Here is a 56,566-nt window from a genome sequence, read left to right on the forward strand (position 1 = left end):
GGGGCAACAACCAATGAGCACGATGCTTGATGTAGAAGACCTGCGAGTCCAGTTTCCGACGCGCACCGGTGTCGTTGACGCGGTACGCGGTGTATCGTTCACACTAGGCCGCGAGCGGCTCGGCATTGTCGGGGAATCAGGCTCCGGCAAATCGCAGACCGGTCGCGCGATCATGGGGCTGACCCCGCCCCATGCCAGGATCACGGCCAAGACACTGAACTTTGACGGGATCGATTTGCTCACGGCTTCGGTCAAGGAAAGGCGGGCCCTGCGCGGCAATCGCATCGCCATGATCCTGCAGGATCCCAAATACTCGCTCAACCCGGTCATGAGCATCGGCAGGCAAATCGTCGAAACACTGCGGACGCACGAAAAAGTCAGCAAGGCCGAGGCACGCAGACGAGCGCTCGACATGCTTACCGCCGTGCAGATCCGCGATCCAGAGCGGGTGTACGACCTGCATCCGCACGAGGTTTCCGGCGGAATGGGCCAGCGCGCCATGATCGCAATGATGCTGATCACCGGACCCGAACTGCTGATCGCCGATGAGCCGACCTCGGCACTTGATGTCACTGTCCAGCTCGATGTCCTGCGGATACTCGATAATCTGGTACGGGACCGGGGCATGGGCCTGATCTTCATTTCCCACGACCTGCGGCTGGTGTCGTCATTCTGCGACAGGGTCATCGTCATGTATGCGGGCCGCATCGTCGAAGAGATCGCTGCCCGGGATCTGCATATGGCAAAGCATCCCTATACAAGAGGACTGCTGAACTGCATGCCTCAGATCGACAATGACCGGCACCCGCTGCCGGTCCTTGACCGCAAGCCGGAGTGGGCGGCATGACGCATGCGTTGACAACTGAAAATCTTGAGGTGGTGTTCAACCGCTTTCGTGCGTTGCGGGCCGTCAGCATCGACGTTGCGCCTGGCGAGTCTTTCGGACTTGTTGGCGAGTCCGGTTCCGGGAAATCAACGCTTCTGCGCGCCGTGGCGGGGCTTGCGCCAGTGAGCGGCGGTACGATCACCGTCAATGGCAAGACGCTTGGTTCGAAAAGGACCAAAGCATTCTATCGGGAAGTGCAGATGGTCTTCCAGGATCCGTACGGCTCCCTGCATCCGCGCCAGACAGTAGACCGGTTGCTTCTGGAGCCGTTGGCCGTTCATGGTTTTGGCGATATCGAGAAGCGCATCCTGCGTGCGCTCGATGAGGTGGGGCTCGGATCAAGCTTCCGTTTCCGCTACTCGCATCAGCTCTCCGGCGGTCAGCGCCAACGCGTCGCCATCGCCCGCGCGCTGATACTCGAGCCATCGATCGTGCTCCTGGACGAGCCGACCTCGGCCCTTGATGCCTCGGTACAGGCGGAGGTGCTGAATTTGCTCGAGCAGATTCGCCGCGACCGCAAGCTGACGTTTCTCATGGTCAGTCACGATCTGGCTGTCATAACCCATATGTGCGACCGGTTGATGGTGATGCAGAACGGAGCGGAGGTAGAGCGCCTGACGGCTGCCGAGCTCACCAAGCGCAAAGTGAGCCAGGATTATACGCGTAACCTGCTCATCGCCAGCCAAGGGTTTGTACGGCCGGAGGTGCCGGCTGGGGGCTGAAAATCTGACGCTGGCCTGAAGTTCAATTCTTCACCTGATCTTTACCATTTCGGAAATGACATTGCGGAAAACCTACCTCAGACGTCCGATCGTGAAAATCTGAACGAATTTACTAAGCCGACATTTACGACATGGATTCAATGGTTTCGCTCAACGACTGGAGTGGGCCATGAAGCTTTTTCGAGATTTCCTAAAAGACCGCCGCGGCGCAACCGCGATTACATTCGGATTGATGCTGGTGCCGCTACTGGGCATGACGGGACTCGCCGTCGATTACGGGGTCGCCACCAACGAACGCGGCAGGCTGCAAGATGCAGCTGACGCGGCAGCACTGGCCGGTGCGTCGGTATTTACTGGCGCGAACCAGCAGGCCGCAGAAACGCGGGCGCGAGCCTATCTCAAGGCCAATCTCGGCACAAAATATGATGCCGTTACGGTCAATTTTAGCACGTCGAACCAGCGTGTGACTGTCACCCTTGGCGGCGAGACCAAGACAATGTTCATGCATATCCTTGATCAGGATACAATGAAGATTGGAGTGAACGCACAGGCGCTGGCTCCGCTGAAACCGTCCAGCGCGGAAATCAACATCGGCGACATGTATGGATACTGGGCGAAGAAAATCTCGATTATCGTCGTCCGGCCCGGACAGACTGCCGAACAGGTCGTTGGCACAGTGACCTACGAAGCCCAGAGTAAAACCGGCGGCAACGGCCGCGGGACGGGCGTGAAGACGATGGACCCGACGAGCGGCAAAATCGTGCTTGGGGAGTACTCGAAGCTCTACATTAAGATGGAAGTGAAGAAGGACGGGTGCAGCTACGGGCGGTACAACTCAACGCCAAGTTCGAACTCGGTGTTTACGTGCAAGGATTCAACTGACAGCAAGTACAAGAAGTATGATTCGACGCTGAAGACCAACGATCCGGCTACGGTCAATCATTTGTTCGTCGATGGCGTCCAGCTGAAACTCGGTTCGACACCGCCGCTGGAAGATCTGCTGAACTGCGATGAAAAATGGCACGATCATGCCTGGGAGGATGGCGGCGGCTTTGCGCAGCAGGACTTTTTCTACCAGATCAAATCCGCCTGCAAATCGGTCGATGGCGAGAACGTCCGTCTGACACATTGAGGGCTCTGACACCCCGGCGGCGCAATTGACTTTGCTGTTGCGCCGCTCCATCATGACTTCATTCCGAGGGGGGCACTGTACAGTGCTGAGATAGCGTCGAGCTGGACCCTTGAACCTGATCCGGGTCATGCCGGCGTAGGAACGGGAATTGAGCATCCTTCACGCACTCTACCTCTTCTTCGCACATATCCGGATCTCCAACCTTGACGTGATGGAGACCACACTGTGCAACCAAAAGTAGATTTCCGACTGAATGCCATCGTCGATGTCGATGCGATCGGCACCGACAAGGACCTGGGCGAACTCGCCCTTGCCGCTGCGCGCGGCGGTGCCACCATCATCCAGTATCGCGACAAGAAATCGCCGACGCGGACCATGGTCGAGCGCGCGCGACAGATCCACGCCGCCTTGCAGGGAACGGGAGTCCCGCTCGTCGTCAATGACCGCATCGACGTGGCGATGGCGGCCGAGGTAGAGGGCGCGCATATCGGTCGCGAGGACATGCGCGTCAACGATGCCCGTTCACTGCTCGGCCCCAATGCCATCATCGGCCTGACCGTCAAGAATGAGGCCGATGCCCGCGATGCCATCGAGGGCGAAATCGACTATGCCTGTATTGGCGGCCTGTTCGAGACGCTGTGCAAACCCAATCCCGATGGTCCCATTGGTTTTGACGGGTTTGGCCGGCTGGCGCCGATCATCCGGGTGGTCAAGCCTCACCTGCCAATCGGGGCGATAGCCGGAATCGACCTTGAGCGGACGCCCCATGCAATTGCCGCCGGAGCGGATGGCGTTGCGGTCATTTCGGCAATCTTCCGCCAGGCAGATCCCAGGGGCGCGGCCGCTGCCCTGCGCGCGGCGGTTGACCAGTCACTGAAGGAGCGGACATGACAGCGATCGCGTTGACAATTGCCGGCTCCGACAGCGGGGGCGGCGCGGGAATCCAGGCCGATCTGAAGACGTTCTCCGCGCTTGGCGTCTATGGAACGAGTGTGGTGACAGCCATCACAGCGCAAAATACACGCGGTGTGACAGCCATCGAAAACCTCACACCCAGAATTGTGCGAGCACAGATTGATGCGGTCCTGTCGGATATCGATGTGAAGGCGATCAAGATCGGCATGGTCTCGACTGTCGAGACCATCGATGCCATTGCAGCCGCAATGCGGCATTGGCGCCGCAGAGTGGTTCTTGATCCCGTCATGGTGGCGACCTCCGGCGACCGGCTGCTGGATCCCGAAGCGATCGATGCGCTGCGGCAAAGGCTGTTGCCGCGCGCAATCATACTGACGCCAAACCTTTCGGAGGCCGCCCTGCTGACCGGGCGGTCCGTAGCGACTGATGAAGCACAGATGGTCCGACAAGGGGAGGAGTTGCTTGACCTCGGGCCGTCCGCGGTACTGATCAAGGGCGGTCATGCGGGGGGCGACATGAGCACGGACATCCTGTTGGACGGAGAGACCATGCGCCGGTTCCCGACCAGGCGTATCGTGACACGCCACGATCATGGCACCGGTTGCACGCTTGCAGCAGCCATCTGCGCCGGGCTTGCCAAAGGGAAGGATCCGACCGAAGCGGTTGCGGATGCGAAGGATTACCTTACGGCAGCAATGGCTGCGGCCGGGAATCTCAGAGTGGGGCTTGGGCGCGGACCCGTCCACCATTTCCACCAGTGGTGGCCGGTGCCGCAAACGTCATGATGTCCTGCCGCTCGGAAGGCAGCGGAACGACGGAGGGAAGGATGACGCGCTCGTCAGCGAAGGCGAGCTGGGTTGGTGCTGCAACCGCTGTCGTCGCGGCAGCGGGTCCCGCCGCTGCCATGGAGGGCGCGGCAGCGAAAGCAACGGGAGCAGGATCGACAGGTGTTGCGTCCGGCTCGAGGACATCCAGCATTCCCTTACGCTTGGCCTGGTAATAGTAGCCGCGCGAGTAAAGCCGGACCGCCTGGTCCGGATTGTTGTCGGCCACCTTGTAGGCGCCAGCCAGATACTTGACGCCATATTTGAGATTGGTCTCGGCGTCGAGCAAATCCTTGGCGCTGCCATCATGTCCCAGTCCACGCGCCGTTGCAGGCAATAGCTGCATCAGGCCCCAGTACGGACCGTTGCGCGCTTCAGGATTGAACCTGCTCTCACGTTTCACCACGCGGCGAACCAGCGATTCCGGGACGGCATAGGCGACGGAATACTTGGAAATCAGTCCATCCACGGATTTGTCCGACGAATTTGCCGTTACCCGGCCTTGCGTGGCGGCGGCGATGCGCGGTGCGGGCTCGGGAACAGGAGCGGAGGCCGCCGTGGGCAATTTCGGGTCGGTTGTCGTGCAGGCGCCAAGGGAGAAAGCCAGGCTCACGCAGGCGAAAGCGCGGAACAATCGAAATTCAAACAGCATTGGTCACCGGATTGAAGAGGCGGATGTCGGCTTCTCATAGCTTGTTCGGAGCGGGCAGCGGCAATCACTTTCCAATACAGACCGTTACAATCAGTATGGCGATGGTCATGATGGGGAAAAATGGCCGGGTTGACTCTATCATATATATCAATGTATCAGTTACATATTGGTAAGGCCAGTTTACCAGTCTAGCGCGAGGAGGGAGACTCGTGCGGGGAGGATCAATGTTCGCAGCAATTCAGCCACGCCGGCTCTACCGGCAGGTGGCAGACCAGATCCGCACGTTGATCGAGGACGGCAAATTCGCCGTGGGCGAACGGCTGCCGGGTGAACGCGAGCTTGCAGAGGAGCTGGGTGTTTCCCGTCCAACCGTTCGTGAAGCTCTGATCGCCCTGGAAGTGGAAGGCCTTGTGCATATCCGTATGGGTTCAGGCATCTATGTCACGGGCCAACAGCGCGAGAAGCAATCGCTGACGCAGTCCGACGATCTGGAGGGGCCGTTCGAACTTCTGCGCGCCCGGTCGCTGATCGAATGCGCCATTGCAGAAGAGGCCGCGAAGGTTATAACGCCGGCCCATATCGATGCCATGGACGCGGTGCTGACAAAGATGGCCCAGACATTCAACAGTCCGCGAACGTCGATCGCGCTCGACAGGACGTTCCATACCACGATCGCCGGTATCATCGAGAATTCCGCGCTCAACCGTTTTGTCGGGGAACTTTTCGATCAGCGCATGTCGCCCTATTTCGAAAAGCTCGCGAGCTATTTCGAGAGCGCCGCCTCATGGCGTGAGGCATTCGAAGAGCACCGCGCCATTCGCGACGCGATCGCCTCGGGTGATGCGGCTCGCGCCAAGGAAGCCATGCGGTATCACCTGCAGCAATCGCAATCGAGATTTTCCAGGAGCTTCGATGAAGACCTGGAAAGCGAGAAGGGTCGTCCTTTGAGGGGCGGTCAGGACGGAAAAAAGGTCTGATTTCAATCTGGGAGGAGAAACACAGTGAAGATCAAACTGACAGCAATTCTGGGTGCGGTTGCCGCGCTTGCATTATCGGCCGCGGCGGCGCAGGCACAAACTGCGCTGAAATGGGCACATGTGTATGAAACATCGGAGCCGTTCCACACCGAATCCGTATGGGCAGCCGAAGAGATCAACAAGCGGACCAATGGCCGCTACAAGATCGACGTTTTCCCTGCCTCGCAGCTCGGCAAGGAAGCCGACATCAATCAGGGCCTGAAGCTCGGCACTGTGGACATCATCATCTCCGGGTCGAGCTTTGCGGCACGTGATTTCAAGCCGATCGGCGTTACATACTTCCCCTATATTTTTCGTGGGCCTGGTCACCTCATCGCCTATACGAAGAGCGACGTGTTCAAGCGGCTCGCAGCTGGATATGAGGAAAAGACCGGCAATCACATTGCTGCCGTCAGCTATTATGGCACACGCCAAACTACTTCGAACAAGCCGATCGCCAAATGTTCGGACATGGAAGGCCTGAAGATTCGAGTACCGGACGTTCCGGCCTATCTCGCCATGCCGCGAGCCTGCGGTGCCAACACCACACCGATTGCCTTCGCCGAAGTCTATCTGGCGCTGCAGAACGGTACCGTCGAGGCGCAGGAGAATCCGCTGACCACCATCGAAGCCAAAAAATTCTTCGAGGTGCAGAAGAACATCATCCTGACCGGCCACATCGTCGATCACCTCAATACGGTGGTTTCCAAGCAGCTTTGGTCGAGCCTTTCCGACGAAGACAAGAAAATCTTCGGGGATGTGATGCAGGAAGCCGCTGAACGGACCACGAAAATCATTGAGGGCAAGGAAACGGCACTTGTTACCGGCTTCAAGGAAAAGGGCCTGAACGTGACTGAAATCGACAAAGCCGATTTCGAGAAGAACGTCATGGAAAAGGTGAAGTTCGAGGATTTCGGCTACGAGAAGTCCGATTGGGAAGCCATTCGCGCCATCAAGGAATAACGAATGCTGGCCGGGCGGGCCTGTGCTCGCCCGGTCACCCGAGGCCGATGACCGGAGACACCCCATGTCAAATGAAGTGCACACACAGATTACCGCCGAGGAACTCGCACACTCGTTCGAGGATGCAGCGCCGGTTGCCAATATTGCCGATTATGCCATTGAGGATTGGCTGACGCTCATCATCTTCTGGCTGATGACCGGCTGTGTCTTCCTGCAGTTCTTCACGCGCTACGTCATGAACGACAGCTACGCCTGGACCGAGGAGATTGCCATCAATTGCTTGATCGGCGTCGTGTTTCTTGGGTCGGTGATGTGCGTGCGTGTTTCCCGCCATATTCAAGTGGACGTGCTCTACCACTATGTCCCGGCCCCCGTGGCACGCGTCCTGTCGGTCTTTGTCGATCTCGTGCGTATCGGTTTCTTTATCTACGCCGTCTGGTTGATGTGGCGGTACGTGGAAATTGTCGCCGATGAGCGGATGGTCACTGTGGACCTGCCGCGCAACATTGTTTTCTACGGCGTCCTTCTCGCCTTCGTCCTGATGCTGTTCCGCTCCATTCAGGTTTTCATCAGCAATATTCGCCGCGGCTATTCCGTTCTGGAACGTCCCGAAGAATTCCAGAAGATCGAGGATTGATCAATGTTATTGCTTGTCGGAACATTCCTGGTTCTCATGCTCATCGGCGTGCCGGTCGCCATCTCAATGGCCGTCGCTTCGGTCCTCTATCTCGTTTTCTTCGGCGTGGCTCCCGATATCATCGTCGCGCAGCGAATGATTGCCGGCGTTGAAAGCTTTCCGTTGCTCGCGGTACCCTTCTTCATTCTCGCAGGCAACCTGATGAACTCGGCGGGCGTCACAGGCCGCATCTATTCCTTCGCTGTTGCGCTTGTCGGCTGGATGAAGGGCGGACTGGCGCAGGTCAACATCATCGGTTCGGTCATCTTCTCCGGCATGTCCGGGACGGCGCTTGCCGACGCGGCGGGCATCGGCACGATCGAAATCAAGGCGATGAAGGATCATGGCTATCCGGTCGAAGCTGCTGTCGGCGTGACGGCGGCGTCCGCAACGCTTGGCCCGATCTTCCCGCCGTCGCTGCCCTTCGTTATTTACGGCATGATGGCCAATGTCTCCATCGGCGCCCTTTTCATGGCCGGAATTGTGCCAGGCGTCGTCATGACAGTCCTGATGATGGTTACTGTTGCAATTTTCGCCTTTATCAAAAGATGGGGCTCCGACGCACCGTTTGAGATAAAGCAGCTCCTGGAAGCCTCGCTTGAAATCGTCGTCGTCCTCGCGGTTCCGCTGCTGATCTATCTGTTGACGTTGACCGGCCTTTCCATCAACGCCTCTGTCGGGATCGCTCTCGTTATCCTGATTGGGCTCGACTGGTACTTCGACTTCTCGGCCGTCATGGCATTGATGACCCCCGTCATCCTGATCGGCGGCATGACGATGGGCTGGTTCACCCCAACGGAAGCTGCGGTTGCCGCCGTGCTCTGGTCACTGTTTCTTGGTCTCGTCCGATACCGCACGATGACGCTGTCCAGCCTTGCCAAGGCGAGTTTCGACACGATCGAAACCACCGCATCCGTCCTGTTCATCGTGACGGCCGCCTCGGTCTTTGCCTGGCTGCTGACGGTGAGCCAGGCGGCGCAGCTGTTGTCGACGGCCATTCTTTCGATCACCGAGAACAAGTGGGTATTCCTCATTCTCGTCAATCTACTGATGCTGTTCGTCGGCTGTTTCCTCGATACGATTGCCGCCATCACTATCCTGGTTCCGATTCTCTTGCCGCTTGTGTTGAAATTCGGCATCGATCCGGTCCATTTTGGCCTGATCATGACGCTGAACCTGATGATCGGCCTTCTTCATCCGCCGCTAGGCATGGTATTGTTCGTGCTGTCGCGGGTGGCCAAGCTTTCCGTCGAGCGCACAACCATGGCGATCCTGCCGTGGCTGGTCCCGCTCTTTATCGCCTTGATCGCAATCACATTCATCCCGGCGATCACCCTCTGGCTGCCAACACAACTGGGTCTGATCAAATGAGTAATACGGGCATTGCGGCAACTCTCTTCGGCGCGGAGGATCTTCGGGTCGTGGATGTGGAACTTGGCGAACTCGAACCGAACATGGTGCGGGTCAGGTTTGGCGCGGGCGGCATCTGCGGTTCGGACATGCACTACTTCCGCCATGCCAGGACCGGTGATTTCGTCGTGACTTCGCCGCTGATACTTGGTCACGAGGTTGCCGGCGAAATCATCGAAACCGGCAGCAACGTCAGCGGATTGGCGGTGGGCGAGCGGGTCGCTGTCAATCCTTCGCGCTGGTGCGAACGGTGCGTCTACTGCCATGAGGGACGCGCCAATCTCTGTGAGAACATCTACTTCATGGGCTCCGCCTCGAAGACGCCGCATATGCAAGGTGGCTTCGCCAGCGTTTTCGATGCAACGGCAGCACAGTGCGTCCGGGTGCCGGCGGACCTGCCATTCGAGGCCGCAGCACTGGCCGAGCCACTGGCTGTCTGCCTGCATGCCGTCCGCCGCGCCGGTCACGTCAAGGGCTTCTCGACCATTGTCTTCGGCGCAGGTCCCATCGGCCTTCTCACCATGCTTGCGCTCAAACATGCCGATGCGGGTTCGGTCACCATGGTCGACGTTGCAGCAGCTCCTCTGAAATTTGCTGAAGAGCTTGGCGCTGACCAGATCGTTGATCTGTCACAGGGCGAGGATCAACTGACCCAATTGGCGGCGGTAACGCCTTTCGACATTGCCTTTGAAATATCCGGAACTGCGGCAGGCCTTGCCTCGGCCATCCGAACGGTACGGCGGGGCGGCACGGTGGTGCAGGTCGGCAACCTTGCTGGCGGGACGATCCCTGTGCCCGCAAACGCGGTGATGGCGAAGGAACTCGACCTTGTTGGCACCTTCCGCTTTGGCGAAGAATTCTTCGAGGCTGTCGAATTGATCGTGGAGGGGAAGATCGATGTGCTGCGGCTGGTGACAGGCAAATACAAGCTTTCGGAAGCACCGGAGGCGTTCAGGACAGCACTCGACCGGTCGCGCAGCGTTAAGGTGGTGCTGACTGCGTAGGGTTCTTTCCCTACATCTTTTTGGCGAGAGGACAGGCAGCGACAATTTGTTGTAGAAACACTCGCTTGGCGTGGCGGTCCAAATCGGCTAACAAGCGCGGGTAAAACTGAATTTTTAACCATCCTGCGCTAGATATTCTATTCTTTCGCATGCTCAGATATCCGGAAAATAAACGTGCCGCGAGTATATATGTCGTTGTATTCACTTCCGAAAGTAATGGCATTGATGGGGTTGATCGTAGGCGTGGCGAGCGGTTGTACGACTGCTGCGACACTCGATCCGGTTACGGTATCTGCTCCGGTTTCGGAGAAGTCCGCGTCCATCGTCGTCGACGGCAGCACGGGCGTCGTGCTCTATCAGTCCAGCGCCGACCTGCCGCGCATTCCGGCATCGCTGACCAAGATGATGACGCTGTACCTGACGTTCGAGGCACTGGAGTCCGGGCGTATTACCAAATCGACGCGTATTCCGATGTCGGCCCACGCCGCATCGCAGGCACCGAGCAAGCTCGGCGTCAGGCCGGGCCAGACCATCGACGTCGATACGGCGATCAAGGCGATCGTGGTAAAATCCGCCAATGATGTCGCGGCGGCGCTAGGTGAATATCTAGGCGGAACCGAAGAACAGTTTGCTGCGCAAATGACTGCAAAGGCGCGTCGTCTCGGCATGAGGGGGACGACGTTCCACAATGCTTCGGGCTTGCCTGACCCGCAGCAGGTGACAACGGCGCGCGACATGGCACTCCTTGGTCTCGCCCTGAGGAGGCATTACCCGCAGCATTACTACTATTTCGCCACCCAGGATTTTGCCTTCAATGGAAGGTTGATCCGCGGCCACAACCGGGTGCTGAGCCAGGTTAATGGCGCCGACGGCATCAAGACGGGTTATGTGCGCGCTTCCGGCTTCAACATCGTAACATCTGTCAGTTACAATGGCCGCCAGCTGGTCGCCGTCGTCATGGGGGGCAACACTGCGAAAACGCGTGATGCCCAGGTCGTCAGCCTGGTGAACACCTATCTGCCGCGCGTTGCCTCGCGCTTTTGACCGGTTCATGCCGGGGCAGACGGGCGCCAGTATGCTCCACATTCTGAACCTGTACAGTAAATGCCAATTAGGTCAGCATGAAGAATCTCATGCTGACCTTGACGAATTCCGATACTGAAGGGGCCTAGTCCCAAGCTGGTGCGAGTTGACCCGGATTGACGATGCGGCCGCCAGGTCTTGCTAGCGCGTGAAGTGCCTTCATCTCATCTGATGACAGTTCGAAATCGAAGATCTCGAAGTTGCCTTTCGCACGTTCCTCACTGACCGTTTTCGAAAGGGCAACAACGCCGTCCTGTTGTACGAGCCAGCGGAGCACCACCTGTGCCTCGCTTTTGCCATGGGCCGCTGCGATCTCCTTGATGGCTGGGTCGCCAATTACCTTGCCGTCGGCCATGGCATAGTAGGCAGTGATGCTCATGCCAGCCTTGCGCGCCGCATCGAGCACAGGAGTCTGGTCCAGGTAGGGATGATATTCGACCTGATTGGTTACGATCGGTGCCTCGCTCAGTGCAGCCGATTCCGCCATGAGCACCGTGTTGAAATTGCTAACGCCGATATGGCGGACCTTGCCGGCATCACGAACCTCGTTCAGTGCGCCGATGCGTTCGGCCAGTGGCACGTCACTTTTCGGCCAGTGAAGCAGAAGGAGGTCGACATAGTCCGTGTTCAGCTTCTTCAGGCTCTCGTCGACGGATTGGATGAAGGCATCGTGCCGATATTTGTCGACCCAAATCTTGGTGGTGAGGAAAATATCGGCGCGAGCAACGTCCGAGCTCGCGATCGCCTCGCCAACTTCGGCCTCGTTGCCATAGATCTGCGCCGTATCGACGTGGCGATAGCCGAGTTTCAAGACTGCAGGGACCATGCGGAGCACATCTGCACCCGGCATCCGGAAAGTACCGAAGCCTATTGCGGGGATCTTTGCGCCATTGGCGTTAACATTGAACATTTGTGTTTCCTTTTGGTTCAGCAAGAGGCCAGAGCTTCGGCGGAGGAGCGCCGATCGAGCATCTGGCTCCATAGGGTCAGGCCGAGCGCGCCGGCAACAAGGAGGGCACCGACCCAAGGCGTTGCACCCAGGCCGAGCGGCGAGGCGACAATGATTCCGCCAAGAAAGGCACCGCCGGCAATCCCGAGATTGAAGGCAGCAATATTGAGCGCCGAAGCCACATCCACGGTATCAGGCGTGTGGATCTTGGCAAGTTGAACGACGTAGAGCTGCAATCCCGGCACGTTGGCGAACGACAGCGCGCCGAGAGCGGCGAGCGTTACCAATGCCCATACTGGCGATACGGCTGTAAAGGTAAACAACGCCAGAACCATTGCCTGCAGCAGGAACATCACGCTCAGCGCAGCAACGGGATTGCCATCGGCAACGCGCCCGCCAACCATATTGCCGATCGCGATGGACAAGCCATAAAGGACCAGAATCAGGCTGACCGTCGACCCGGCAAAGCCGGTGATTTCCTGAAGTACCGGTGCGAGGAACGTGAACATCACAAAGGTACCGCCATAGCCGAAGGCCGTCATGGCAAACGCGAGCAGCAGGCGGCCGCTGGCGAGCACACGGACCTGGTCTATCAGCCGCGCCGGTGCTGCCTTTGCGATCTGCGAAGGCAGCAGGAAGGCAATCGCAGCGAATGCAATAATGCCAAGTCCGGAAACAGCCCAGAAGGTCGCGCGCCATCCAAGCTGCTGGCCGATGAAGGTACCGAGCGGCACACCGGTGACGATGGCGACCGTCAGGCCCAAAAACATCATGGCAATGGCCGAAGCCCTGCGGTTGGGGGCGACGAGATCGGCTGCAATGGTGGCGCCGACGGAGAAGAATACGCCATGGGCGAAGGCGCTGAGCACGCGGGCAACAAGCAGCAGTTCATAGTTTGGCGCGAGCGCCGCCGCGGTATTGCCGACTATAAACAGTGCCATCAGGCCGAGCAGGAGCGGTTTGCGCTCTATGCGGCCGGTGAGCGCGGTAAGTATCGGTGCACCGAAGGTAACACCGAGCGCATAGACGCTGACGATGAGGCCGGCCAGGGGTAGGGAGATATTGAGATCTCCGGCAACGGTCGGAAGAAGGCCAACGATGACGAATTCCGTCGTACCGATGGCATAGGCGCTGATTGTCAACGCCAGAAGAGCGAGAGGCATTGTCCTGTCCTTGGAATGGGGGCTGCCTTGGAGGAAGCCTGATTGGGAAAATGATGGAACGAGTCCGATTGGGCTGAATATGAGCCATCCCCATTACCTTGATAATTGCCTCGTATTGCTCAATACTTGTGAACTGAATTCACAGATGAGTTGGGCGAACATGGACAACCGGGCAGGCGAGATGGACGTCTTTGTGCAGGCCGTCGAGCACAACAGCTTCTCGGCCGCAGGACGCAAGCTTGGACTGTCGCCGTCCGCGGTCAGCAAGATCATCACCCGGATCGAGGAACGGCTTGGCACGCGTCTGCTCGTGCGGTCTACGCGTACCCTGCAATTGACGCCGGAAGGGGAGATCTATCACCAGCGAGCCCTTCGTATCATTGCGGAGATCGAGGAGGCAGAGCGCGCCGTCGCCTTTGGCGCGTCCGCCGCCCCCCGGGGGTTGTTGCGGGTCAATTCGTCCGTGCCGGTCGGAGTTTGCTGCATCCTGCCGCTCGTGCCGAAGTTCCTCGAATGCTATCCCGAGGTGGAACTCGACGTTTCGCTGAGCGATGGAGTTGTCGACCTGATCGAGGAGCGGGCGGATATTGCCATTCGGGTCGGACCAATGCGCGATTCCAGCCTGAAGGCCCGCAAGCTTTTTGAGAGCCGGATGGTCGTGGTTGCCGCACCCGACTACCTGGTCAGACATGGCATGCCTGCATATCCCCGCGATCTTGGCGCACACAATTGCCTGAACTTCAATTTCCGCAGAATGCGCGAAGAGTGGCCATTCAAGGATCCGAGCTCTGGTGAAACGGAGATGTTGACCGTGTCGGGTAATTTCCTCGCCAACAACGGCGTAACCGTTCAACAGATGTGCGTTGCGGGGCTCGGCGTTGCCCGACTGGGTCTGTTCCATGTGCGTGAGGATCTTATCAAAGGCCGGCTTGTTGCCCTTCTCGAAGCCTATAACCCCGGCGACATGGAGATGACCCATGCCGTTTTTGTCGGACATGAATACCTCGCCGCACGGGTACGAAGTTTTGTTGATTTCCTGTCCGACAATATTGGTTCTTGCGCCGATGTGCCGATGCCCTTGACGAATGGCTATACCGGTTCATGATCATGACAGGTTGACACATGATTGATGCGGAAAAACTAGCAGCCGTACGTCGCGCTTATGCCAAGCAAATCCTGGCCAGCGTTGGAGTCGAGGATGCGCGCATCGAACAGGCCTTTGCACAAGTGCCACGTGAGGATTTCCTCGGTCCGGGACCGTGGCCGATCAGCCGGTTCGGCCTCGGCTACGTCTATAGCCCGAGTGCCGATCCCGCCTATATCTACACCGACGATCTGGTAGGAATTGCACCGGAAAGGCACATCAACAACGGAGAGCCGTCCCTGCACGCACACCTGTTATGGTACGCGCAGATTGCCGAGGGCGAGCATGTGGTGCATGTGGGTACCGGAACCGGCTACTACACGGCAATCATGGCGTATCTGGCTGGCACTTCCGGGCATGTGACAGGCATCGAACTGGAGCCCGATCTGGCAGCCCGGGCACGGAGTTACCTGGCCGCCCATGTAAATGTCGAAATCGTCGAAGGCGATGGCACGGCAGTCCCGTTCGCGCCAGCTGACGTGATCTACGTCAATGCCGGCGCAACACGGCTTGGGAACATTTGGCTGGACCGCCTCAAGGATGGCGGTCGACTTTTGCTGCCACTGACGACGGACGATGGGTATTCAATGCTTGGCCGCGGCAACCGTCCCCGTGGCGCCGTATTCTTGATAACGCGTGAGGGAGATGGTTTTTCCGCGCGCAGTGTATCCGGCGTGGCCATCTACCCCTGCGCCGGAATGCGGGATGCACAATCGGAGCAGGCGCTTGCATCGGCTTTTGCCGATGCTGATTTGCGACGCGTTTCGCGCCTCTACAGAACCGATGACATCCCCGACGAACGCTGCTGGCTCAAGGGAGATGGCTGGTGTCTTGCCTATGATTGAGGCAGCGAGGCGGGAATGTCGGCCTTGGCCTGCCCGGCCCGGTTCTTGAGATTGAGAAGGTTGCCGGAAAGGATCAGGGCGGCACCGACGGCCGTAAACATGTCGATGCGCTCCGCGTAAATCAGCCAGCCGAGCACGGCCATCAGCGGTACGCGCAGGAAGTCCATCGGGATGACGACCGTGGCATCGGCGTATTGCAGGGCTTTTGCCATGCAAAAATGCGAGAAAGTACCAGTAAAGGCGATCACGACGACCCAGGGCAGCGTGTGAATGGACGGCCACTGCCAGACGTGCAATGCGGGCAGGAGGCCGATCGCCGACTGGATCACCAGCATCCAGAAGATGATTTTTACCACGCTGTCGGTACGGGTCAGCGATTTGACCATGGTGAACGATATGCCGAAGGTGAAGGCCGCACCGAGGACGATCAATTGCCCGATTTCGACAGTGCCAACCCCTGGGCGGACGATGATGACGACGCCGATAATGCCGAGGGCGATCGTAAGCACCCGCCAGATGTTCAACCGTTCTCCAAGAAATGCAACCGCCATCAGGGCAGTCCAGGCAGGCGTCGTGAATTCGATGGCTATGACCTGTGCCAGAGGGATCATCGACAGGGCCTTGAGCCAGGCAAACTGCCCGGCATAATGTGCGCTGTTGCGCCCCAGATGTTGCCAGATGCGGCTGGTCTTCATCGCCCTGAAGCCGCCAGACGAACGGATCAATGGATAGAGCATGGCGAGGCCAATGACCGAGCGCATCTCCATGATCTGGAAGACGTCCAATTCCCTGGAAGCTTCACGGCCGGAAACCGCCATCATTAGGATGGCGGTGAGCGATCCCATCATCCAGATCGCCGCTCTCAGGTTGGATTGCTGCATTTCCATGGGCGAAGGCGGAACTACTTTGCGTAAACCGAGGCGAAATCGGCGAAGCCCTTGACTTCGATGGGATTGCCGGACGGATCCCTGAAAAACATCGTCCATTGCTCGCCCGGCTCGCCCTTGAAGCGGACCAATGGCGGCATGACGAAATCGACTTCGGCCTCTTTCAGGCGCTCGGCAAGCACATTCCAATCGTCAAGCGGCAGGATGACCCCGAGATGCGGCATCGGAACCATGTGGTCACCAACCTTGCCGGTATTCGTCGTCTCAAACGGCTTTCCAAGGTGCAATGAAATCTGATGGCTGAAGAAATCGAAATCCACCCAGGTTTCGGTGCTGCGACCTTCCTTGCAACCCAATACCCCACCGTAGAAGCGGCGTGCTTCGTCCAGATCGGTCACGTGATAGGCAAAGTGAAACAGCGAGCGCATGGGATATCCTGATTGGGCGGCGGGAGTGAGCCGGACCCTAGCAGCAAGGCCATGGCGAGACAATGAGCGGTTGAGGCTGCAGCCATGTTTCATTCCTGGCCGCAACCCACGCATTCACAAAACCCGATCGTATGCCCGTCTTAGCCGGTTGTCCTCTGCGGTTTGACATTCTGGTTGAGCCGAAAGAGGTTTCCAGGGTCGTACTTGGCTTTGATCGAAGCCAACCGGTCGTGATTGCCACCATACGCCTGTGCTACTCGGTCCGTCTCGTCTGCCGGCATGAAATTCACGTAGACACCTCCGGTCGCATGGGGCGCAGTGGCCGCAAAGAGGTTTCTTGCCCATTTGATTGACGCTTGCTCGTCGTTCCGGTCACGCCACCTGGTGTGAACGTTCATGACGAAGTTGGCCTCGCGATGAGGATAGGCCGTTGCGTTGGGAGCTACACGGTTGCTTGCACCGCCCAGCTGTCCGATAAAGATCTCGCACTCCCCGGTTGGCAATGTTCCAACGAATTCGATCAGAATGTCGATCAAGCCATCGCTCAGAGCCGTGAAATTGTGCGACTTCCAGTAATTGAAAGCCCCCGGCGTGAGCAGGGGATCGAACGCCGTCTGCCAGGCTGTATATGGCTGCACGCCGATTACATCAGCAACCGGTTCGCCAAGTGCTCGAAGCGGGGCAAGAGCGCCTTCAGCTTTGCTGGGCTCCCCGGCATAGCAGACGGCGAAGACCAGAATCTCCTTGCCGTGCATCTCCTCAGGCAGGAAGGGCAAAGGTGGTGCCTTACGCAACACTGCCCACACGGTAAGATCGTCGGGACAGGCTGCTGCCACGTCGCGATAGCCCATCAGCAGTTGGCGGGCTTGGGTAAATGGATGGACGATCAACCCGGATACAAGATCGGGACCAACTGGATGCAGCTTGAACTCGAACGATGTGATCACTCCGAAATTTCCGCCACCACCGCGGATTGCCCAAAACAGATCCGAATTCTCGGTGGCGCTTGCCTGAACCAACTCGCCATTGTAGGTAACCACATCTGCGGCCAACAGATTGTCGACCGTGAACCCGTATTTGCGGCTGAGCCACCCGAAGCCTCCGCCAAGCGCGAGGCCGGCTACCCCGGTTGTCGAATTGATGCCGAGCGGAGTGGCGAGGCCGAAGGCTTGTGCCTCCTTGTCGAAACCACCGAGCGTTACCCCAGGTTCTACCCGGGCGGTGCGCGCCCTTGGATCGACGCGCACGGACTGCATCGGCGAAAGGTCGATCATAATGCCACCTTCGCAAACGGCATTGCCGGAAATGTTGTGACCGCCACCGCGCACCGAGAGGAGCAATCTGTTGTCACGGGCGAAGTTCACCGCCTGGATGACGTCGCTCGCTCCATGGCAGCGCACCACAACGCCCGGTCTCCGATCGATCATGGCGTTCCAGATCGTTCTGGCCTCGTCGTACCCGGCATCTTCCGGCAGGCACACCTGCCCGCGACATTGTGCTTGAAGTGCCGTCAGCATATCGCTTGAAAGGTCGATCTTTTCGCCTTGAAGCCCGTTAAATTGAACGTTGGTCATTTTATCCCTCCCTTGCTGCGCAATGGATGCCGCGTCAGAAAGCGTTGCAATCTCGAAGAGGACGTAAGAGCGCTCTATGTCGTTCGCTTGTCTGACGCTTTGGCCGACCTGATCTTGAAGCAGCGAAGGGCGCTAAACTTGCCTGCTGGATCGCGGTCTCGGCTTCCGACAAGTATCGCGCTAGCGGATCGAGACGGCTAGTGTAGAAACTGTAGCGGTGGCAATCCTTTAAATCAGCATTGGGCAAAGGAACTGCGGCCCAGCCACTTTTCAATGGAAGTCGCGATCGACATATCACCGATCAATGAAATCGTTCCGCGTGATATTTCCGTTCTCAACGTAGACAGGCCTATCCAGGCCGAGGTCATGGCCTTGAGATCGGCCGAAACGTAGAGGTCGACGTCATGACCGGGATCGAGCGCACACAGGTCAACAGGCATGCCGGGTTTCGATACCAGCCAAAAATTCTGCTCAGCCTTTGGCAATTCCGGATAAGTGAATTCGATGACACTGCGTCTGGCCGGCAGTGCGCTGGAATCAATCTTGCGACGCATGTTCCACATGAGAAGTTTGGCATCAAGCTTTTCCAGCGTCACCTCGGCATCGACATTGCGGTGTGCCCATTTGCCCAGCTCGTAGACAATCGGCTCGAGCTCATCGGCGACCTTCGTGGTGGTGTAGCTGATTTCACCTGTCGAATGGTTTTCCGTGCGTTCCACGAGACCATTCGCTTCCATCTCCCGAAGCCGCTTTGACATAAGCGTTGGCGACATGCCGGGTACACCGCGGTGAATTTCGTTGAAGTGTATCGACCCTGACCACATTTCGCAGAGGAGCAGCAGCGTCCAACGCGGTTCCAGGACTTCGCACGCTTTCGACACTGGACAGTATTGGTTATAGCCGTCGCTTGCCATCGGACGATCTCCCAAAGCTGAAATATGCGGACTAACTCCAAGCTCGTCCAGTATAGAAACTGTAGTGGCCGAAACGCTGTGGCGTGCGGAAACACCTGAACCTCCGTTTGAAGGAACCAACTCGGCCAACTGGGAGTTGTAGGAGGCTACACTCTCGGAATCCCAAAACAGGAAGTTTGAAATGTCAATTTTGATCAGTCTCCTGATCACCGTTCTGGTGATCTTTCTCGTGCTCTACCTCATTCAGATGCTGCCGCTGGATGGCCGCGCCAAACAGATCGTGCAGGTTATCGTTATCGTGATTGGTATTATCTCACTGCTGCGTTATCTCGCAGTCTTCTAGCGCGAGTGAGAGTGAACGGCGGGGCTTCACTCTCGTCTACCTCTCCTCCAGTTGGCCAAGCAGCCAGTCCCGGAAGGCGCGGATCTTCGGCACATTGCGCCGTGCCTCCGGATAGACAAGCCAGTAGAAGTGGTCGGCCGTGCCGACAATATCGAATGGTTGGATAAGCTGGCCTTGTGCCAGCTCTGTCTCATAGAATGCGGGTGTCAGGATGCCGACACCCTGCCCGGCGATAACGGCCTTCCCCTCAAGATGCTGGTCGCCATACCGGCTGCGTGGATCTCCGCGCAAATCCGGCTCCGGAATTCCCGCTGCGGCGAACCAGAGCTGCCACCAGGGATCGCTCGGATCGACAATTGGCAGCTTGAGCAGATCAGCCGGAGTTTTCACACCGCCGATCGATGCCGCAAGCGCCGGATTGAGCATCGGCGTAAAATCGGCGTCGAATATCTTGTGCGCGATCATGCCCGGCCATCGTCCGCTGCCGGAGCGAATGCCGACGTCAGCATCTTGTCTTGAAAAATCAACAATTTCGCGGGTTGCTTGCAGCCGGACAGCGAGTGCGGGCTGGGCGAGCTGGAATGAGCCAAGGCGAGGAACCAGCCAGTTCGCAGCGAAGGTTGGAATTGTCGTAATGGTCAGAACACCGTCGGCATTCTCGCGAGTCGCGGCAATGGCCGCGCGCATCATGTCGAAAGCCTCGCTGATGACGGGCGATAGCCGCGCCCCGATCTCCGTCAGGGTGACCTGGCGGGGACGCCGCAGGAAAAGGGCCGTTCCGATCCGTTCCTCAAGGAGCTTGATCTGATAGCTGACCGCGGCCTGGGTCATGCTCAGCTCTTCGGCTGCCTTGGTGAAGCTGCCATGGCGGGCAGCCGCCTCAAAGGCACGGATTGCGGCAAGTGGCGGAAGGTTCATGGGAAATCTCACATAAGCTGTACTTATGCATGATACTTGGCGTTTTGTTGGAAAACAAGCTGAGCAAGGTGCATCTAGTACTCAACTTTAGAGACGCAGAGCGTCGCCAACATTCGGAGTTGAGGTCATGAACACTGTATCGTCACCAGTTTCGCAAGCCGCCAGCCACGTAATCTGGTGGAGCAGGATTGCCCATCAAGGCAAATCCGAAGTCAGGCGCGAAACTCCACCTCATATCGACACCGACGAATTTTCGGATCACATGTTGCGCGATGTCGGGTTGCGCGATGGCCGGCCCGTACGGGGCGACCGGTCGGATCCAGACGATCTGAATTCCGTGCTTAGGGACTACACCAAACGGTCGCTGTAACGGTGAAAGGTTTCAGGAGTCGAAATCGGTTTCGAGCCGCTTTTCGAGAGCAACAAGGTCATCGGGAAGCGGCATGCCCATGGCCTTGAGCTCATTCAGTTGTTCGCGCAGGTTCTCATGGATCTCATGGGCATCCGTTGGCCGCTGGACCATCGCTTCAAGCAGGAGGGCAATCCGTGCCTTGATGTCTTCGAATGCCATGACGCTTCCTTTCACACAGGCTGTAACCGGCCCATGGTAACAGATTATGCATCGCCGGAATATTGCGTATCAGAGACCTTTTCCATCCAATCCGCCGATTTGCCTTCCACCATTTCCTGCATGGCGATGTGGGCCATGGTCGTTGTGGGGCCAGCGCCGTGCCAGTGTTTTTCGCCGGGTGGAATCCACACTGTGTCGCCAGCCTTGATTTCGCGCAACGGCTCGCCCCAGACCTGAACACGCCCCGCGCCGGAGACGACATGGAGTGTCTGGCCCAGCGGATGCGAATGCCAGGCCGTGCGCGCTCCAGGCTCGAACCTGACGATCACCGCCTGAATCCGGGCCGGTGCGGGTGTCTCGATGATAGGGTCCTGCCACACCGTTCCAGTGAACCAGTCGGACGGTGCCCGGCGGGACGGAACTGTGCCAGCTGCCTTGATCTCCATCACGCTTCTCCCGTTGATTCCGGTACCGCCTCTTGATCCCCGGATGCCGATTTCGCCATCGCTGATGCTACCACCGAATCGAGAAATCCCGGAAAACGTTTTTCCAGATCCTCGCGCCGCAATGTGAGCAGGCGTTTGGTTCCGTCGGGCCGGACGCGAATGACGCCCGCCTCGCGCAGTTTTGCCACGTGATAGCTTAGCGCGGTCTTCGAGCCGAGCTGAAGGAACTGGCCGCATGTCATGGCCCTTTCACTGTTGCTGGCAAGAATGGCAATCATCGCAAGGCGCGTTTCATCGCCAAGCGCTGTCAGGACGGCGGGGAAAGTGATGTCCTCGGTCGCAGGGTGAGGCAGGTAATTTGTCATGGGCGTTTAATAGCAATTGGTAGCAGAGATTTCAATGTTCAACGTTTATTGAACTTTCCGCTTGACTTTCGCCGGAGAAGCTCGCTTAGTTCAAGGATCATTGAACATTAGAGTGGCTCCCATGGATATTCGTCTTATCGGATTGGCGCTTGGCGCATTTGCAATTGGCATTGAAGGGTTTGTGGTCGCCAGCCTCCTGCCACAAATTGCCGGCGACACCGGTGTCACGCTGATCGAGGCGGGCTATCTCGTTGTTACATATGCCTTTGCCTACGCGATCGGCTCTCCGGTTGTTGCCGCGCTTACCGGATCGCTGGACAGGCGATCCGTGCTGATCGGCGGCACACTCGTTTTCGTCGCCGGTGCATTGCTGGCCGCAGTTTCCCCAACCTATCTGATGCTGATGGCAGCGCGTCTGCTGATTGCCGTGATGGCCGGCCTATATGCTGCCACGGCGCAGGCGACCGCCGTTGCGATTTCCGAACCGCATCACCGCGCTCGCGCAATTGCCGCCATAGTAGGTGGAACTACCCTTGCGGTGGCATTCGGTGCGCCACTTGGGGCATTTATCAGCGGGCTTTTCGGATGGCGGGGTACCTACCTGTTCATTGCTCTGGTTGGAACGTTTGCAGCAGTTGTCGTCTGGTTCGTGCTGCCGCGTGGTCTTTACGCCGACCGGCTAACGATTGCGCAGCGGCTTGGCGTCCTTCGCCACCCGGGCCTGCTGCCGGCGCTCTTGACCATGCTGCTCTACATGACCGGTCCGTTTGCCGTATACACCTACATCGCGGCCGTTGCCGTCGACGGTACGGGATTGAGCCACTCGCTGTTACCCGTTGTGCTCCTTGCCTTCGGTATCGGCGCGGCCATCGGAAATGTGCTCGGCGGCCAGCTGTCCGACCGCTTTGGTGCAACGCGAACTGTCGTGATGGCGTCGGTCCTCAATGCTGGCGTGTTGATGTCGGTGAGCTGGATCATGACGCTGCCCGATGACGTCGCCGGACCGAGCCTGGTTGCGATCATGGTATTATGGGGTGTCATCGCCTGGATGTTCCCGCCAGCTCAGGCGAGCCGGGTTCTGGCCATAGCTCCGGAGGGTGCACCACTTGCCCTGTCGCTGAATTACTCGGCCCTTTACCTAGGCGTGGCTTTCGGTTCGATAATAGGCGGGCAGATTATTGCCCATATCGGCCTTGCATATCTTGGCTGGATCGGCGGCCTCTTTCCGCTGTTGGGTCTGGCGGTCATGCGGATCGCAAAGACCAACGTCCGCAAGGAGGAACTGTCGCTCGCATGACGCCGTTGCAGCGGGCTATTCGCCCTTTTCGGTCTTGTGCCCGCTGGTTTCGGTGATGGCGATGCGAAAGTAGACTGGCTCCAGCGAACGCTCGTGCTCTTTGACGATGGTTTTTACGTAGCCGGGCTGCCACCATTCTGCTTTCTTGCTGAGAAGTGCATGGGCAGTACTTCTCGCATCAATGTCGTCTGGCCCTTTTGTCAGCTCCTCGAAGCGGCCAATGACGACGACACTCTGCCACTGGTTGGTCGCGGAAATCTCATCGAACTCGACACAGACACGTGGGTTGGCACGCATGTAGTCAACCTTTTGACCGGACGTCGTGAAGGAATAGAGATATACGCCGTTATAGGCGAACGATAGCGGCACGACGTATGGCTGGTCATCCTTGGCGCAAGCAAGTCTGCCGATCGTGGCCCGTTCAAGCAACTCCCGTATTTCCTGCCGTGTCATTTCTGTGATGATCATGATGCGCGCTCCAACGACAGAATTTCAGTCCCGCGAACGACCGTCAAGGACTTTTCGACCTCCGCGCGCAATACCTATTTGACAGGCACAACTGCCAGGGTGCGAGCCTCCCGGAACGAGATGAGCCTGTGATGTCTTTCGTCCCAGAGGACAAGTTTGACGCATCGCAGACTTTCCAGGATCGTGATGCGTCCGACATCGGCAAGCTCCGGATAGTCCTTGAGCACCTCAGGCAGCCGGTAGCAGGGAACCCGGCTTGAGAGGTGATGAACGTGATGAATGCCAATATTGCCGGTCATCCAACGTAACAGACCGGGCATGACGTAATGCGATGAGCCGTGCAGCGCAGCCTCTTGAAATTGCCAATCATCGCCTTTGGACCAATGTGTTTCTTCGAACTGATGCTGCACGTAGAACAGCCAGATTCCCGCAGCACCGGCCAGTGTGACTATCGGCAGGTGGACGAGCAGAAACGGACCGATACCGATCAGCCACATCAGCACGATTGCCATAACGGCGATGCCGAGATTGGTCGCCATCGTGGAAACCCAGGGTTCCGCACCGGAGCGCATCATGCCGATGGGCAGCCGTTGCTTGATGATAAACAGCCATATCGGTCCGATACCGAACATCACGGCAGGGTGGCGATAGAGCCGGTACCCAAGGCGGCCCCAGCGCGAAAGCGCGCGATACTCGGCCACGGTCAGCGTGGTTATGTCGCCGTCGCCGCGCTGGTCAAGATTGCCCGTGGAGGCATGATGCTGTGCATGTGAGCGGCGCCAGTAGTCATAGGGCGTGAGTGTGAGAACGCCGATGACGCGTCCGGTCCAATCGTCTGAATGGCGATGTGCAAAGAAGGAGCCATGACCGCAATCGTGCTGAATCATGAACAGTCGCAGCAGGAACCCCGCTGCAGGAATGATCAGAACCAGCCCCCACCAGAAACCGTAGCTGACAGCAATCCCGCAAAGCGCCCAGAAGACGGCAAACGGAACGATGGTTACCGCGAGCTCGAACGCGCTGCGTCCCCGATGCGGCTTGCGGTAATTGGCCAGAATTTTGGGCCAGGAACGTTCGACGGGATTTGCGGAAGGCAGAATTTTTTCAGGGGAAGAAGATTTCATCGGCCATAATAGGCTGGGCGCGATGGAGCACGCAAGGCCGGGGATCGAGAAAACATCTGAAGGTGAGAAATTAGCCTTGGGTTATTTCGACGGCCGCTATTGTTGTGTCTGTTGCGTGGCCCGCCAGTTGTCTTTCTCGTTCTCGTCGGGCGTCATCGCGCGATAGAACCAAAGTCCCCTGTCATGATAGCGAAGCCGCATGATGCGGCCCCGGATCATGTCGCCGCTGAGCGATTGCACTGGCTTGTCAGCCGAATAGGGCCGCCACTCCGAGCCATATACAATTCGTGAAACCAATGGCCACATCCTGCGCCCCTTTTTGCCCGGCTCATTTTTAGGTGTATTCTAACGAACCGCCGTGACTGGACCGTGAACGACGTTCGAGACTCTTGTCCAGCCCATCGTGCCCTGTGCCGCAGCAATGTCACGAAGATGGAAACCGGGACTGCCAGCAGCGGTACCGGATCAGTGCCGAGACGCCTAGTCTGATGTGTTCCGAGCTTTTTGCAGCTCGGCGCAAGCTCAATCGAACTGATTAGGGGTTTCCCCGTGAAATAGTCCGACTTGCTTATCACGAGCTCGGCCCAAATCACGTTATCGATTATGCAGGGGGCAGTGGGGCAACACAGGAATGATGAGTAGTCAGCTTGGGTTATCAGGCGTACTAAAAGATCAATCGGAGGCAATCGAAACACTTAGTTTGGACTACGCAGTGGAACGCACATTGATCGCGGGCATTCTGGCCGGATTGGCTAGGCGCGGCCTCGTAGAACAGGTCGACTTCGATTCAATTGTGCAGGTCGGTTCCGCCTTGGGGAGTTCTGATTTCGCCAAGCGCCTGTCGATAAGGATCGAGATGCTGCGAAGCGGCATGGCGGGCGTGTCCTAGTCCGCACGAGGTTTTCTCGGTGTTTACGTCACAAGGACGAACGAGCCGATCAGAAATTTAGTGCAAATATTGAACTATTTTTCTGGTGTCGATTTTTCATCGTGATGGGCCCCGGTTTTGTCATATTGGCCGCAAGTCTCCCGGTCGCGCCGCTTTCTGGACGATGATGTCCGCGTCGCCGCATTGGTCGATCGGAACGTTGAGCGCCAAGCTCGCGTTAAAACACCTTTCGAAGGTCACCCTCGGCCGGCTCCAAGTCGCGGTCCGAACAGTTTTCATTGCGCGATTGGGCGTGATGTCGATTCTGCTTTGTGTTACCGCAGAAGTATGTGATTTCTCGAAATCATCCAGGAACCCACCAGTACAAGAATCACGATCGATGCCTGACCCTTTCGTTGCATTTGGTCGAAGGTAGAAGGAGTGAGACGTTGGCCAAGATGGAAGGAGGATGCCGCTGCGGCCGTGTAAGGTGGCGCATCGAGTGCGAGCAACCTCCTCGCACCTACGCATGCCACTGTTCGGACTGTCAAACCTGGAGCGGAAGCGCCTTCAGTCAGCAGGCGATCGTGGCGCGCGAGCGTTTCGAATGTGTCGGTGATGTCGGCCAGTTCGATTTGCCAAGCGCGGACGGCCAAAGAACATCCATCCAGTTCGCCTGTCCGACATGCTTCACGCGGCTTTACAATACCAACAGCGCCCGGCCCGGCCTTGTCGTCATCCGGGCTGGTACCTTTGACGCAAGTCATGAACTCACCATCGTTGCCCACATCTGGACCAAGCGCAAACAACCATGGCTGATCATCGATGATCGATGGCCCACCTGGCAGGAGAGTGCGCCGCAGGCGGAATTGTTTCGGCTGATTGACGCCCCGCCAGTTAAGGACCTGCCGCCAAACTAGTTCACAATAGTGGAACCAATCGCGGGGCTCGATGTTGCCTTGTAAAGGAGCAATGAAAATGGCCGACAGGCTCCGTCAGTCAGAACACGGTCGCTAACGAACGCTGTTTAAGGAGCAGGTTTCATGAACAAGTACCATCTGGAGAAACAGGTAACAGAGACTGCCAAGGAAGCCCGACAGGGCCTTCTTGGGCGACCTATGCTTTTCGTATTGTTGGGAGGGCTGTTACTCGCCTTGGCTGCATGGGGACTAGTGGAGCTTTATGGCGAAAACATCGATCGTGATCCGGTCACGAGCGGGCAGGCAACGCCAAATCAGACCGGAGCGCCTTCGGGCGCCGGGACAGATACGCCCAACTCGACTAGCGCCCCGACAAACCAGAATCCGGCACCGCAAACCGGCAATGGCGGAGAAACGCAAGGTCAATGAGTTTGATTTGATCGTCCCAATCGCCGCCGATCAAGCTTAGGCAAGGCGTGCACACGGTCTCGTAAGCTGATTTTGCGAAGTCACGGCTCTGGCCCGCAACCATTCACCCCAATTCGTGTTAGGATCATGCACGAAGTTTGGACAGAAAGGCAGGTCAGATGATGATCCACACCAGACGCTCTCCAACGCACCTTGTTTCACTCGAGTCGCAGGATATTGATTGGCTGACTAGGGAAATGACGCATCAACTGGGCAGGGATGAGATGCGCCTCGCTGTATCGAGCTCGAAAAACCAGGAGCGCGAGATCTCGAAGGACATCGATCACGAGAGTCGTATCCTGGCAGCGTTGAGGGCAAGCAATCAGGAATGAAGGGGAGGATGTCAGAAATGAAAAAAGGATTGATCGCAGTTTGTCTTGCGCTTCTGGCATTTCCCGCGCAAGCGTTGGACAGCACAGTCGTGGTGACTCCTATTTTCAAAACGATGCGCACAATAGCTGATCAACCCATTGAACTCCCGCAAAAGAACGTTGAAGTGGTTGTCTCGACATACGATATCGCGCCAGGAGCGATGCTACCTGTTCATCAGCATCACTATCAACGATATGCCTATGTTCTCGCAGGAACGCTTACCGTCACCAATCTCGAGTCCGGCAAGAGCGCTACGTTCACGGAAGGCGATTTCGTGGTGGAATCGCGGTCCGAGTGGCATCAGGGCGCAAACAACGGCACAGAGCCGGTGAAACTCCTAGTTATCGATCAGATCGAGCAAGGCGCCGAGACCGTTACCTTGAAAAATTGAACGGGGGTCGTTCCGGCGCCCCGCCAACGGTCCGGTCAAACAGCCTCAATCGATGATTTGTGCGCCTTGCGCCCTCAGGCGCTCAAGGTTCTCCTTCATTTCCTGTAGTTGTTCGGGGGAGTGACCTTGCCACTGCGTAACCTCGCCGGTGACCCGCAGCGGCTCCCGAGAGCGGTAGGATTGCGTCGGATTGCCTGGGAACTTCTTGTCGGTCAGATTGGGGTCGTCCATGATCGGACCGGTTGGCTCGACGATGTAGATCCGTCCCGGGCTGTCTCCCGCGGCAAGCTCAGCGCCCCAGATTGCGGCATCCAGAGTGCCAGTAAAATAAACCCAGGATGACGGCGTGCCTTCGCCAAAATTGGATCTGAAGCCAACCACGATGAGGTCTCCTGGCTTTAGATCTACCCGGGTGCCATGGTAGAAACGTTTGGGAGTATCGCTGTCGCTGGCTGTCATCCGTTCGTCACAGATCGCTTGTCGTGGAATTGTACTCCCGCTAACGCACATTGTTTAGGAAGGAGAGTAATGGCGCACCCGACAGGATTCGAACCTGTGACCTCTGCCTTCGGAGAGCAGTGATTGAACGATCGAAACGTTCAGACATGTCCACAAATGTATTTTACTATCAATATGATAAGAAATATTTGTCCACTCTTGTCCCGTGATGTACGCAGATATATATTTGACAGATATTTGACGATTTCAGGAGCTGCAATGGCGAAGACCCTAAGAGAAGCGAAGCTCACAACGCCTAGTGCGCGTAAAGAACTGTTATCTGGTGTCCATTGGCGGTCGATCGATCCTGAAACCCACCTCGGGTATCGGAAAGGCATACGCGGAGGCCGGTGGCTGGTACGGTGGTATTCAGGCGAGGGGAAATACCAGCAAGCCACGTTAGGGACGGCAGACGATGTGATAACTGCGGATACCCTATCGTATGCTGCCGCTGAAAAGGCAGCTCGCAAGCATGTGAACGCTGCACGGCTCGAGGCTAAGGCGAAGGCTGGCGGGCCATTGATGACAGTAGCTCTTGCTGTTCATCAATATATTGCAATGCGCGATGCAACTGAGAGCAAACGCTCGGGCAAGAAAACCCGGTCGAATGCATCGCAGCGGCTCGGCAAGCACGTAACGGGGACGCCGCTATCAGAAATTGCATTACATGCTTTGACAGAGCAGGACCTTAAGGCATGGCGCTCAGATCTGTCCGAAATGAAGACCTCTACCGCAAATCGTCTCATCAACGATCTGAAGGCTGCGCTTAATTCCGCGTGGCAAAACAATAGAAGCCGCCTCCCGCCTGACATTTCGACAACCATCAAGCACGGCCTTAAGGCGGCTCAAGCACACGATGAGGGTGAGGACGTTGCCCGTGAAAATCAAATCCTCACAGATGCAGACGTAGGCAGACTGATCAGAGCGTCACAAATTGTGGACGATGCGCAGAGTTGGGACGGCGATCTTTATCGGATGGTGCTCCTCCTCGCAGCTACGGGGGCCAGATTTTCTCAGCTTACCCGTCTCCGCGTTGCAGATGTCCAGAAAAGCCGCCTGATGGTTCCAACAAGCAACAAAGGCCGGGGCATCAAAGTCAACAGGATTGCAGTTCCTGTAGGTGACGACGTGCTTCAAGCGCTCATTCCAGCGACGCAAGGCAGGTCTGGCGACGAGCTGCTCCTGATCCGCTGGAGGCACAAACAGAAGCCTGGCAGTATGGAATGGACGCGAGATATCCGAGGCCCGTGGCAGGCCACTGAGTTGACGCCACCGTGGCAGGAAATTCGCAGGGTATCCGAGATGAAAGACGTCATCCCTTACGCTCTGAGACACTCGTCTGTTGTACGCGGGATACGCGCTAATCTTCCAATCCGACTTGTTGCTGCTCTTCACGATACGAGCGTCCAGATGATTGAAAAGCATTATGCCCGTTGGATTGTTGACGGGCTTGACGAATTGGCAGCGAGGGCAGTTGTACCCCTGATCCCCCACCTGGAGGGCGACAGCGTCGTGCAGTTGGGCGGGAAAGCAGCATGGACAGCGACGCCATAAACAGCATCGTGCCCTCTGACGAACTCCAGGGGCATTGCTTGGAGCCCTCGCCGTCCAGTGCGGAGATTGCGCGCCATGCCTAACGAAAACGATTCCATTTCACAGACGCCAACCTGGATACTTTCGCCGACATCATCCATTCCCTTGCGGGAAAGAGCTGCAGCAAGAAAGGCGTTGGCCGAGGCAATCTCGCAACGCGAAAGCAGCCCAGCGTTGCATAAAGCCTACTGGAACGCGGTCCTTGAGGTGAATGTAATTCCGGGCAATTCCAGTCGAGATATTGCCGCGAAATGTTTGCGGGACCTGCGGCGCTCGGGCGATCGTGAGGGTGCCAAAGCTCTCCTACGGCTTATAAGCGGGAAGGGCCCCGGTCGGCCCACGTCTGATCTCGAATACTATGGTTTGGCAGAGAGATTTGCTTTGGAGCGCTCGAAATTGAGGGAAGACCGTAAGGGAGGGCGCGTATCAATCAAGGAAGTCGAGAAAAAGATCTTTGATGATAGCGGAATTTCGGTATCGAAAATGCGACGGGCACGCCGAAAGTTCGGTGATTTGGCCGAAGCACGTGTCGAGGCAAGGTGCTCACTCGCGAAAATATTCGGAAAATAAGGGGCATTTTCGGTCAGGGATCGTAGAAGACAACGTGTCGTCCATGACTATAATGGGAGGCTACTTCAACAATGGTTGTGAGGTAGCAACATGGGATTCCCAAAGATTTCAAATACGGCCAACGGTTATGCAACCGTTTCGGTCGCACCTCTAAAACGGGTTGCGCTTGATATTCCGAGCACGGTTGACGCGTCAGGTCTATCTAGAGCGCAAATTTACAAAGACTTACGCGCTGGAAAGCTCGCGGCCTACAAGAACGGTAGCCGGACGCTGATTTTTCTCGATGACCTTGAGGGATATTTGCGTAGATTGCCACGCGCGGAATTTCGTCCACTGGACGATGAGGCTGAACTGAATGTTTCCAATGAAGATGGCCGCCTGGAAACGGATGCACCCGATGCAGCGACGCCGGCGTCGACATTGGGCGGTAAAGCGCGGCATCAGCAAACACAGAAATGACGAACCGCCGGCTGGTGACCGGCGGTGCCGAGCAACTGAGAGCATTTTGCAATGTGCGCATAATATGTTGCTCTGATTCCGTTCCGTCAAGCCCACGTGGTTCTTCAACTCGAATGAGGAACCGAAATGCGAATTCGCGCGCCACAGGCCGAACGCGGCTTAGACCTCTACGAAACTTCGCCCGTTGCCGTTCACGCCCTGCTTCGGACCGAGCGACTACCGCAAAACATTTGGGAGCCAGCGTGCGGGCCTGGCGCAATTGCGCGTGCTTTGCGCGCTGCGGGTCATCATGTCCTTGCTACCGACATAGTCGACTACAAGTCACCCGACCAAGATTATTCGGGTTGGGATTTTCTACTTGAGCATTCGCTTCCTGACGGCATCCAGGCAGTCGTTACCAATCCGCCATTCGCTATTGCCGACTCCTTCGTCACGCATGCGCTAGATTTGTGCCCGCTCGTCGCAATGCTGTTGAGGTTAGACTTTCTGGAAAGTGTCAAGCGGTCATCGATACTTGAGGGAGGATTTCTTTCTCGGGTTTACGTTTTTCGCGACCGCCTGCCAATGATGCACCGGGCGAATTGGCAAGGTCCCAGAGCTTCAAATCCGACCGCATATGCGTGGTTCGTCTGGGACCGCGCCCATCAGGGTGAGGCAACGCTTCACCGTATATCAGCGAGGGCGCCAACGTGAGCGGTTGCAGACAATCGAACGCAACATCGATGATGGAGCTCACCGCTTACGATCGCCATTGGTGTGAGGGCACTGACAGGAGACGCAGGCCGGCACTTTTTGAACTGCTCGGGGAGGCGCCCACTCCTTGTGGCGAGATTTCCACGGCACTGCTTGGCGATCCGAGCACTGCTGGCCGTCGGAAAGTCAGGTCGTCTTCGGCTTACAACCTCGTTTTACCTTTGGGCCACCACGAGAGGGGCCGCTGGTGCAATTTGGACCCAGCTACGGGCAGAAATATCTTCAACCTTGTCTCTTATGGGCCACGACATGCTCGCAAGGACCATTAAAATGGCATCACTCGAAAAAATAGTTCTTTTGCTCGGTAGTGATCATCCTTTCGAAGCTCTCGCGGCGCGCGACGCGCTAATAAAGCGCCTCGCGCGCGAGGGTCGCGATCTGCACTGGTTCGCCAAGCAGGCAGACCTGTGCATCGCCAGTTCCCACGCCGATAAAGGAGGGACTGCAGACGCCAATAGTACCGATGAAATTGATCACCAGGCAGCTGCCAAGTGGCTGCTAGATCAGTTCGGATCTTTCTTGAGCCCGAACCAGCGGGACTTCTGTAACACCATTATGCAATGGGTCGGGGAGCCGACAGAGAAACAGGCAGGATGGCTGAGCGCTCTCCTGCGCAAATACGGATATCGCCCATGACGCCGCTGGAACTTGCCCTGTTCTACGTGTCGCAAGGTTTCACGGTCCTGCCCGTCAATCCTGTAAATAAACACGCGCTGACGAGGAACTGGACCAATACGGCGGGAAAGGGGGCGCCCGGATCGTCGAAGGATCTGGATCAGGTGCGGACTTGGTGGGAACAATGGCCGAACGCTTGCGTCGGTCTCCGCGCGGGTAAGGTAAACGGCTTTGTGGTGATTGACGTCGACAAGCATGGCCTCTCCGACGGGTTCAAGACGATCAAGGCTTTCGAAGACATAGATTCGAACTTGACGGCTACAGTGCTTACTGCCGGTAACGGGCATCACATCTATTACGCCTATCCCGGCGAACTTAAGTCGGGCACGCTGGGCGAAGGAGTCGACTTCCTTGCCGAAGGCCGGATGGTAATCGCGCCGGGTTCGAAGCGCTCAGACGGCACGCCATACCAGTTCGTCAACGGGCACGACCTCACAGCCCTGGCGCCGCTGCCGGGATCAATCCTGGCGAAGTTGAAACGGTTCCCCGGACAGAAGAAGCTAGACAGCTGGTCGGAGAAGATCCGCGCCACGCCGGAAGGGCTGCGGCACAATGTGGTGCGGGACGCCTGCTGGGCGCTGGCGCATGAGGTTGCAGCAAAGAGGCTGGAAGAGCCAGAGTTTCGCCAGCGCATCGCCGACATGGCGGGAACCTGCATCCCGCCGCTCGACAGGCTCGACACCGAGAACCTGATTGAAAGTGCCTTGCGCAAAGCCCGCGAGGGAAAGGCTGGCGGCGCGAAAGAAGCCCGCTTCACGCTGCCAGATTTCGAGCCTCATGAGGATCCTGTCAATGCAGCAGAATTGCTGACCGGAATTGGCACCGCGTTGCAGGCCTATCTGTCGATCAATGGCGACCAACTCGTCGCGGTGGCATTGTGGATCGTCCATACCCACTGTCTCGAAGCGACTGATTATACGCCGCGCCTACTCATCCGCTCCCCAACCAAGAGATGCGGCAAGTCCACCCTGTTAAGGATCATTGGCAAGCTGGTGCGCCGCCCGCTTCCCCTGTCCGGAGTGACGGCGGCAATGTTGTTCCGCTCTATCGCCGCCTTCAGCCCGACGCTGCTGCTTGATGAGGCCGACAATGCCGGGCTGTCGCACAACGAGGAGCTTCGCGCTGTCCTCAACGAAGGTGTGTACGCCGAGGCGATCATAGGCCGCACGGTCGGCGATGACCACGAACCAAAGCTTTTCCCTATCTTCGCTCCCGCAGTTTTGGCGGGGATCGGTAACTTGCCGGTTACCCTAATGGATAGGTCCATCACCATCGAAATGCGGCGCAAGCTGAAGTCGGAGACGAAGGAACGGTTCGACCGCCGCCGGATCGATCACCTGACGGCGCTTGGCAGAAAGGCGGCAAGGTTCGCTGCTGACAACGTGCTCACGCTGTCCGTTGCCGATCCGGAAGTCCCGGAAAGCCTGAACGACCGTGAGCTCGATGGCTGGCGGCCACTGCTGGCGATCGCCGACCTGGCAGGTGTGGGGTGGGGCGAGAGGGCGAGGACGGCGGCAGTTAATCTATGTGGGCTGGCCGACGACAACGATGATGAAGAGCCGTCCCTGACCCTGTTGGCCGACTGCTTCAGAATTTTCGAAGACCTCAAAAACAGAGGCAAGGCCGACTATGAGCCGGACCTAACCAGTGGCGTCGAGGCCGAGATTCCAAGTGCTGAGCTGATGCAGCAGTTGCACATGCTTGAGGATCGATCGTGGAATGAATGGGGCCCCATGCGTAAACCGATTACCCAGCACGCAATTGCCCGGCTACTGAGGCCATACGACATCAGGCCGGGCAATGTCGGTACGAGGCAAAACCGTGCCAAGGGATATCTCTGGGCGACCTTCAATGATGCATGGAACCGCTACGGAGGTCGACCATGAGCGTACTCCCCCTTCAATCCGTACATCCGTTCACAGCATTGATTTCATTGGCGCTTTTGGCTTTCGTAAGCGTTCACCGACAGTGTTTTGTGCACGCTTTGAAATGGCGAAACTCCAATGAAATCAACGTTGTGAACGGATGTACGGATTGAAAGGCAATACGAGGCGATTGCGGCACCTGCCAAAACTGGAACCGCGAACACAGAGGATACGAAAATGAAAGTCTCTCAAGATTATGCTGGCTCATTTATGTCGGCAACCTGGCTGGGTGCCTTCCTCAAGGAACACGGCCTTAGAGAAGTTACCGCGACTATCAAAAGTGTGCGTCAACACGAGTTTAAGCAGGGTGAGAAGCCCAAGTACGTGCTGGCCCTGGTTGACAAAACGATGGAGGTGGCAGTCAGCAAAACCAATGCCCACGCCCTCGCCAACGACCTTGGCGACGACGCAGGCAACTGGCCCGGTAATAAGGTTGTGATATCTACCAGTTTTGGTCAAACGCCAAATGGCCAGGGCCACATCATGAACATGCGTGGCATCCTGACAGACCAGCAGTCCGGTGTGCACGTTATGCCGAAAACCCAGACACAGGGCAATGGCTACGCGGCGGCATCTCAACCCGCGGTTGACCAGCCATCGCGACCGAAGAGCAATGCGTCCGCCGAGCTTAACGATGAAATCCCGTTCTAATGCGTTGTTTGTACGCGTGGTTGTTGTCGCAGCCGCGCGTACTAGCCATTGCTCGCAGCCCTGGAACAAAGCTCTCAACGAACCGCGTGACCGTAGAGACAAATTCACGATGAGGTATTATAATACCGCAATGCTTACAGCCAGACAGGAAGCTTTTTGCCGTTCCCTTGCTGAGGGGCACTCACAATATGAGGCCTACCAGAAGGCAGGCTATCGATCGATGGGACGCAACGCGACCGACGCCCACGCCGCTCGGTTGGCAAGAAATGGCAAGGTGGCTGACAAGGTAGCGGAATTGAAGGGACAGGCAGCAATACGGACAGAAAAGACCGTTGCCAAGCTGGTTGCGGAACTTGACGAAGTTATTGTTTTTGCACGGCAATGCAACAATCCATCCGCGATGGTATCCGCCGTTGCGACGCAAGCGCGGTTGCTCGGTCTCGAGGCTCCAAGGCAGCTCGAGATCGCCCACAAGCCAGCGCCGCTGCCGACACGGACAATTGAACTGTCCCAGGAAGAGTGGATAGCACAGTTCTCCACGCCGCTCCGGCTGCCAAGGCCCGGCGCACCTTCAAAGCGCCTCAAGCAGATCCGGGCGAAAGAGCAACCGAAAGTGCTTGCTGTCCAGGAAATCGCCGCCGAACCGCCGGATCCGTCGGGGGCGCAAACTTGGGTACCTAGAGAGATTTGCCTCGATGATGATGAACAGTAAGACAGCGACAAGCGCCTATCCGGTCACTCGGGCTCGGCTTATCGCCGACCTGAAAGAAATCGCCACCGAAGCGAAGAAGCATGGCGATCTGGCTGCTGCCGATGAGGCACTTGAACTCGCATGGCGCATTGCGGAAGCCGAGTTCGAGAACCACACGCTCCAATAGCGAATGGCGGGATTGGCTATGACGGATTACCGGAGGGCTTCTGGAAGACGGTAGAGCAGGCGCCGAGCAGCTGGCCATCCGGCGTCGACAAACGCTTCCAGCACCTCGACCAAGGCGATCCGTCGATCCGGATCGTCGAAGAGTTCGCGGTGGTCCGCGATCGTTCGTCCGATCATTTTCACGAACTGATCTGCGCCCAACGACTCAAATTGATAGCCGTGCACTTTACCCCCTCGTAGCAGCGCGTGGGACGTGAGGTCGAAGACCATAGCTGGATCGCCGGGAGTAAGGAAATCCAGAAGCTGCAGCATGTAGTAGATGGTCTTGGGCGTTGCGATATCCCCGATCCGCAGAAAGGTCTTTTCGTTGTCTGCGAGGTAGCGCTTCCGGTAACTGGTTTCTGCCAACGCGCGCGGCTCCTCGCCTTTCCGGACCTCCGGAGCACCGACCGCAAAAAAGAACTGGTCGGACATTTGGTCCAGTAGCGCCGCGTCGTCGGAAGCTTCGACATTGCGGGCGTCCGTTTGGTCGGCACGATCGAGGGCAATGTATTCTTCAAGGCCGCGGGCCGAGCGATCGATGACTTCGAAAGCCACCTTCTGGCACCGGGTACGCGTTTGCTGATCCAGCGCTTTATCGTTGTCATAACCAATGACCAGGCCTTTCCTTATAGAAAAGGCGCCATGCCGTAGCTCAGCCTTGAACGTGACGCGGTCCGCCAGCCAGTGATCGATTGTCTCGCGTGCTGCCGTTTGACCGTGGCGTGTCCACAGGTGGAAGACTAACGTTCCGATGCCTTCATGAAGAAGGTCCCGCCCCTCGCTCTTCTCGATACTGTCTTTCATCATCACCTTTTTCGTGAGGGCGCCAATGCGCTCGGGTTCGTCGTTGGACGCTCGGATGAAAAAGTTTATTAGCAGGACCAGAACGTGTGGGTTTGTCTCATTATCGACGAACCCCTCCGCCAAGTCCCACAGAATCCCCCTATCGGCGTTCCAGAGATAGCCGATCCGCGTGGCGATCACATCGCGAACTTCAGGTGATCTATCAGCGGCGAACGCACGAATTTCGTCGACGAAGCGCGCCGCAGCTTCTGGTACGCCCCGAACTATATTCATGATCGCCCCCGCGGTGTTTTCCCGCGTACCGTTCAGCATGTTTTCATCTGTGGTCGAGAGGTCAGCCAGCGTCAAATTCATGAACTTGAGCAACTCTTCTACCTCGGCTCGCTGGGAGACGGTCAACCTGCTAACCACTGCCCAATCCACAGTCATCCGCTCAATCGTCCAGGCAACCTTCTCCCAGCCGTGGGCGACAACCAACGGATGCGCTGCGGCGCCCCCACCAATCAACTGGTCGCGCAACGTCCGGACGGCAGCCGACGTCGCGTCCGTATCGGAAGCCTCGTTCGTGACAACGTTCTCGCACGCGGTGATGGCGGCGAGGATTGATGCGTTGGGTTCCACCGCGACATCGACTCCTTTGGCGCTCAGCCAGCCGTGTTCTTCTCGTTCCCTGAAGCCGAGATCGTAGAAGCTGTGACTCTCGTCGTTAGTGACGACCTTGCCGGTGGCAATGGCGTCGTCGACGACGTCCTTCGCGGCCTGTGTCTTGAGCGAATCCCTACCAATGGCGCCGAAAACCCTTCGTCTGAAATATAGCGCGGCATCCGTCGCTTTGTGTGACATTGAGAACGTGGCTGCCAACACCTTCTCTTCGACTTCCTGCCTTTCGTCCGATGAGCGCTGACTGTATTGGGAGGCCAGGAGGTCGATGGCTGTTTTCATGGTATCGACCGAGCGCAGGAGTTCGATCTGAGCAGCCCAAGGCCAGAACTTTGCGGCCAGCGCGCCTCCACGCGCCTTCGCGACCATCAACAGTCTACTCCAGAGCCAGCCATGCTCATTCTCGGCGATCAGCCGATCCGCAATTGCGATGGCTTTGGTTTCAGAAGCCGTCTTCAGCATCTCGACGAAGGCGTCGACGACCTGCACAGCATTGTCAGAGTGCGGGGCTTGATGCTCGGCCGCCCAGATGTAGCTATAGTCTGGGGTGATGTGTCCGACCTGATCGCCGACTGTTATTGTCAATGTTTCGACAGGCTCGGTCGGTTCATGTTCGTTTCGGATGTGGCTGCGGCATATTTTAACGGCCACTTCGGCAGCTGCCAAAGGTTGCTTTTCGGCGAAGGCAGGAAACGCCTCCTTCAGCGCCCATTGCGACATCTTGAAGTCCTGGCGACGATTGCTCGTGAGAGCCAAGATCTTACTGTTGCCGAGATTTGTGGGAGCATCTTCCTCGATCGTGTGGGCAAGGACACGATCATAAATCTGAACAACGAGATCGATATCGTGGGCCGCAATGTCCCCCACATCGTTCGCCAGCCAATGCATGTCGTTCGCTGCGTGCTCTTTCATACGATCGGGTTCAAGAAGCCGCTCGACTAACCGACGCGACGCAACGGGGTCAGTACCGAATGTCTTTGCGACAAATCCGATGGCGGGAGGCATCAACATCTCGCCGCCTCGAGCATAAAAGGCGTAGTCCATCACCGCTCTTGCCGCGACACCTACCTGTCGGCGCAGATCGGGATCGGTGACGCGGTCGATGAGGTTGTGGATCAACGTCCGCAACGGCCACGCGATTTCGGTGACAAACGGCACCGCGGCCTCGGCAATCGAGCACCATGGCGCTGGTAGCACGCCCGCTTCGTCCTCCAATCGAACGGATAGCGCCCCGACTAGATGCCGGAATGCGCTGAACGCCCTTTCGCTCTTGCTTGGTTGTGCCATCAACCGGACGAAGCCGGCTGTATCATCCGCTTCCGAGGGCAGATCGCACCCGACGCGGGCGGCAACACTTCGGGCGATAGGATCGGCCGCTGCATCACCCGCAAGGTCGACAATCGCCTGCCAGAAGCGATCCCGTCCCGGTCCTGAAGTCTCCCACAAATGTTGAAGCGCGAAGGATAGGGCCGGAGAGAGAAGCAAGCTCGCGCCGCTTCGTTTCAGCAGCTCATCAGTCTTCGGGGTATCGCCGACATCGACAACTGTCCGGCTTGCGACATAATCGAATAGAATGTGATGGCGAAACGCTACTTCACGGTCGCTATTCACCGATATGAGCACGCCTCGCTGCAGCAGCTGATCGAGAGCATTTCCAGTGCCAGCGCCGGACGTGATCCTTGTCGCCTCCATCCGGCCTCGATCGATCATGGCATTGACAGTATTGCCTAAACACTGCTCTGCCGGGGGGCCGAGTGGTCTCACACGCTCGTTCCAGTACATTTCGAGCAGTTGAACCTGTGATCCGAGGTTTCGCAATTGCTCGGGCACGACTCCCGCCGTCAGAAGGTCGGCGAGGAGACGCGTGTTGAACGGCACTCTGGCAAGCTCCGCGAGCTTTGGTCCGCCACAGTCGATGGCAACTCGCAGAGCCGGTATTTTCGTCAGGAGCTCCTCAAATTCCGTATCAGACCATTCCGGCACTCTGATGTGTCGCACGGCCTGGAACCGCAAGTCCGTAAACTCGGTGCTGGGAGGCACTCCTCGGAATAGTCGCCCGAACTCCTGTCCCATCATGAGATCGAACGTCCGGATCGATGCGACAATGCGCCATCGCCCTTCGTCGAGCTCAAGCACCTCCTGGATTACGTTTCGAAAGAGCGCTTCGCTTCTCCCGAACCGGCAGGCATCCAAAGCATCCAAGATCAAATAAGCGGGGTCCGAACCGGGCCAGTTTGCGAGTACGTCAGCGAATGGATGGGAAATTCCTAGCGCGGCTGATAAACCCTCGACCGACTCCACTTGCAACCGGTCCACGGCGAGAAGCACCACGTCGCTTCCTTCGGCACCAAGCTGCCGCGCCGTCTCATTGACGACCGCGCTTTTGCCGGCTCCCGGATCGCCAACTACAACAAGCGACCCCTCCTTTGCTGCGGTGATACAGGCTGCCGCGCTTGCGCGAGTGACCCTGATGTCTGTGCCGGACACCTCCATGCGTTCGAAGTCCTGTAACGCCCCTGCAACCCGGGACGTTCGATTATTGAGGACTGCGATGTCCAATCGATAGTTAGGAGGGGCGTTTATCGGAACGCCGCCTCTGGCTAATTCGGTGCGCAATCCTGCTAGGCTAATCCCGTTGCGCGCGGCCATCCGCCGCTCACATTCCTTTTCAAGGACGGCGAGAGCGGCGGGCGCCGACGAGCGATTGGTCAATGCATTGGCGAGGAACGTCTCAGCGATTGTGCGATGAGCCCCGCCGAAATCGAAATCAAGTATGTGGACGAACTTCAGCATCTCGTTCAGATCGACGCCCGCCACTGCGCCGCCGCGTGCTGCGAACGTGTTGCGCAGGAGCTTTCGGAAGCTATCGAGTGCTTTCGCCTGATCTTGCGACAGCGTTGCTAACGATCCGTCTCTTACGATGTCGAGGGCCCGCGCCAAATGATGCTTGATGGTTCCCGATGTGGTGGGTCCAACGGCGATCACCATAACGTCGACGCCTGCGGCAAGCGGTCGGTCCCAGCCCTGCGTACCTGACCCGGCGGAGGCGGCCTCCCATAGGCGTGCGAATTCATCGCACGTCTTTCCGAGTTCGCTGGCGAGTGCTGCCGAGTTGGTCAGGCTGTTTTTTGCCTGGATGAACGCCCAGCCGCCCGTATTCAAGGAAATCAGGATGTCATCAACTGGCGCCTCTGTTTCGAAGCGAAACGCAGTCGGCTTTGCCGTGCCCAATCCTAGGCGAGCATCCAGTGGTGCCTCTGCCAATCCATGCGAAGCGAAGTAGGCCGCAACCGATGCCTGAAAACTCACGCCCGACGCGGTGGCGTTTCCGCCCCCTCCCGCGAGTAGCTCTCGCTTCTTTGGCTCTTTGGCCCCTGCTTTCTTTGCCATTAATTTCCTCGGATCCAATGCTACCGTTTCAGGACTTTCAGTCATGCAGCGTGAGCATTCCATAACTGCCGACCGCTTCGCACTCAAGCTTCTCGGAAACCTTTGGGCGAACGACTAGGTTTGCAATCCCTTTCCCCTCTTAGAACGTTATGAGCGTTCTCCCTTGCTGCTTCTGGAGCTAACACCCAAGGCGTTACCGGCGCCTCAAGCAATTTTCTATCGATGGGCAGAAACGACTTCTTACAGGTACGATGCGCAAAGGCGTAATGTAAAAAGCGTAAGTGTCCGCTCCTTGGCGCAAAGGCGAATTTGGTAGGCCCACGAGAGATCTGCCTGTACACAAAAGTACACATTTTAGCACATAGTCTCTTGCGCGTATTGTTTGCGTACATTAATTGTATGTCTAGTCTTGTCTTAAAGGAAAGTGTACGGAGATGCAGATTGTCGGCTATGCGCGGGTGTCCAGCGTTGGGCAGGATCATGCGGGGCAGGTAGAACGGCTGAAAGCAGCTGGGGCGACCAAGATCTTTCAAGAGAAGCGCTCAGGTGTGGATCGCGAGCGTGCAGAGCTGCAAAGGTGTCTGGAATACGTGCGCGAGGGCGACACGTTACTTGTAACGAAGCTCGACCGCCTGGCGCGCTCGGCTGTCGATTTGCTTAACATCGTTCGGGAATTGCAGGCCAAGGAAACCGCCTTCAAGGCGCTGGACCAAAGCCTCGACATGACCACGCCCGCCGGCAAACTCCAGCTCCAGGTCCTCGCAGCCGTGGCAGAGTTTGAAACTGCCATCCGTCGCGAGCGACAAATGGAAGGCATTGCACGTGCCAAAGCCGCCGGGAGAACTGGCGGGCGGCCGAAGCTGGTCACCGATGAAATCGCAAATGACATTCGGGCGCGGCGAAGAGCGGGCGAGAGCTTTCGTTCGATCGCAAGGAGCGTTGGATTTAGCGTGGCGACGGTTCAGAGCGTTTTGAAGAGAGCATGAGCTGGGGCAGTGGATGACAAACGAAAACGACGCACATCGAAATTTTCGATGTGCGCTAAGTAAACGACGACCTTCCTGGTAGCAGCTAATTCCCAGAGAAGTCCAAACCGACGCGCGTAAAGCTTACATTAAGTTTCTGCACCAAATTGAGCGCATATTCGTATCTCAACTGACCGACGATCTTGGCTCCACCTACAGAAGAAGACAACTTTCCTTGATCCTTCGCTACCCGGTGTACCTGAAATTCGAGGTTCTCGCCAAAGCGTCCTTGATCCAACGCGTACATGGCTCGCCAATATGGATTCGCGTTGGCATCCTTAGTGAAGGAAAACAACTTTGGTTCGTTTCGAATGCTCAGGTAAACATATCTGTTTGATTGTATATCCTTGATGTCTGATAGTCCGTCTCCGCAGTCATGCAGCTTAACGGCCAGGAAGGGAATTATATCATCACCTAAGTCTTCGGTCCGATCTGCCTTGAAACGGGGTACAAGGTCGCATGCAGGCGACAGACATATCCAAGTAGCGCCACCACACTCAAATACATGTCCAGTATGTAAGTGCCATCCACTAATTGGTTTACTGCAAACAAAAATATTATGATCTCGTTCGGCGATTCTTCTTTTTGCCACGTTATTTAAATCAATAGAGAAGTAATCCTTTATGACGTCAATTTTGTCCGAAAACCGCTTGGCATCTATATCCACCAGTCTGTGTGCAAAGTCCTCAACTTCGTTTCGGATGTTAGCGACAAGTTGCTCAGAATGGCGAGTAATACTCTCGCCGATAGCTGTTTTTCGTCCCTCGGCCGCCTCGCCAATTAAGTTCTCATACCAGCGAGCGAGAACGTGCGCGTTACCGAGAACCGCATTTTCTGCGATAACCCCTTTATCATCAATCTCCGCTCTAAATTTAGCCATGAACAACCGTGACGGCCCCGGCTTCCAGTCTACCAACGCTTCCAGCAAGTCCTGCAGAATGTTTACATCGCGAGCCTTGTTGGTGAACGATATAAACGCAGTGCCAGCCCTAATCCAAAGTACTTTACTTGCAGACCATTGGACTAATGCGTTGGTCTCGTGAGCCATCTCTGCCATGATTTTTTGTTCAAACTCGCATAGGCACCAACACAAGACCAATCGAATTGTGCCATTATTCCAGCCGGTTATGGGCTTGCATATAGATGAGAATTCGGCGAACGGAGCTTCTCCCTTTAGGGCCAACCCGACAGCCTTGTTGAAATCTCTCCTGGCAGAGAAATATTGCGTGTGTTGTATCGATGACGTCAATCGCGCGGTAATCCCTTCACGGTCGATCTCGGCCTCATAAATCACCTCTTGCGCCCTTGAGAATTCAGCGTCGCTTGGTCGTTCAGATGAGGGGGCCAGCATTGCTAGCAATATTTTGTCGAAAGCCTCCTGAAGGCTGACGCTGGTATGGACTACCACGAGGTTGAAATGTGAATTCTTTGTAACCGACCGAATGATGTCGGTGGCCTTCGATCCGTCTCCACTTGGCCCGTCTAACTGATAATCGAGAACCAGGAGGTCAGATTGGTGAAGGTGCTTAGCAATTTTCTTTTCACCACCTTCATCGACGTTCTTACCATCATGGACATCAATTAGCGGCGGCAGTGACATTTCACGAAAACTTCTGACGACGCTGAGAACGCCCATTGGGTCACGTTTCCATGACTTCTCAACCCCGTCGTGTCGGTTTGCGGCTTCTGTTCCGCCCCGTTCTGACAGGATCTCTTCGTATGTAGGATAATCGTCATCTACAATCAAAATAGAACGAATTGGCTGTACAAATACTTCATGAACTAATCTGCGATGTTCCGCACTATTCATCGAACTCGGCCCCTTGGAAGGAAATTGCGAAATTGGCCCCCCCCAATGGGGCCTGTTCCGTTTGTCTCATGTACTCAATCGCGTGGCCGCCAGCTGTCAGATTTGCGCGACAAAGATAAAGGCCAACGCCTCGTCCGCCTCTCGCCTTGCGAGTGAAGAAGAGTGTAAAAAGACTTGGTATATCGTCTTCAGATACGCCTGGGCCAGAGTCGGACACCAAGACCTTGCCATTGCTTGTTCCCAGCAGAATTTGTTTGGGGCCGTCTTTTTGAAAGGTAACCCAATAGCGGCTATTATTGACCAGGTTGATGAATACCGGAAAAAGTCGCGCTGGCTGATCAAAAACCCTGAACCGCTTAAAGGATTGCGTGGCTGATAACTCGATATTGCCACGCACAAGCGAAGGGCCGAAGAAGCTTCTGACGTATTCCCAGATGTCTTCGCCAGTTATCCAGTTCTGGCCGCGATGCCCTGAAAGTTTCAGCGGCGAAAGAAACCTGAGTTGATCCGTTAGTCCCGCGAAGCCAAGCTCGATGTCTTGAACAGGCTTCAGCGAACGTACTTCTTCTGGCAACGCTCGGATAGCTGATCCTATCAGCTGGTCATAGTCTTCAAGTTCATGTCCAATAATTTCAACAGTGATGCCGAGTTGCGCAAGCTTGTTTAGGCGGTCGATTTCAGTCCGCAGCTCGCTAACTTCCTCCATTCCAATGGTAGCAATAGACTGAAGGTCGATGCTTTCACTTAGGCTTTCCAAAGCGGCGATGTACGGACCGAAAATCTGCTCATTTTCGTCATCCAACCTTTGTCTGCGTTGCTCCAGAGCATTGAGTGCCCCAGCAAGGGTGACTTCACCGGATTCGACACGGTCGAGAATTGGAAGCGATTCGCTATGATATATCTTGTTACGTTGCTCCACGAGACTTCGCGTACGGTCATACTCTCGACGCTGGAGTTCTTCGATACTCTGCTTCCAGGCACGAATGCGCTTATGCAGACGCGAGGCATGATGGGCGAGCTGTCTCTCCACCATCGCCCTTGGGTTTTCTGTTGATAGCGCTTCCACTGCCTCCTGGATTTTCAACTCAATTCCGGCGATCAGAGATTGGGCCCGGTGCATGTCGTTCTTGAATTCTGCGAAGCTGCTTTCCAATGGCCCCAGGTTGTCTGGAGCTTCGCCCAACCTGAACTCCGCACGCTTTTCTTTGAGTTCAGAGAGCCTTTGCATGGCCTCTTCGATTTGGTGAGTAGTCTGCACTTCCAGTTGATCGTCTAAGCGTCTAAGTTCCAAAATTATCGGCGGCATTTCGGCGCGAAAGAATTTCAAGTTTTTCTGGAAGTCTTTCCGCTTTTTGCGTCGAAGCGCATTTCTCGCCTCTTTTGCTCTTGCTTTCTCGTTCGCCTGCCGAATTTCTGGAAGCATGTCGCGTCGAGCGTCGGAGGCGGACCCAAAATGCATTCGTGCGGTTTGCATCAATATGTTCGAGATGAGAGCCTTCAGCGTTTTTGCAGCGCGATTGTCCAGCAAACCTTCCCGGCCAGCTTTATCTTTGAGGTTGGGATTGGCAGCCCTACTGATTGCAATCCGACCGAACATCTGACGCTGGTTCCAGAACTCACGGCCAGCGCTCTTCGAGCGGCGCATTTCGATTTCGAAGAAGTCGTTATCTTCGCGACCGTACGGCAACACACGCAAACCGTCGCGGAATACCATGAAACCTGCGTACCGATCCGCCAATTGCTGATACTTCTGATATTCAGCAAGGGGGTGGGTAGTATTCAACTGCTGGAACTCCATGGTAGCAATAAAGATGTCCAGGGGCCCCAACAAGGAGTCGATGCCCTCAGGTATCTCTAAGTCATCAGGAGGTGGAATAATGGCTTCTTCCTGCACCCATTGCCCAAACGCCTTTATTTTGCCTTTGAAGGTGCCGTTGATGTTCAAAAATCCGTCAACAACGTGCTCCATGCCCTCAACCATGGTACGATTAAACTCCAGTCCAGTGCCGACGATTGTACGGGGAGTATCATTCGTCCAGGCCATAACGGAATAGGTGAACTGAGGATCGACACCGCTAACTTGTGGTCGCCGAGGGTCGGTAAAGGGGTCTACAAAGCTGGACAGAGTCTCGAAAAAGCGTTGCTTCGCGCTGTAGGCGGCACGATCCAGCGTCTTACTGTCATCCAGCAGAATTCGGAGATCGTAGTTAATCCCGGACACAAGCATTGCCGTCCCGCTTGAAGCTTCACCACTCCAGACAGCCCAACGTTGAAGATGTTTTTCGGTGAACAAAGAGCCGACAGCCGTGGATAATATTCGGACTGACGGGGCTACTTCTTCGTCGGCTTGTTTGCCGGACGAGTGACGCCAGTAGTCGTCAAACTCTTGCCAGGCATTGCTCACCCGTTGGGAGCGAGCATCGTTCCCGTCAGGTTTTACATTACCGATAAGCTTTTGAAAAAGATTCGGCAGTTCGCTAAGAAGATCGCCCTTCGCGCTAAACACGGCCAGTGGAATTTCGATATCGGCGAGATTCAGGTAAGGGTTTTCGAACAATCTCCAGTCGATCAGAGCGGACACGAAGTCGTTGTCCTGTCGCTTTGATACCACTAACAAAAGTGGCCCCAAGTTCGCGCTCGATAAACGGCCAATGCCTTTTTGGCCCTGCTTGGGACGGCGCCGCAAGCCTTTCATGTCGCTTGCTCTGAGATTGTCTGACGAAATTTTCGACTCCGTCCCAACAACGAGCCATCGAGAAACGAATTCCTCTCGGTTCATCCCATGGCCGTTGTCGACCATCACGGCAACGGGTTCGTCTCCGGCAAAAACGCTCAATTCGACGTTCGAAGCGTAAGCGTCATACGAATTTTTCCAAAGTTCCGAAATCGCTGTCGGACAATCGGCAATTTGCTCGCGACCAAGGTGATCAACGGTTCTCGCCTTTGCTTGGAAAGCTAAACCTTCGATCATACAATTTCATCCTTGGCTGGGATTGATGTCCACTGGAGCATAGCTTTTTTTAAATGTTGCAGGACAATCTCTGTCCAGTTTGACAGGGACGTCATCGCCGATTTGTTTTTCCGCTGGCTCCCAACGCAGGACACAAGCCTCGTAAAGCTCAAATACTTCTCGACGCAACTCTGAGGGGAAACGACTATGTTGTTCCCTTCCAAAAGCTTCGGCGGTCGCGCTAGGGCACAGAAATTTTTGGCGCAGGGATTTTTGCTGTTTTCGACCGCAAGGCGAACCACAAACCCATCACTCAATGCGCTTAATCTTAATCCCCCGGCGGCCCCCCCAAAAAGGTCGACATACTTGCGTAGATTACCGAGCGGCGCGACTGTCAGGATCGCACACTGCATGTTCAAAATGACACCCCTGCTACTTTTCGATTCGAGTCCCTTGTATAGGTTATCTTGAACATGACAGCAGTTAAAGTAATGTGAGTAAAAGTATCAAGGGCTAGCTGGCTATTCCGGTAATGGTCGGGTGAGGACTCTATGAAGCTGTCAGCTTCGCCCAAGTTTCTTGCAAAGCGGGCGTTGCCACTATAGTGGTAGCGTCGTGGCAGAAAATGTGTTCCGCCTTCTCCGTTTGGCACTGTCTCCTGTGAGGCACAAGAGCCTTCGCCACGCTCAATAGCACTTACAGATTTAGCTGGTGCTGGAATGGACATCCCAGCCTCAGCAAAATCAAAGCGATGCTAATCATCCAGACTGATTATCGCCTCGTCGGGCTGCCCCTTTTTCCGGACGCTGAAGCTTAACGTCTTGTGTATGTTGTTCTTGGGGAATAGGAGCGTAAAACCAACAGTAAATGGCGGTATTGCTGGCTTCACCGACTTTGCTCCCTTCGGTTTCTCTTCTTCCGTAATCGGATAGTAAATTATGACTCCGCGATGCACGCTTCTAAGCTCATTCAACGCGTCGTTTGCACTGGGAAGTGTGGCTTGACCACAAATATGCTCGGCAAAGCTCCGATGAACCGGATCGTTGTAGGTGTTGTAGCGGTTGTCGTCGCGCCGAGACCGGTAAACGACGTCAAAGTCCTTACCGGCAAGCCGATGGCTACCTCTAGCACCATCTATTTTCGGGCCAAGCACAATCCAGTCGTCGATCTCATGATCTCCCGCATCCCCCTTGAGAAATTCGATTTGCAACGCCAACGGGTTGCCGGCTCTCGCATCTCGACTCTTGGGATCATACCATCGGTATGCGTTTAAGAAGTGCATTAACTCCTGCGTTTTGACGGGTATAGTCATCACGCGCAATTCACGTAGTCCACTACGCGTCAGAGCCCTCAACGTGCGCTGCGTCGCAATTTGGCCATGAACCATGGTCGCTAAAATCTTATTGTTGTGCTCGATTGCTGCAGAATCGGTAGGAGCTATTGTGGATTCAGCGAGTTCTCCGCCGAAATTGCGATAGTCCACGACCGCGTTGCGCATCTTGTTCGCGGCGGTCGGTCTCAACATATGTTGCGGCACTAAGGGAGGTATCTGGCCGGGCGTTATTCGGGGGTCTTCCATGCTTGAATATTTCTTGAGCTGAGCTCGGAATATTTCTTCGTCGCGACAAACTCCACCAAACGCCTCATAAAGATCGATTGTCTGCTTGCCCTGGCCGACCTTCTCAGCAGTGCCGATAAATAGGCGGACCAAATCGCCGTAACCTCGGCGAAATCCGAACCACCGGCCCATTTGCATCAACGTGTCGCCTGCACCTGCTCTTCGGCGGTAATAACTTACCGTCAGGCCCTCGACCGTATAACCGCGGGACAGCTTAGTTCCGCCAACTAGGATTTTCCAAATAGACTGCTTATCGAAGTCGGGAGTCTCATCCTTGTGCTCATTGTTGATAATCCGAACGGCATCGGCCGACTCGCCTATCGCTTCGAGACACTCGCCCAAGCACTCTTGCAAATCTTCAAAACGCTCGGGGAAAGGAAGTGTCTCCTTTCGACGCTTGGACACTGGAACGAAATCCGTTTTGAACAGCTCGACCAGGCGATCAATTCCCTTGCCGCCATCATAGCCGCCTGTGGCGTACATCTTACGAACTTTGATGGCGGCCGCTTTGTGTTCCTGAACGCTCTGTGACATATGCACAAGCATCGTATGATGTCGAAATCTGAGCGTCTGATCCTTTTTTGAACGCCACAGTTTTATTGCCCCACTTAAGATGAAACTGTCGATCGCTTTTTGCAGATTATTCGGGTTATCATCATCGTTAACCACGGAGCGTACAAAATCAGTTTTGTTTGGACCGTTCTCATCGTGGCCAAAATCAAAATCATAGAAGTCCGAGACGCCCATATATCCAATCGGTCGCGGCAGCGAGACCAGAAAATCCTTCGGAAAGATATCCTCTTCACTGTCCGGATCGACAAAAACGTTTGCGAATGGGGTTGCGGTATACCCAATATACTGTGCGCGTGGCAGCATCTTCAGAAGCGTAACGATGGCTTTGTTCGTTGCAGTACGCTCCTGCACTTCATCCGGGCCAACGGGCTTCTTGACATTTATCGAAGCCTGGTCGGATTCATCATCGATGATCAGCGCCGGTATTTGATCAAGCGGCTCGCCAATTCCCTGCCGTTGTAAGGCTGCTAGATCTGCTATCAGCTTGCTCAGAACCTTGCTGTTCTTTTTCACAACAGCAATTCGCGCATTGGAGGAAAAAAGGTTGTTCGGATGGTAAAACGGGTAGGCTTGGTCGCGCCGCTCAAATTTGAGTGCTTCGACGCCATAAGCAAGTTTTTGGTAGTCATGCTCGGGACCGGTTAGACGCGACCAGTCGAATGCGCCCAACTCGCTGGGCTTGGCACCATGTGAGACGAAGTCGTTATAGTCTGGATCGTTAACATACTCACGGCTTAGTAATTCCCGTCCTATCAGCTCTTTATCGATACGGCGCTGTGTTTGGGATCGAAGGACGTCGAGAAGGCCACCGAGTACGATAATAAGTTTATAGCCAGCGTCGGCGGCCTTTGCCAAAACTCCGGTGAAGTTCGCCGTTTTTCCGCTTTGGACATATCCAATCACCAATCCCTTAGACTGATAGGCCTCGTCAGAGGTTGGATCGGCCAAACGCTCAAGCACATTTGTCGTGCTATCGTCCAACTGAAGAACGCTGACTTCCGGCCAACCTTGCTTTAAGAGTTGGTCAGAATAACGGGTCCAGTAAAAATCCCGGCCCTTACGGATATCGGGCGTATACCACCTGGTGTGTTTCTGAGCGATGATTGTTGGCCGCGCAAGCGGCTGAAAAGGAAGGCGAGTTTCGCAAAACGCCTGCCACTCGGCATCGAGCGCAAGTTTACGGTAGATTAGTGCACGACGGTCATGAGTATTTTGCAATGTCGTGTCGGCCCAGAGGCCGTCATCGTTATCCCACTGTGCCAATCTGCGGCGTAGTACACTAATAGCTTCGTCGCCAGGCCCGACTGCGAGCAAATATTTCAGCAAAGCCTCGCTATTGATTTCGATTGGTTCGCCAGTCTCGTCCTCGGCCGCAAAGGCCAGCGCCCGCGAGAGCGATTTCGGTCCCGTTGTCATGGAGGATAGCGCGCTATTAAGGACGTCGAAGAACATAGTTCGGGACCCTTTACCAGGTAGCCGGGATCAATTGGAGAAATTCAGGACTGTCATCGGGATAGCCGAGACCCGAGACGTCAATGTCATAAACAACATGCGAAATTCGGTGCGGAGAATAGCGACTGTCGAGTTCGTTTATCGCCTCATGCGTCAAACGCGGTACACCATCGAGAATAGGGATTAACATTGGTTGGTGCCGGAGGCGCCGACGGACGTCATATAGGGCTTCATCGCGAAAATCGTACCCAACTTTGTCTAATAGCGATCGAAACCGATCGCTTTCCTTCGGCCATTCACTGAGAGAGGTCTCTACCGAACTCACCGCTTCAGGAAGAGACTCGCCACCTGAGCCAGCCTTCGCCACTTGTATGGATACTAGGTGAAGTGAACAACCCAAGCTCGGAACGAGCTGGCCAGCGCCATTTATCCTGTGTATTCGATCTACGCTAGAGGTCGTTTTTACTTCAAACTCATTGTCGCCGACTCGGAAGTCATGGGCTTGATTCAAGGGCCCGACCCATGCCGTTAATGCGTGATGCCCCATGCTACCAATAAGCCTGCGTAGAAGCCAGATTTCACCAAACAGGCCCATTTGACTCTCGTCGGATAAAATCGACTGTCGCAATAGTAGAGCGTCCCAACGACCGACAGCAGCCGTGATCGCATCGGCTGGCGTCATCGCTTTGTTGATGACATCGTTAGCGATTTCACCGACGAGTGAAAAAAAGCTGCGATATAGAGACCTCTTAACCGCCGACAACTCAATGAACCTCTGGCCATGAATAATCACCTCGTTGAGATGTATTTCCTGGAGTAGAACCTTTAGCCGATCGTCGAACGCGTCTGTAGTTGCAAAACGAGCGCCAATTGCTGCAGCGTTTAACTCGACGAAGAGTTCGACACGCGGACTCATCCTAACGACAATCCGATGGGGTACGCCCGACGTGACATAGTCGCTCTCAAACCTATGCCAATCGGACAACAAATCGGCAGGTGGACGTTGGGATTCAGTCATCGGCTTTTCACGACATCCATAAGCAATTCGTTGATCAGTTGGAGACGCTCCTGTTGCTTTTTCGACGACCGGCTGCGTCCGAATTCATTTCGTACCACAAGAAATAGTAGCATCTTAAAGAGCGGTGCATCGGCAGCAGATGCCGGAGCATCACCCAGTATCGCTCGTCGATATTCGCGGTTGAGCATGATCCTTGCTTCGATAGGGTCAAGCTCAAAGACCTTGCCTTCCTCGAGCGGCTCCCAGACAAAGGTAATCTTTTCGGTCGGTCCGCCTTTGCTTAGTCGCCTTTCAGCTGCGTTGCGAACGCCATAAGGCAAACCCAAGCTGGGCACCAATACAGGGTCGGCAGCGTCTGATACCCGCCTCCGCGCAGCTCGATAAACTTCTTTGGCTTGCTCGGCATATCGCGGCAGGTCCATTCCGCCATCCGACGCTCTTATAAAAGCCTGCGCTTGTGCGGCAGTAACTTGCAATGCGGATTTTTGAACATTAACATCGATCCCACCCGGCGGCAGGTCGACTGCAATGCGCGCTAGACATAATTCCGCATCGTGTTCATTCTTAAATACACCGTTCCAGCCGCCAGCTTGGATTAATCGATTATTTCTGTAGAAATAGAAACCTTGACACTCTGCACCTCGCTTACCGCCGAGGTTAAAACTTTCGGTGAGAACATTTTCGGGCCAAATATGCGCTTGTAGTTCTATGGTTCCTACATTGGGAAGCGCGCAAACAAGCGTCTTTGGATAGTCGGCGGCACCCGAAGTTTGGTAGCCGAATGGATTTATGGGGCGCACATTACGAGGAAGTGCCAAACTGCGTTGGGAGTGTCGGACGGCCACAGAGATGGCGAGAGCGCCCTGCTGTAGGTAGCGATGAAAGACTAAGCCGAGATGCGCATTTAGTCTAGGAAGGGCGGTTGAGAGAAATTCATTCAAGGCGTCGGGATCTGCGCTAACGCCGAGCCGATCCAATCTCTCCCAAATTACTAACGTACCGCATGCGGGCTGATGTCCCTTCATACAAAGATCATCAAATACCGCTTTCGCACCTGTCGGATCCAGGACGGCGCACCTCCAATCCACGTCGATTTCCTCCGCCGACCACCTACTAGCGATTGTGCTCTGGTTCCGTCTGCTGACGACAGTCAATGTACTACACTGGCTAAAGGAAGCGGATTTGAGACCCATACCGTATGTGCCTAAATCCGATTGGCGATGCGTAGTTTTCCCGGCAAATTGCATGCCGACACGCAGCTCATCGGCATCCATGCCCCGGCCGTCGTCGGCGATCGTCACTGCGTTAATGTCATGGTCGTCGCGAAAGAATGTTATTTCAACGCGACTGGCGCCAGCGTCAATTGAGTTGTCGATCAGATCGGCAAGCGCCGCCGGCAAGTCGTACCCTATCCGGGAGAAAGCTCGCACTGTACCGGCGCCCTCCGGCGGCAGACGCATGTGATCAACTACCGATAACGCCTCTAGCATGTGCCCCCCCGAATCGACCATCTATAGAGCTATGAATACTTCTAATAGACGGTAAAATCTCTCGATACCCCCGTGCCCGGGCTTCGACTAACACGCTACTATAAGGTTGAGTATGGCAAGGAACTTCCGACCCGCGGATCCTGAAACGGCCCTGTCGGGACTTATGTTGTTGTTAAATGAATTTCCCGAAAGCCTGAAGAGAGGGACGATTGGCGAGCAGGTGTGCCGATTGGTGGAAGTACACCACAAAATTAGGGACCTTGGTGTGTGCATCGTGGCGCCGCTGGTGGCCGAAGACTCCGACTCAGGCAGGGCTCGTCTCTTAGCTTACTTGCGAGACCAGGTTGGCCGCATAGTTCACACGGACGAATTGATGATCGTTGCAGCTATAACCGACTATCAAAGGCGGGTTCGAGAGCTTCGTACAAACTTCGGCTGGCCAATAATATCAGGTATGGCAGTTCGAGACATGCGCGAAGATGCGCGTTCGGTAGCTTCTCCGGGAGACCGGCTCCCTGGTGACATGGCGCCTGAAGAATATTTGCTACTCGACGACACTAATGATCTTGACGCGGTAAGACGCTGGCAAGTGGTTGGCAAAATGCGGAGCGAAAAGGGACCATTGAAAAGAAAGCTCTTGAACTACTTGCTTCAGGCGGTAGGCAGTCGCGTGACGGCTGAGGAACTGCGACAGGTCGGCAAAGACGACTCCCAGTGGCCAACTGCGATTCGTGAGCTTCAGACCGAGGGTTGGGAAATCTGCAGAGAAGCGGGTAGCGCCATAGGGGTTCCCCCCGGATTATTCATCCTGAGAACCGCAATTCGAAGCGCGGTCCCAGCTGCTTGAGACGACTTCAACTCGGGGGACACCAGTGGCAATTTCGGTTTTTTTGATCTTCGCATTCGGATGCGCGATGTATCGCTGAGTTCAAGGTTGCCCACATGAACTCCCTCATCACGACGTTACATCGCGTCAGAAAGTTGCCGCCGTATTACTTCCCTTATGTGTGCCCGCGGTGACGTGGGTACAATTCCAAGAATTTGCGCGATTATTCAGGTCTAAGCGCGTCTGTGGTCCAACCTCGTATTCGGCAAACGAATTTATCGCGAACAAGAACGTCAAGGCGAGACACCGCTAGTTCATGCCGTCTGAGCCAGAGGTAAAAACAGGTTGCGCACCATATGACCCAACGCGCCAGCAAATGGCGGCGGAACAGCATTGCCGATCTGTCGGGCAATCTCGACCTTCGTTCCGACGAATTGGAAGTCGTCGGGGAAACCCATCAGCCTGGCCGCTTCTCGGTGTGTTATAGGGCGGTCTTGGATCGGGTGAAGGTACCGCCCTTTTTCAGGTTTGTAGAATTCGGTCCGGATTGTCACGGACGGACGATCCCACCACAGCCGGCCGAACAGATCAGTCCCGCCCGACGTTTTTCGTATCCAGCAACCTGGTGTGAGGTGTGGAGCATTTCGCTGCAGGTCGAAACGATTGCCTCCCTCAGGGACTGCCCGATAACGATCCATGCTCTTTGGGGTAGGATTTCGCCCGAAATGCAGGTCGAGAGGCGCTTTGCCTTCGATGGTGTCTCGTGTCGGAGGTGGCAAGTCCTCAATAACATCGCGCACGGTGCGCCACTTGGGCAGATTCGACATCACTGCGGGTGCGGCGTGAGAGGGTAAGGGCGGAAAAGCGGGCGCCCAGTCAACATTCCTCCAACCAAGAACGATGGTGCGCTTCCGCGTTTGCGGAGCGCCATAATCGGCTGTGTTCAAAATAGCTATATCAGTTTGGAAACCATACTTTAGTGCTCTTTCTCGAATATCAGCTAGCTCCGGCGAGCGATACAGTTCAGCAACGTTTTCCATCAAGAACACTGAAGCGCCCGACCTATCCGCAATTTCTAGGTACGGCTCCCACAACGCTCGACGCTGGTCACCATCCCGTTTTTTGTTAAGAAGGCTAAAGCCCTGACAGGGCGGGCCTCCTACAACCACATCAGCTTTCGGTACAGGATTTTCCACGAGCCATTGATCTATGTTGGCACATACCGACTTGCCACGAAAATTGGCGGCGTGGGTTGCGACCGCGGCTGAATCATTGTCGATTGCAAGCACGGTTTCAAAACCGCCCGAAAAACGGCGGTCAACAAGGCCGAGGCTTAGCCCTCCGGCACCACAGAACAAATCTATGACCCTAAGCGCCAATGACTTTCCTCCGACTCACTTCGAAAAAACCGTACCCTACCGTTATCAGTATTCCAATACGAGGGCATAACGCGCCCTACGGTCAATTCAAAACCATCCCTGTTTCCCACACATTCCGTCGCTGGTTTTGCGATCGATTGAGCGATAAGGTTGTTACATGGACATATTTGACCCCCAGATGCGCAGCCGAGTCATGTCGAGCGTGAAACGGAAGAATACGTCACCCGAGCTAAAAGTTCGTGGGTTATTGTGGAATCTGGGATTTCGTTATCGTCTACACGCCGCCGAGCTTCCCGGAAAGCCTGATATCGTCTTTCGTAAACGGAGGAAGGCCATCTTTGTACATGGTTGTTTTTGGCATGGTCATGATAATGAACTATGTAGAAAGGCAAAGCGACCAAACTCTAGGCGAGACTTCTGGGATAAAAAGCTCGATAAAAATATTGCCCGAGACAGGGTGAACGAGGCTGCACTAATCGAATTGGGCTTTAGCGTACTGGTCTTGTGGGAATGTGATTTAAAGGACACGAGATCAGTCAAGGCAAGGTTGATTGATTTCTTGAAGGGGGAGCAAGTAGTTGCAGACTAGTAATAACCGAGAGAATGTTTTGAAATTCAAGAACATTTGATTCGAACTAACATTTGGATGTGGGTGGATCGTTGATAGAGATGCGCAATTTGCTATCGATCTTGATGTGTAAAATATTCTGGTTGCGCCCATGGCGGTAAACACCAGCCCACGGCCAATAGGGACGGAGCGATCCCACGGCGAAGCGTTCGGGACATCGGATACCTATCGAATATGAACTGGTAGGCCGTGAAGCATCAACGTTGTGGGCCTCGTCGAACCATTACTTAGAAATGCAAGACCTCTTCCGGTCGTCTGTTCGCTAACCGACGATCAAACTCGCTGTCTATGCGATCCAGGTATTGGTGAAGTTTCAGCCCTGCCTCTTCCGCCAACAGTATGGTCTGCTCGGCAACAAGAAGACCGCTTACGAGTAGTATCGGATATTCATCTTCAATGACTTCCATCTGCACCCTCTCTGAAAAGTAGCTGGTGGTTACGAAGACACCGAACCAGCCGCGTTTTAACCGAGCAACCGTACGAGCAATATCAAGCGCATCGGTGCCAGAGCTAAGTGCGACGCATTTTGCCTGACCGTAGATGATCTGTCGTACGGCACCAAATCCTTCGCCCATATCGATGCGCGCGATGAAGTCAGCGCCCCCATCACCCGACATTCGTGTGATCCATCCCTCAACTATTCGCTTGCCTGAGCCAGCGAGAAGACGTTTCGCAATTTCGTAAGCCAAGCCTTCGAACCGATGCTTTCGGCCGTTGTAGTATCGGTAAACAGTGTCCAGCACCCGGTATTCGGGGGTGTTGGGCGCTGGAAGCTGCGCCTCTCGCCTCGTGATGCGCAGCTTTGCGGCGCGCCTACGCAAGCCTGTGAAGGCGGCAGGCCCACGATCGACGTAGGTCCGCCACGCGCGCGGCGACAACAGGGTGGTTTCGGCGATTGTAAGCGCGGGCTCACGTCGAGCTGTAATCCACGTCCAGTCGAACAGCTCATGTTCAGTTGCCATGGAAAAAACGACAAAGTCGAAGACATAGTTGGTGAACGTAGCACCGGACTTCCGGTTAAATTGGGAAACACGTTCGACCCTCTCGATTACGCCATATCCCTGAAACGCGACGTACCCCTTAGGCACACCCATTACCGTCTTGCGTCGGAAGAAAAGAAGAGGTGGCGCGGCGGCGCGATCCTCCCAAGAGAATGAAGTGT

56 protein-coding genes and 1 riboswitch (2 of these 57 running past the window's edge) are annotated in these 56,566 nt (G+C 55.9%); of the genes, 33 read left to right on the plus strand and 23 right to left on the minus strand.

The window, feature by feature from the left end; translation table 11 throughout:
- The 6 genes from nikC to thiD form a co-directional block, all read left to right on the plus strand.
- On the plus strand, positions 1-17 hold the final stretch of the coding sequence (gene nikC, locus K9U38_RS04330; protein ID WP_224493113.1) for a nickel transporter permease. It extends 916 nt beyond the left edge of the window; 17 of the gene's 933 nt are visible here — the last part of the coding sequence; its start codon lies beyond the left edge, outside the window; it ends in the stop codon at positions 15-17.
- The gene (locus K9U38_RS04335) at positions 14-847 is read left to right on the plus strand and encodes an ABC transporter ATP-binding protein (protein ID WP_224493114.1); all 834 of its coding nucleotides are present in this window, start codon (positions 14-16) and stop codon (positions 845-847) included. Before nikC ends, K9U38_RS04335 begins: the two co-directional genes overlap by 4 nt.
- Positions 844-1,608, plus strand: coding sequence for an ABC transporter ATP-binding protein (locus K9U38_RS04340; protein WP_224493115.1), 765 nt, complete (start codon positions 844-846; stop codon positions 1,606-1,608). Before K9U38_RS04335 ends, K9U38_RS04340 begins: the two co-directional genes overlap by 4 nt.
- Positions 1,609-1,777: 169 nt before the next feature.
- A complete protein-coding gene (locus K9U38_RS04345) occupies positions 1,778-2,740 on the plus strand; it encodes a TadE/TadG family type IV pilus assembly protein (RefSeq protein WP_224493116.1) in 963 nt (320 codons plus the stop codon).
- Between the two features lie 56 nt (positions 2,741-2,796).
- Positions 2,797-2,899, plus strand: a riboswitch (TPP riboswitch).
- Between the two features lie 66 nt (positions 2,900-2,965).
- Positions 2,966-3,631 carry a thiamine phosphate synthase gene (gene thiE / locus K9U38_RS04350; protein ID WP_224493117.1) on the plus strand — a complete coding sequence of 222 codons (666 nt, stop codon included), beginning with the start codon at positions 2,966-2,968 and terminating at the stop codon, positions 3,629-3,631.
- The gene (gene thiD / locus K9U38_RS04355; RefSeq protein ID WP_224493118.1) at positions 3,628-4,440 is read left to right on the plus strand and encodes a bifunctional hydroxymethylpyrimidine kinase/phosphomethylpyrimidine kinase; all 813 of its coding nucleotides are present in this window, start codon (positions 3,628-3,630) and stop codon (positions 4,438-4,440) included. Before thiE ends, thiD begins: the two co-directional genes overlap by 4 nt.
- Here the strand turns inward: thiD and K9U38_RS22110 are convergent.
- Positions 4,370-5,131, minus strand: a complete 762-nt coding sequence (locus K9U38_RS22110; protein ID WP_370631815.1) for a transglycosylase SLT domain-containing protein — start codon at positions 5,129-5,131, stop codon at positions 4,370-4,372. The genes thiD and K9U38_RS22110 overlap by 71 nt on opposite strands.
- A 224-nt stretch (positions 5,132-5,355) precedes the next feature.
- Here K9U38_RS22110 and K9U38_RS04365 point away from each other — a divergent pair, with 224 nt between their 5' ends.
- From K9U38_RS04365 to K9U38_RS04390, 6 genes are all read left to right on the plus strand, one after another.
- Positions 5,356-6,108: a FadR/GntR family transcriptional regulator gene (locus K9U38_RS04365; protein WP_224493119.1), complete on the plus strand. Its 753-nt coding sequence runs from the start codon at positions 5,356-5,358 to the stop codon at positions 6,106-6,108.
- A gap of 24 nt (positions 6,109-6,132) precedes the next feature.
- On the plus strand, positions 6,133-7,110 hold the full coding sequence (locus K9U38_RS04370; RefSeq protein ID WP_224493120.1) for a sialic acid TRAP transporter substrate-binding protein SiaP: 978 nt from the start codon (positions 6,133-6,135) through the stop codon (positions 7,108-7,110).
- A gap of 64 nt (positions 7,111-7,174) precedes the next feature.
- Complete coding sequence (locus K9U38_RS04375; RefSeq protein WP_224493121.1) at positions 7,175-7,747, plus strand: TRAP transporter small permease; 573 nt, start codon at positions 7,175-7,177, stop codon at positions 7,745-7,747.
- Positions 7,748-7,750: 3 nt separating this feature from the next.
- Positions 7,751-9,157 carry a TRAP transporter large permease gene (locus tag K9U38_RS04380; RefSeq protein WP_224493122.1) on the plus strand — a complete coding sequence of 469 codons (1,407 nt, stop codon included), beginning with the start codon at positions 7,751-7,753 and terminating at the stop codon, positions 9,155-9,157.
- Complete coding sequence (locus K9U38_RS04385) at positions 9,154-10,200, plus strand: L-idonate 5-dehydrogenase (protein ID WP_224493123.1); 1,047 nt, start codon at positions 9,154-9,156, stop codon at positions 10,198-10,200. Before K9U38_RS04380 ends, K9U38_RS04385 begins: the two co-directional genes overlap by 4 nt.
- A gap of 189 nt (positions 10,201-10,389) precedes the next feature.
- On the plus strand, positions 10,390-11,244 hold the full coding sequence (locus tag K9U38_RS04390; protein WP_224493124.1) for a D-alanyl-D-alanine carboxypeptidase family protein: 855 nt from the start codon (positions 10,390-10,392) through the stop codon (positions 11,242-11,244).
- Between the two features lie 124 nt (positions 11,245-11,368).
- On the opposite strand, the gene K9U38_RS04395 is transcribed toward K9U38_RS04390, so the two are convergent.
- Complete coding sequence (locus tag K9U38_RS04395; RefSeq protein WP_224493125.1) at positions 11,369-12,193, minus strand: aldo/keto reductase; 825 nt, start codon at positions 12,191-12,193, stop codon at positions 11,369-11,371.
- Positions 12,194-12,210: 17 nt separating this feature from the next.
- Entirely contained in the window at positions 12,211-13,395 is a 1,185-nt protein-coding gene (locus K9U38_RS04400) for an MFS transporter (protein WP_224493126.1), read from the minus strand.
- A gap of 160 nt (positions 13,396-13,555) precedes the next feature.
- Here K9U38_RS04400 and K9U38_RS04405 point away from each other — a divergent pair, with 160 nt between their 5' ends.
- Both K9U38_RS04405 and K9U38_RS04410 read left to right on the plus strand, forming a co-directional pair.
- Positions 13,556-14,500 carry a LysR family transcriptional regulator gene (locus K9U38_RS04405; protein ID WP_224493196.1) on the plus strand — a complete coding sequence of 315 codons (945 nt, stop codon included), beginning with the start codon at positions 13,556-13,558 and terminating at the stop codon, positions 14,498-14,500.
- A 17-nt stretch (positions 14,501-14,517) separates the two neighbouring features.
- The gene (locus tag K9U38_RS04410) at positions 14,518-15,384 is read left to right on the plus strand and encodes a protein-L-isoaspartate O-methyltransferase family protein (protein WP_224493127.1); all 867 of its coding nucleotides are present in this window, start codon (positions 14,518-14,520) and stop codon (positions 15,382-15,384) included.
- Here the strand turns inward: K9U38_RS04410 and K9U38_RS04415 are convergent.
- The 4 genes from K9U38_RS04415 to K9U38_RS04430 all read right to left on the minus strand — a co-directional run bounded on the left by K9U38_RS04415 (position 15,375) and on the right by K9U38_RS04430 (position 19,187).
- Positions 15,375-16,271: a DMT family transporter gene (locus K9U38_RS04415; RefSeq protein WP_224493128.1), complete on the minus strand. Its 897-nt coding sequence runs from the start codon at positions 16,269-16,271 to the stop codon at positions 15,375-15,377. The genes K9U38_RS04410 and K9U38_RS04415 overlap by 10 nt on opposite strands.
- 14 nt (positions 16,272-16,285) lie before the next feature.
- Positions 16,286-16,699, minus strand: a complete 414-nt coding sequence (locus tag K9U38_RS04420; protein WP_224493129.1) for a VOC family protein — start codon at positions 16,697-16,699, stop codon at positions 16,286-16,288.
- 140 nt (positions 16,700-16,839) lie between these two features.
- On the minus strand, positions 16,840-18,273 hold the full coding sequence (locus tag K9U38_RS04425; protein WP_370631816.1) for an FAD-binding oxidoreductase: 1,434 nt from the start codon (positions 18,271-18,273) through the stop codon (positions 16,840-16,842).
- Between the two features lie 233 nt (positions 18,274-18,506).
- Entirely contained in the window at positions 18,507-19,187 is a 681-nt protein-coding gene (locus tag K9U38_RS04430; RefSeq protein WP_224493130.1) for a winged helix-turn-helix transcriptional regulator, read from the minus strand.
- A 181-nt stretch (positions 19,188-19,368) separates the two neighbouring features.
- Here K9U38_RS04430 and K9U38_RS04435 point away from each other — a divergent pair, with 181 nt between their 5' ends.
- The gene (locus K9U38_RS04435; RefSeq protein WP_224493131.1) at positions 19,369-19,530 is read left to right on the plus strand and encodes a Thivi_2564 family membrane protein; all 162 of its coding nucleotides are present in this window, start codon (positions 19,369-19,371) and stop codon (positions 19,528-19,530) included.
- A gap of 36 nt (positions 19,531-19,566) precedes the next feature.
- Here the strand turns inward: K9U38_RS04435 and K9U38_RS04440 are convergent, their stop codons facing one another.
- Positions 19,567-20,448, minus strand: coding sequence for a LysR substrate-binding domain-containing protein (locus K9U38_RS04440; RefSeq protein ID WP_224493132.1), 882 nt, complete (start codon positions 20,446-20,448; stop codon positions 19,567-19,569).
- A 127-nt stretch (positions 20,449-20,575) separates the two neighbouring features.
- On the opposite strand from K9U38_RS04440, the gene K9U38_RS04445 reads away from it, so the two are divergent.
- Complete coding sequence (locus tag K9U38_RS04445) at positions 20,576-20,818, plus strand: hypothetical protein (protein ID WP_224493133.1); 243 nt, start codon at positions 20,576-20,578, stop codon at positions 20,816-20,818.
- A 12-nt stretch (positions 20,819-20,830) separates the two neighbouring features.
- Here the strand turns inward: K9U38_RS04445 and K9U38_RS04450 are convergent, their stop codons facing one another.
- Genes K9U38_RS04450 through K9U38_RS04460 form a run of 3 tightly spaced genes read right to left on the minus strand, consistent with a single transcriptional unit; the run spans position 20,831 to position 21,830 of the window.
- Positions 20,831-21,019, minus strand: a complete 189-nt coding sequence (locus K9U38_RS04450) for a hypothetical protein (RefSeq protein ID WP_224493134.1) — start codon at positions 21,017-21,019, stop codon at positions 20,831-20,833.
- A 44-nt stretch (positions 21,020-21,063) separates the two neighbouring features.
- A complete protein-coding gene (locus K9U38_RS04455) occupies positions 21,064-21,465 on the minus strand; it encodes a (R)-mandelonitrile lyase (protein ID WP_224493135.1) in 402 nt (133 codons plus the stop codon).
- Positions 21,465-21,830, minus strand: a complete 366-nt coding sequence (locus K9U38_RS04460; protein WP_224493136.1) for an ArsR/SmtB family transcription factor — start codon at positions 21,828-21,830, stop codon at positions 21,465-21,467. The genes K9U38_RS04455 and K9U38_RS04460 overlap by 1 nt, the downstream gene beginning before the upstream one ends.
- A gap of 121 nt (positions 21,831-21,951) precedes the next feature.
- On the opposite strand from K9U38_RS04460, the gene K9U38_RS04465 reads away from it, so the two are divergent.
- On the plus strand, positions 21,952-23,127 hold the full coding sequence (locus K9U38_RS04465) for an MFS transporter (RefSeq protein WP_224493137.1): 1,176 nt from the start codon (positions 21,952-21,954) through the stop codon (positions 23,125-23,127).
- Positions 23,128-23,142: 15 nt separating this feature from the next.
- Here the strand turns inward: K9U38_RS04465 and K9U38_RS04470 are convergent, their stop codons facing one another.
- The 3 genes from K9U38_RS04470 to K9U38_RS04480 form a co-directional block, all read right to left on the minus strand.
- Positions 23,143-23,595: a pyridoxamine 5'-phosphate oxidase family protein gene (locus K9U38_RS04470; protein WP_224493138.1), complete on the minus strand. Its 453-nt coding sequence runs from the start codon at positions 23,593-23,595 to the stop codon at positions 23,143-23,145.
- 74 nt (positions 23,596-23,669) lie between these two features.
- Complete coding sequence (locus K9U38_RS04475) at positions 23,670-24,719, minus strand: fatty acid desaturase (RefSeq protein ID WP_224493139.1); 1,050 nt, start codon at positions 24,717-24,719, stop codon at positions 23,670-23,672.
- 96 nt (positions 24,720-24,815) lie between these two features.
- Positions 24,816-25,016, minus strand: a complete 201-nt coding sequence (locus K9U38_RS04480; protein ID WP_224493140.1) for a hypothetical protein — start codon at positions 25,014-25,016, stop codon at positions 24,816-24,818.
- A gap of 415 nt (positions 25,017-25,431) precedes the next feature.
- Here K9U38_RS04480 and K9U38_RS04485 point away from each other — a divergent pair, with 415 nt between their 5' ends.
- From K9U38_RS04485 to K9U38_RS04505, 5 genes are all read left to right on the plus strand, one after another.
- Positions 25,432-25,608: a hypothetical protein gene (locus tag K9U38_RS04485; RefSeq protein ID WP_224493141.1), complete on the plus strand. Its 177-nt coding sequence runs from the start codon at positions 25,432-25,434 to the stop codon at positions 25,606-25,608.
- A 437-nt stretch (positions 25,609-26,045) separates the two neighbouring features.
- A complete protein-coding gene (locus K9U38_RS04490; RefSeq protein ID WP_224493198.1) occupies positions 26,046-26,507 on the plus strand; it encodes a GFA family protein in 462 nt (153 codons plus the stop codon).
- A gap of 123 nt (positions 26,508-26,630) precedes the next feature.
- A complete protein-coding gene (locus tag K9U38_RS04495) occupies positions 26,631-26,936 on the plus strand; it encodes a hypothetical protein (RefSeq protein ID WP_224493142.1) in 306 nt (101 codons plus the stop codon).
- Between the two features lie 161 nt (positions 26,937-27,097).
- Positions 27,098-27,307, plus strand: a complete 210-nt coding sequence (locus K9U38_RS04500; protein WP_224493143.1) for a hypothetical protein — start codon at positions 27,098-27,100, stop codon at positions 27,305-27,307.
- Between the two features lie 17 nt (positions 27,308-27,324).
- A complete protein-coding gene (locus tag K9U38_RS04505) occupies positions 27,325-27,738 on the plus strand; it encodes a cupin domain-containing protein (protein ID WP_224493144.1) in 414 nt (137 codons plus the stop codon).
- Between the two features lie 45 nt (positions 27,739-27,783).
- Here K9U38_RS04505 and arr read toward each other — a convergent pair whose 3' ends face one another.
- Entirely contained in the window at positions 27,784-28,197 is a 414-nt protein-coding gene (arr, locus tag K9U38_RS04510) for an NAD(+)--rifampin ADP-ribosyltransferase (protein ID WP_224493145.1), read from the minus strand.
- A 258-nt stretch (positions 28,198-28,455) separates the two neighbouring features.
- On the opposite strand from arr, the gene K9U38_RS04515 reads away from it, so the two are divergent.
- The 8 genes from K9U38_RS04515 (at position 28,456) to K9U38_RS04550 (ending at position 35,740) form a co-directional block, all read left to right on the plus strand.
- A complete protein-coding gene (locus K9U38_RS04515) occupies positions 28,456-29,790 on the plus strand; it encodes a tyrosine-type recombinase/integrase (RefSeq protein ID WP_224493146.1) in 1,335 nt (444 codons plus the stop codon).
- Between the two features lie 699 nt (positions 29,791-30,489).
- Positions 30,490-30,858 carry a helix-turn-helix domain-containing protein gene (locus tag K9U38_RS04520; protein WP_224493147.1) on the plus strand — a complete coding sequence of 123 codons (369 nt, stop codon included), beginning with the start codon at positions 30,490-30,492 and terminating at the stop codon, positions 30,856-30,858.
- A gap of 126 nt (positions 30,859-30,984) precedes the next feature.
- The gene (locus K9U38_RS04525) at positions 30,985-31,551 is read left to right on the plus strand and encodes a class I SAM-dependent methyltransferase (RefSeq protein ID WP_224493148.1); all 567 of its coding nucleotides are present in this window, start codon (positions 30,985-30,987) and stop codon (positions 31,549-31,551) included.
- Between the two features lie 330 nt (positions 31,552-31,881).
- Positions 31,882-32,247: a hypothetical protein gene (locus tag K9U38_RS04530; protein ID WP_224493149.1), complete on the plus strand. Its 366-nt coding sequence runs from the start codon at positions 31,882-31,884 to the stop codon at positions 32,245-32,247.
- On the plus strand, positions 32,244-34,172 hold the full coding sequence (locus K9U38_RS04535; RefSeq protein WP_224493150.1) for a DUF3631 domain-containing protein: 1,929 nt from the start codon (positions 32,244-32,246) through the stop codon (positions 34,170-34,172). The genes K9U38_RS04530 and K9U38_RS04535 overlap by 4 nt, the downstream gene beginning before the upstream one ends.
- Positions 34,173-34,388: 216 nt before the next feature.
- A complete protein-coding gene (locus K9U38_RS04540) occupies positions 34,389-34,862 on the plus strand; it encodes a hypothetical protein (protein WP_224493151.1) in 474 nt (157 codons plus the stop codon).
- Between the two features lie 130 nt (positions 34,863-34,992).
- A complete protein-coding gene (locus K9U38_RS04545; protein ID WP_224493152.1) occupies positions 34,993-35,574 on the plus strand; it encodes a terminase small subunit in 582 nt (193 codons plus the stop codon).
- Complete coding sequence (locus K9U38_RS04550; RefSeq protein ID WP_224493153.1) at positions 35,564-35,740, plus strand: hypothetical protein; 177 nt, start codon at positions 35,564-35,566, stop codon at positions 35,738-35,740. The genes K9U38_RS04545 and K9U38_RS04550 overlap by 11 nt, the downstream gene beginning before the upstream one ends.
- 26 nt (positions 35,741-35,766) lie before the next feature.
- On the opposite strand, the gene K9U38_RS04555 is transcribed toward K9U38_RS04550, so the two are convergent.
- Entirely contained in the window at positions 35,767-40,635 is a 4,869-nt protein-coding gene (locus tag K9U38_RS04555; RefSeq protein ID WP_224493154.1) for an NACHT domain-containing protein, read from the minus strand.
- A gap of 434 nt (positions 40,636-41,069) precedes the next feature.
- On the opposite strand from K9U38_RS04555, the gene K9U38_RS04560 reads away from it, so the two are divergent.
- Positions 41,070-41,621 (plus strand): recombinase family protein, encoded by a 552-nt coding sequence (locus K9U38_RS04560; RefSeq protein WP_224493155.1) that lies wholly within the window; start codon positions 41,070-41,072, stop codon positions 41,619-41,621.
- A gap of 85 nt (positions 41,622-41,706) precedes the next feature.
- Here K9U38_RS04560 and K9U38_RS04565 read toward each other — a convergent pair whose 3' ends face one another.
- From K9U38_RS04565 to K9U38_RS04585, 5 genes are all read right to left on the minus strand, one after another.
- Positions 41,707-43,470 (minus strand): response regulator receiver domain, encoded by a 1,764-nt coding sequence (locus K9U38_RS04565; RefSeq protein ID WP_224493156.1) that lies wholly within the window; start codon positions 43,468-43,470, stop codon positions 41,707-41,709.
- Positions 43,463-46,441: an ATP-binding protein gene (locus K9U38_RS04570; protein WP_224493157.1), complete on the minus strand. Its 2,979-nt coding sequence runs from the start codon at positions 46,439-46,441 to the stop codon at positions 43,463-43,465. The genes K9U38_RS04565 and K9U38_RS04570 overlap by 8 nt, the downstream gene beginning before the upstream one ends.
- A 733-nt stretch (positions 46,442-47,174) precedes the next feature.
- Positions 47,175-50,063 (minus strand): Z1 domain-containing protein, encoded by a 2,889-nt coding sequence (locus tag K9U38_RS04575; RefSeq protein ID WP_224493158.1) that lies wholly within the window; start codon positions 50,061-50,063, stop codon positions 47,175-47,177.
- A 13-nt stretch (positions 50,064-50,076) separates the two neighbouring features.
- Positions 50,077-50,979 carry a PD-(D/E)XK motif protein gene (locus K9U38_RS04580; protein ID WP_224493159.1) on the minus strand — a complete coding sequence of 301 codons (903 nt, stop codon included), beginning with the start codon at positions 50,977-50,979 and terminating at the stop codon, positions 50,077-50,079.
- Positions 50,980-51,077: 98 nt separating this feature from the next.
- Entirely contained in the window at positions 51,078-52,541 is a 1,464-nt protein-coding gene (locus tag K9U38_RS04585) for an ATP-binding protein (protein ID WP_224493160.1), read from the minus strand.
- Positions 52,542-52,734: 193 nt separating this feature from the next.
- On the opposite strand from K9U38_RS04585, the gene K9U38_RS22180 reads away from it, so the two are divergent.
- The gene (locus K9U38_RS22180) at positions 52,735-53,418 is read left to right on the plus strand and encodes a KpnI family restriction enzyme N-terminal domain-containing protein (RefSeq protein WP_505483612.1); all 684 of its coding nucleotides are present in this window, start codon (positions 52,735-52,737) and stop codon (positions 53,416-53,418) included.
- A 293-nt stretch (positions 53,419-53,711) separates the two neighbouring features.
- Here K9U38_RS22180 and K9U38_RS04590 read toward each other — a convergent pair whose 3' ends face one another.
- A complete protein-coding gene (locus tag K9U38_RS04590) occupies positions 53,712-54,776 on the minus strand; it encodes a DNA cytosine methyltransferase (RefSeq protein ID WP_224493161.1) in 1,065 nt (354 codons plus the stop codon).
- A 157-nt stretch (positions 54,777-54,933) separates the two neighbouring features.
- Here K9U38_RS04590 and K9U38_RS04595 point away from each other — a divergent pair, with 157 nt between their 5' ends.
- Positions 54,934-55,365, plus strand: a complete 432-nt coding sequence (locus K9U38_RS04595) for a very short patch repair endonuclease (protein WP_224493162.1) — start codon at positions 54,934-54,936, stop codon at positions 55,363-55,365.
- Between the two features lie 266 nt (positions 55,366-55,631).
- On the opposite strand, the gene K9U38_RS04600 is transcribed toward K9U38_RS04595, so the two are convergent.
- Positions 55,632-56,566 carry the 3' portion of a restriction endonuclease gene (locus K9U38_RS04600; protein ID WP_224493163.1) on the minus strand. 361 nt of this gene lie beyond the right edge of the window, so only the last 935 of its 1,296 coding nucleotides appear in the window; its start codon lies beyond the right edge, outside the window; its stop codon occupies positions 55,632-55,634.

Source organism: Phyllobacterium lublinensis (assembly GCF_020164435.1).
GTDB lineage: Bacteria > Pseudomonadota > Alphaproteobacteria > Rhizobiales > Rhizobiaceae > Phyllobacterium > Phyllobacterium lublinensis.

What these genes read in the sequence shown, in the direction of transcription:
- K9U38_RS04490 (WP_224493198.1), top strand. Translation starts at nt 26,046, where the DNA reads ATGGAAGGAGGATGCCGCTGCGGCCGTGTAAGGTGGCGCATCGAGTGC.
- K9U38_RS04435 (WP_224493131.1), top strand. Translation starts at nt 19,369, where the DNA reads ATGTCAATTTTGATCAGTCTCCTGATCACCGTTCTGGTGATCTTTCTC.
- K9U38_RS04395 (WP_224493125.1), bottom strand. Translation starts at nt 12,193, where the DNA reads ATGTTCAATGTTAACGCCAATGGCGCAAAGATCCCCGCAATAGGCTTC.
- K9U38_RS04335 (WP_224493114.1), top strand. Translation starts at nt 14, where the DNA reads ATGAGCACGATGCTTGATGTAGAAGACCTGCGAGTCCAGTTTCCGACG.
- K9U38_RS04410 (WP_224493127.1), top strand. Translation starts at nt 14,518, where the DNA reads ATGATTGATGCGGAAAAACTAGCAGCCGTACGTCGCGCTTATGCCAAG.
- thiD (WP_224493118.1), top strand. Translation starts at nt 3,628, where the DNA reads ATGACAGCGATCGCGTTGACAATTGCCGGCTCCGACAGCGGGGGCGGC.
- K9U38_RS04550 (WP_224493153.1), top strand. Translation starts at nt 35,564, where the DNA reads ATGAACAGTAAGACAGCGACAAGCGCCTATCCGGTCACTCGGGCTCGG.
- K9U38_RS04595 (WP_224493162.1), top strand. Translation starts at nt 54,934, where the DNA reads ATGGACATATTTGACCCCCAGATGCGCAGCCGAGTCATGTCGAGCGTG.
- K9U38_RS04390 (WP_224493124.1), top strand. Translation starts at nt 10,390, where the DNA reads ATGTCGTTGTATTCACTTCCGAAAGTAATGGCATTGATGGGGTTGATC.
- K9U38_RS04545 (WP_224493152.1), top strand. Translation starts at nt 34,993, where the DNA reads ATGCTTACAGCCAGACAGGAAGCTTTTTGCCGTTCCCTTGCTGAGGGG.
- K9U38_RS04500 (WP_224493143.1), top strand. Translation starts at nt 27,098, where the DNA reads ATGATCCACACCAGACGCTCTCCAACGCACCTTGTTTCACTCGAGTCG.
- K9U38_RS04465 (WP_224493137.1), top strand. Translation starts at nt 21,952, where the DNA reads ATGGATATTCGTCTTATCGGATTGGCGCTTGGCGCATTTGCAATTGGC.
- K9U38_RS22110 (WP_370631815.1), bottom strand. Translation starts at nt 5,131, where the DNA reads ATGCTGTTTGAATTTCGATTGTTCCGCGCTTTCGCCTGCGTGAGCCTG.
- K9U38_RS04385 (WP_224493123.1), top strand. Translation starts at nt 9,154, where the DNA reads ATGAGTAATACGGGCATTGCGGCAACTCTCTTCGGCGCGGAGGATCTT.
- K9U38_RS04425 (WP_370631816.1), bottom strand. Translation starts at nt 18,273, where the DNA reads ATGACCAACGTTCAATTTAACGGGCTTCAAGGCGAAAAGATCGACCTT.
- K9U38_RS04430 (WP_224493130.1), bottom strand. Translation starts at nt 19,187, where the DNA reads ATGGCAAGCGACGGCTATAACCAATACTGTCCAGTGTCGAAAGCGTGC.
- K9U38_RS04380 (WP_224493122.1), top strand. Translation starts at nt 7,751, where the DNA reads ATGTTATTGCTTGTCGGAACATTCCTGGTTCTCATGCTCATCGGCGTG.
- K9U38_RS04440 (WP_224493132.1), bottom strand. Translation starts at nt 20,448, where the DNA reads ATGAACCTTCCGCCACTTGCCGCAATCCGTGCCTTTGAGGCGGCTGCC.
- K9U38_RS04540 (WP_224493151.1), top strand. Translation starts at nt 34,389, where the DNA reads ATGAAAGTCTCTCAAGATTATGCTGGCTCATTTATGTCGGCAACCTGG.
- K9U38_RS04460 (WP_224493136.1), bottom strand. Translation starts at nt 21,830, where the DNA reads ATGACAAATTACCTGCCTCACCCTGCGACCGAGGACATCACTTTCCCC.
- arr (WP_224493145.1), bottom strand. Translation starts at nt 28,197, where the DNA reads ATGACAGCCAGCGACAGCGATACTCCCAAACGTTTCTACCATGGCACC.
- K9U38_RS04570 (WP_224493157.1), bottom strand. Translation starts at nt 46,441, where the DNA reads ATGATCGAAGGTTTAGCTTTCCAAGCAAAGGCGAGAACCGTTGATCAC.
- K9U38_RS04520 (WP_224493147.1), top strand. Translation starts at nt 30,490, where the DNA reads ATGGGATTCCCAAAGATTTCAAATACGGCCAACGGTTATGCAACCGTT.
- K9U38_RS04530 (WP_224493149.1), top strand. Translation starts at nt 31,882, where the DNA reads ATGGCATCACTCGAAAAAATAGTTCTTTTGCTCGGTAGTGATCATCCT.
- K9U38_RS04585 (WP_224493160.1), bottom strand. Translation starts at nt 52,541, where the DNA reads ATGCGTCTGCCGCCGGAGGGCGCCGGTACAGTGCGAGCTTTCTCCCGG.
- K9U38_RS04340 (WP_224493115.1), top strand. Translation starts at nt 844, where the DNA reads ATGACGCATGCGTTGACAACTGAAAATCTTGAGGTGGTGTTCAACCGC.
- K9U38_RS04375 (WP_224493121.1), top strand. Translation starts at nt 7,175, where the DNA reads ATGTCAAATGAAGTGCACACACAGATTACCGCCGAGGAACTCGCACAC.
- K9U38_RS04560 (WP_224493155.1), top strand. Translation starts at nt 41,070, where the DNA reads ATGCAGATTGTCGGCTATGCGCGGGTGTCCAGCGTTGGGCAGGATCAT.
- K9U38_RS04535 (WP_224493150.1), top strand. Translation starts at nt 32,244, where the DNA reads ATGACGCCGCTGGAACTTGCCCTGTTCTACGTGTCGCAAGGTTTCACG.
- K9U38_RS04415 (WP_224493128.1), bottom strand. Translation starts at nt 16,271, where the DNA reads ATGGAAATGCAGCAATCCAACCTGAGAGCGGCGATCTGGATGATGGGA.
- K9U38_RS04575 (WP_224493158.1), bottom strand. Translation starts at nt 50,063, where the DNA reads ATGTTCTTCGACGTCCTTAATAGCGCGCTATCCTCCATGACAACGGGA.
- K9U38_RS04475 (WP_224493139.1), bottom strand. Translation starts at nt 24,719, where the DNA reads ATGAAATCTTCTTCCCCTGAAAAAATTCTGCCTTCCGCAAATCCCGTC.
- K9U38_RS04555 (WP_224493154.1), bottom strand. Translation starts at nt 40,635, where the DNA reads ATGGCAAAGAAAGCAGGGGCCAAAGAGCCAAAGAAGCGAGAGCTACTC.
- K9U38_RS04580 (WP_224493159.1), bottom strand. Translation starts at nt 50,979, where the DNA reads ATGAGTCCGCGTGTCGAACTCTTCGTCGAGTTAAACGCTGCAGCAATT.
- K9U38_RS04405 (WP_224493196.1), top strand. Translation starts at nt 13,556, where the DNA reads ATGGACAACCGGGCAGGCGAGATGGACGTCTTTGTGCAGGCCGTCGAG.
- K9U38_RS04525 (WP_224493148.1), top strand. Translation starts at nt 30,985, where the DNA reads ATGCGAATTCGCGCGCCACAGGCCGAACGCGGCTTAGACCTCTACGAA.
- K9U38_RS04505 (WP_224493144.1), top strand. Translation starts at nt 27,325, where the DNA reads ATGAAAAAAGGATTGATCGCAGTTTGTCTTGCGCTTCTGGCATTTCCC.
- K9U38_RS04565 (WP_224493156.1), bottom strand. Translation starts at nt 43,470, where the DNA reads ATGAATAGTGCGGAACATCGCAGATTAGTTCATGAAGTATTTGTACAG.
- K9U38_RS04515 (WP_224493146.1), top strand. Translation starts at nt 28,456, where the DNA reads ATGGCGAAGACCCTAAGAGAAGCGAAGCTCACAACGCCTAGTGCGCGT.
- K9U38_RS04400 (WP_224493126.1), bottom strand. Translation starts at nt 13,395, where the DNA reads ATGCCTCTCGCTCTTCTGGCGTTGACAATCAGCGCCTATGCCATCGGT.
- K9U38_RS04495 (WP_224493142.1), top strand. Translation starts at nt 26,631, where the DNA reads ATGAACAAGTACCATCTGGAGAAACAGGTAACAGAGACTGCCAAGGAA.
- K9U38_RS04455 (WP_224493135.1), bottom strand. Translation starts at nt 21,465, where the DNA reads ATGGAGATCAAGGCAGCTGGCACAGTTCCGTCCCGCCGGGCACCGTCC.
- K9U38_RS22180 (WP_505483612.1), top strand. Translation starts at nt 52,735, where the DNA reads ATGTTGTTGTTAAATGAATTTCCCGAAAGCCTGAAGAGAGGGACGATT.
- K9U38_RS04365 (WP_224493119.1), top strand. Translation starts at nt 5,356, where the DNA reads ATGTTCGCAGCAATTCAGCCACGCCGGCTCTACCGGCAGGTGGCAGAC.
- K9U38_RS04470 (WP_224493138.1), bottom strand. Translation starts at nt 23,595, where the DNA reads ATGATCATCACAGAAATGACACGGCAGGAAATACGGGAGTTGCTTGAA.
- K9U38_RS04445 (WP_224493133.1), top strand. Translation starts at nt 20,576, where the DNA reads ATGAACACTGTATCGTCACCAGTTTCGCAAGCCGCCAGCCACGTAATC.
- K9U38_RS04450 (WP_224493134.1), bottom strand. Translation starts at nt 21,019, where the DNA reads ATGGCATTCGAAGACATCAAGGCACGGATTGCCCTCCTGCTTGAAGCG.
- K9U38_RS04420 (WP_224493129.1), bottom strand. Translation starts at nt 16,699, where the DNA reads ATGCGCTCGCTGTTTCACTTTGCCTATCACGTGACCGATCTGGACGAA.
- K9U38_RS04345 (WP_224493116.1), top strand. Translation starts at nt 1,778, where the DNA reads ATGAAGCTTTTTCGAGATTTCCTAAAAGACCGCCGCGGCGCAACCGCG.